This is a genomic window from Herpetosiphon sp. (genome assembly GCF_003512625.1).
GTDB classification, from domain to species: Bacteria; Chloroflexota; Chloroflexia; order Chloroflexales; family Herpetosiphonaceae; genus Herpetosiphon; species Herpetosiphon aurantiacus.
In genome coordinates, this window is the sequence record NZ_DOPT01000027.1 from 1 (window position 1) to 57671 (window position 57671).

Annotated in this window: 53 protein-coding genes (1 of these 53 running past the window's edge); 21 read left to right on the forward strand and 32 right to left on the reverse strand. The window is 50.3% G+C overall.

Annotation, left to right across the window (positions count from 1 at the left end; all coding sequences use genetic code 11):
• The first annotated feature begins 85 nt into the window (after positions 1 to 85).
• On the forward strand, positions 86 to 310 hold the full coding sequence (locus tag DEF47_RS25155) for a helix-turn-helix domain-containing protein (protein WP_353845048.1): 225 nt from the start codon (positions 86 to 88) through the stop codon (positions 308 to 310).
• Positions 311 to 426: 116 nt separating this feature from the next.
• Here the strand turns inward: DEF47_RS25155 and DEF47_RS06185 are convergent, their stop codons facing one another.
• Positions 427 to 813, reverse strand: a complete 387-nt coding sequence (locus DEF47_RS06185) for a hypothetical protein (RefSeq protein ID WP_012190928.1) — start codon at positions 811 to 813, stop codon at positions 427 to 429.
• 73 nt (positions 814 to 886) lie between these two features.
• On the opposite strand from DEF47_RS06185, the gene DEF47_RS06190 reads away from it, so the two are divergent.
• Complete coding sequence (locus tag DEF47_RS06190) at positions 887 to 1342, forward strand: peroxiredoxin (RefSeq protein WP_012190927.1); 456 nt, start codon at positions 887 to 889, stop codon at positions 1340 to 1342.
• Between the two features lie 243 nt (positions 1343 to 1585).
• Here DEF47_RS06190 and DEF47_RS06195 read toward each other — a convergent pair whose 3' ends face one another.
• From DEF47_RS06195 to DEF47_RS06255, 13 genes are all read right to left on the reverse strand, one after another.
• Entirely contained in the window at positions 1586 to 1906 is a 321-nt protein-coding gene (locus tag DEF47_RS06195; protein ID WP_012190926.1) for a hypothetical protein, read from the reverse strand.
• 26 nt (positions 1907 to 1932) lie between these two features.
• Positions 1933 to 2265, reverse strand: coding sequence for a hypothetical protein (locus DEF47_RS06200; protein WP_041304649.1), 333 nt, complete (start codon positions 2263 to 2265; stop codon positions 1933 to 1935).
• 57 nt (positions 2266 to 2322) lie between these two features.
• Entirely contained in the window at positions 2323 to 3006 is a 684-nt protein-coding gene (locus DEF47_RS06205) for a response regulator transcription factor (protein WP_012190924.1), read from the reverse strand.
• Complete coding sequence (locus DEF47_RS06210; protein ID WP_012190923.1) at positions 2987 to 5035, reverse strand: sensor histidine kinase; 2049 nt, start codon at positions 5033 to 5035, stop codon at positions 2987 to 2989. The genes DEF47_RS06205 and DEF47_RS06210 overlap by 20 nt, the downstream gene beginning before the upstream one ends.
• A gap of 149 nt (positions 5036 to 5184) precedes the next feature.
• Positions 5185 to 6393, reverse strand: coding sequence for a glycerol-3-phosphate dehydrogenase subunit GlpB (gene glpB, locus DEF47_RS06215; protein ID WP_012190922.1), 1209 nt, complete (start codon positions 6391 to 6393; stop codon positions 5185 to 5187).
• Between the two features lies 1 nt (position 6394).
• The gene (locus DEF47_RS06220; RefSeq protein ID WP_012190921.1) at positions 6395 to 7174 is read right to left on the reverse strand and encodes a hypothetical protein; all 780 of its coding nucleotides are present in this window, start codon (positions 7172 to 7174) and stop codon (positions 6395 to 6397) included.
• Positions 7174 to 8145, reverse strand: a complete 972-nt coding sequence (locus tag DEF47_RS06225) for an ABC transporter ATP-binding protein (RefSeq protein WP_012190920.1) — start codon at positions 8143 to 8145, stop codon at positions 7174 to 7176. The genes DEF47_RS06220 and DEF47_RS06225 overlap by 1 nt, the downstream gene beginning before the upstream one ends.
• Before the next feature lie 10 nt (positions 8146 to 8155).
• Positions 8156 to 9001, reverse strand: a complete 846-nt coding sequence (locus tag DEF47_RS06230; protein WP_012190919.1) for a hypothetical protein — start codon at positions 8999 to 9001, stop codon at positions 8156 to 8158.
• A gap of 9 nt (positions 9002 to 9010) precedes the next feature.
• Positions 9011 to 9385 carry an NADH ubiquinone oxidoreductase, 20 kDa subunit gene (locus tag DEF47_RS06235; RefSeq protein WP_012190918.1) on the reverse strand — a complete coding sequence of 125 codons (375 nt, stop codon included), beginning with the start codon at positions 9383 to 9385 and terminating at the stop codon, positions 9011 to 9013.
• Between the two features lie 111 nt (positions 9386 to 9496).
• Positions 9497 to 10723, reverse strand: coding sequence for a cellulase family glycosylhydrolase (locus DEF47_RS06240; protein ID WP_012190917.1), 1227 nt, complete (start codon positions 10721 to 10723; stop codon positions 9497 to 9499).
• 89 nt (positions 10724 to 10812) lie between these two features.
• Positions 10813 to 12573, reverse strand: a complete 1761-nt coding sequence (locus DEF47_RS06245; RefSeq protein ID WP_012190916.1) for a cellulase family glycosylhydrolase — start codon at positions 12571 to 12573, stop codon at positions 10813 to 10815.
• Between the two features lie 114 nt (positions 12574 to 12687).
• Complete coding sequence (gene nadC, locus DEF47_RS06250) at positions 12688 to 13581, reverse strand: carboxylating nicotinate-nucleotide diphosphorylase (protein WP_012190915.1); 894 nt, start codon at positions 13579 to 13581, stop codon at positions 12688 to 12690.
• A 209-nt stretch (positions 13582 to 13790) separates the two neighbouring features.
• Entirely contained in the window at positions 13791 to 15326 is a 1536-nt protein-coding gene (locus tag DEF47_RS06255) for a nicotinate phosphoribosyltransferase (RefSeq protein ID WP_012190914.1), read from the reverse strand.
• Between the two features lie 376 nt (positions 15327 to 15702).
• Between DEF47_RS06255 and DEF47_RS06260 the strand changes: the two genes are divergently transcribed.
• From DEF47_RS06260 to DEF47_RS06280, 5 genes are all read left to right on the forward strand, one after another.
• Entirely contained in the window at positions 15703 to 17382 is a 1680-nt protein-coding gene (locus DEF47_RS06260) for an acyl-CoA mutase large subunit family protein (RefSeq protein WP_012190913.1), read from the forward strand.
• Between the two features lie 124 nt (positions 17383 to 17506).
• Positions 17507 to 18595, forward strand: coding sequence for an AAA family ATPase (locus DEF47_RS06265; RefSeq protein WP_012190912.1), 1089 nt, complete (start codon positions 17507 to 17509; stop codon positions 18593 to 18595).
• A gap of 243 nt (positions 18596 to 18838) precedes the next feature.
• On the forward strand, positions 18839 to 19825 hold the full coding sequence (gene glpX / locus DEF47_RS06270; RefSeq protein WP_012190911.1) for a class II fructose-bisphosphatase: 987 nt from the start codon (positions 18839 to 18841) through the stop codon (positions 19823 to 19825).
• A 351-nt stretch (positions 19826 to 20176) separates the two neighbouring features.
• Positions 20177 to 21427, forward strand: a complete 1251-nt coding sequence (gene rho / locus DEF47_RS06275) for a transcription termination factor Rho (RefSeq protein WP_012190910.1) — start codon at positions 20177 to 20179, stop codon at positions 21425 to 21427.
• A gap of 523 nt (positions 21428 to 21950) precedes the next feature.
• On the forward strand, positions 21951 to 22766 hold the full coding sequence (locus DEF47_RS06280; protein WP_012190909.1) for a mechanosensitive ion channel family protein: 816 nt from the start codon (positions 21951 to 21953) through the stop codon (positions 22764 to 22766).
• Here DEF47_RS06280 and DEF47_RS06285 read toward each other — a convergent pair.
• Together DEF47_RS06285 and DEF47_RS06290 are read right to left on the reverse strand one after the other, a co-directional pair.
• A complete protein-coding gene (locus tag DEF47_RS06285) occupies positions 22702 to 23058 on the reverse strand; it encodes a putative quinol monooxygenase (protein WP_012190908.1) in 357 nt (118 codons plus the stop codon). The two genes, DEF47_RS06280 and DEF47_RS06285, sit on opposite strands and share 65 nt — an antisense overlap.
• 69 nt (positions 23059 to 23127) lie before the next feature.
• Positions 23128 to 23895: an MBL fold metallo-hydrolase gene (locus DEF47_RS06290; RefSeq protein WP_012190907.1), complete on the reverse strand. Its 768-nt coding sequence runs from the start codon at positions 23893 to 23895 to the stop codon at positions 23128 to 23130.
• A gap of 116 nt (positions 23896 to 24011) precedes the next feature.
• Here DEF47_RS06290 and DEF47_RS06295 point away from each other — a divergent pair, with 116 nt between their 5' ends.
• The 3 genes from DEF47_RS06295 (at position 24012) to panB (ending at position 26957) form a co-directional block, all read left to right on the forward strand.
• Positions 24012 to 24710 carry a lysoplasmalogenase gene (locus DEF47_RS06295; protein WP_012190906.1) on the forward strand — a complete coding sequence of 233 codons (699 nt, stop codon included), beginning with the start codon at positions 24012 to 24014 and terminating at the stop codon, positions 24708 to 24710.
• Positions 24711 to 25091: 381 nt separating this feature from the next.
• Complete coding sequence (locus tag DEF47_RS06300) at positions 25092 to 25907, forward strand: Rossmann-like and DUF2520 domain-containing protein (RefSeq protein ID WP_012190905.1); 816 nt, start codon at positions 25092 to 25094, stop codon at positions 25905 to 25907.
• 183 nt (positions 25908 to 26090) lie between these two features.
• On the forward strand, positions 26091 to 26957 hold the full coding sequence (panB, locus tag DEF47_RS06305) for a 3-methyl-2-oxobutanoate hydroxymethyltransferase (RefSeq protein ID WP_012190904.1): 867 nt from the start codon (positions 26091 to 26093) through the stop codon (positions 26955 to 26957).
• A 51-nt stretch (positions 26958 to 27008) separates the two neighbouring features.
• Here panB and DEF47_RS06310 read toward each other — a convergent pair whose 3' ends face one another.
• The 5 genes from DEF47_RS06310 to DEF47_RS06330 form a co-directional block, all read right to left on the reverse strand.
• Entirely contained in the window at positions 27009 to 27782 is a 774-nt protein-coding gene (locus tag DEF47_RS06310) for an HAD-IIA family hydrolase (protein WP_012190903.1), read from the reverse strand.
• Between the two features lie 262 nt (positions 27783 to 28044).
• A complete protein-coding gene (locus DEF47_RS06315) occupies positions 28045 to 29094 on the reverse strand; it encodes a glycosyltransferase family 2 protein (protein WP_012190902.1) in 1050 nt (349 codons plus the stop codon).
• A gap of 79 nt (positions 29095 to 29173) precedes the next feature.
• Positions 29174 to 30010, reverse strand: a complete 837-nt coding sequence (locus DEF47_RS06320; RefSeq protein WP_041304645.1) for a lysophospholipid acyltransferase family protein — start codon at positions 30008 to 30010, stop codon at positions 29174 to 29176.
• 249 nt (positions 30011 to 30259) lie between these two features.
• Positions 30260 to 31333 (reverse strand): inositol-3-phosphate synthase, encoded by a 1074-nt coding sequence (locus tag DEF47_RS06325; RefSeq protein WP_041304643.1) that lies wholly within the window; start codon positions 31331 to 31333, stop codon positions 30260 to 30262.
• A 148-nt stretch (positions 31334 to 31481) separates the two neighbouring features.
• Complete coding sequence (locus DEF47_RS06330; RefSeq protein ID WP_012190899.1) at positions 31482 to 31784, reverse strand: hypothetical protein; 303 nt, start codon at positions 31782 to 31784, stop codon at positions 31482 to 31484.
• Positions 31785 to 32025: 241 nt separating this feature from the next.
• Between DEF47_RS06330 and DEF47_RS06335 the strand changes: the two genes are divergently transcribed.
• From DEF47_RS06335 to DEF47_RS06355, 5 genes are all read left to right on the forward strand, one after another.
• The gene (locus tag DEF47_RS06335) at positions 32026 to 34209 is read left to right on the forward strand and encodes a CHASE3 domain-containing protein (protein ID WP_041304641.1); all 2184 of its coding nucleotides are present in this window, start codon (positions 32026 to 32028) and stop codon (positions 34207 to 34209) included.
• A gap of 125 nt (positions 34210 to 34334) precedes the next feature.
• On the forward strand, positions 34335 to 34490 hold the full coding sequence (locus DEF47_RS06340) for a hypothetical protein (RefSeq protein ID WP_287045029.1): 156 nt from the start codon (positions 34335 to 34337) through the stop codon (positions 34488 to 34490).
• A gap of 83 nt (positions 34491 to 34573) precedes the next feature.
• Entirely contained in the window at positions 34574 to 36070 is a 1497-nt protein-coding gene (gene pdxR, locus DEF47_RS06345) for a MocR-like pyridoxine biosynthesis transcription factor PdxR (protein WP_012190897.1), read from the forward strand.
• Positions 36071 to 36159: 89 nt separating this feature from the next.
• A complete protein-coding gene (locus DEF47_RS06350; protein ID WP_012190896.1) occupies positions 36160 to 37074 on the forward strand; it encodes a DMT family transporter in 915 nt (304 codons plus the stop codon).
• Between the two features lie 29 nt (positions 37075 to 37103).
• On the forward strand, positions 37104 to 38039 hold the full coding sequence (locus DEF47_RS06355) for a branched-chain amino acid transaminase (RefSeq protein ID WP_012190895.1): 936 nt from the start codon (positions 37104 to 37106) through the stop codon (positions 38037 to 38039).
• A 112-nt stretch (positions 38040 to 38151) separates the two neighbouring features.
• Here DEF47_RS06355 and DEF47_RS06360 read toward each other — a convergent pair whose 3' ends face one another.
• Complete coding sequence (locus DEF47_RS06360; protein ID WP_012190894.1) at positions 38152 to 39570, reverse strand: hypothetical protein; 1419 nt, start codon at positions 39568 to 39570, stop codon at positions 38152 to 38154.
• 223 nt (positions 39571 to 39793) lie between these two features.
• Here DEF47_RS06360 and DEF47_RS06365 point away from each other — a divergent pair, with 223 nt between their 5' ends.
• The 3 genes from DEF47_RS06365 (at position 39794) to DEF47_RS06375 (ending at position 41875) form a co-directional block, all read left to right on the forward strand.
• Complete coding sequence (locus tag DEF47_RS06365) at positions 39794 to 40513, forward strand: class I SAM-dependent methyltransferase (protein ID WP_012190893.1); 720 nt, start codon at positions 39794 to 39796, stop codon at positions 40511 to 40513.
• A gap of 87 nt (positions 40514 to 40600) precedes the next feature.
• Positions 40601 to 41341, forward strand: a complete 741-nt coding sequence (locus tag DEF47_RS06370; protein ID WP_012190892.1) for a TylF/MycF/NovP-related O-methyltransferase — start codon at positions 40601 to 40603, stop codon at positions 41339 to 41341.
• Positions 41342 to 41368: 27 nt separating this feature from the next.
• On the forward strand, positions 41369 to 41875 hold the full coding sequence (locus DEF47_RS06375; protein WP_012190891.1) for a hypothetical protein: 507 nt from the start codon (positions 41369 to 41371) through the stop codon (positions 41873 to 41875).
• On the opposite strand, the gene DEF47_RS06380 is transcribed toward DEF47_RS06375, so the two are convergent.
• The 8 genes from DEF47_RS06380 to abc-f form a co-directional block, all read right to left on the reverse strand.
• A complete protein-coding gene (locus DEF47_RS06380) occupies positions 41850 to 43016 on the reverse strand; it encodes a glycosyltransferase family 4 protein (RefSeq protein ID WP_012190890.1) in 1167 nt (388 codons plus the stop codon). The genes DEF47_RS06375 and DEF47_RS06380 overlap by 26 nt on opposite strands.
• 8 nt (positions 43017 to 43024) lie before the next feature.
• Complete coding sequence (locus DEF47_RS06385) at positions 43025 to 44332, reverse strand: polysaccharide pyruvyl transferase family protein (RefSeq protein ID WP_012190889.1); 1308 nt, start codon at positions 44330 to 44332, stop codon at positions 43025 to 43027.
• Positions 44329 to 45600 (reverse strand): lipopolysaccharide biosynthesis protein, encoded by a 1272-nt coding sequence (locus DEF47_RS06390; RefSeq protein WP_012190888.1) that lies wholly within the window; start codon positions 45598 to 45600, stop codon positions 44329 to 44331. The genes DEF47_RS06385 and DEF47_RS06390 overlap by 4 nt, the downstream gene beginning before the upstream one ends.
• 11 nt (positions 45601 to 45611) lie before the next feature.
• The gene (locus DEF47_RS06395; RefSeq protein ID WP_012190887.1) at positions 45612 to 46841 is read right to left on the reverse strand and encodes a glycosyltransferase; all 1230 of its coding nucleotides are present in this window, start codon (positions 46839 to 46841) and stop codon (positions 45612 to 45614) included.
• Complete coding sequence (locus DEF47_RS06400) at positions 46841 to 47986, reverse strand: glycosyltransferase (protein WP_012190886.1); 1146 nt, start codon at positions 47984 to 47986, stop codon at positions 46841 to 46843. Before DEF47_RS06400 ends, DEF47_RS06395 begins: the two co-directional genes overlap by 1 nt.
• Positions 47983 to 50031 carry a glycosyltransferase family protein gene (locus DEF47_RS06405; protein WP_012190885.1) on the reverse strand — a complete coding sequence of 683 codons (2049 nt, stop codon included), beginning with the start codon at positions 50029 to 50031 and terminating at the stop codon, positions 47983 to 47985. The genes DEF47_RS06400 and DEF47_RS06405 overlap by 4 nt, the downstream gene beginning before the upstream one ends.
• A gap of 118 nt (positions 50032 to 50149) precedes the next feature.
• Entirely contained in the window at positions 50150 to 50968 is an 819-nt protein-coding gene (locus DEF47_RS06410) for a biotin--[acetyl-CoA-carboxylase] ligase (RefSeq protein ID WP_012190884.1), read from the reverse strand.
• On the reverse strand, positions 50962 to 52605 hold the full coding sequence (gene abc-f / locus DEF47_RS06415) for a ribosomal protection-like ABC-F family protein (RefSeq protein ID WP_012190883.1): 1644 nt from the start codon (positions 52603 to 52605) through the stop codon (positions 50962 to 50964). The genes DEF47_RS06410 and abc-f overlap by 7 nt, the downstream gene beginning before the upstream one ends.
• A gap of 540 nt (positions 52606 to 53145) precedes the next feature.
• Between abc-f and DEF47_RS06420 the strand changes: the two genes are divergently transcribed.
• Positions 53146 to 54471: an MFS transporter gene (locus tag DEF47_RS06420; RefSeq protein WP_012190882.1), complete on the forward strand. Its 1326-nt coding sequence runs from the start codon at positions 53146 to 53148 to the stop codon at positions 54469 to 54471.
• Between the two features lie 292 nt (positions 54472 to 54763).
• On the forward strand, positions 54764 to 56392 hold the full coding sequence (locus tag DEF47_RS06425; protein ID WP_012190881.1) for a long-chain fatty acid--CoA ligase: 1629 nt from the start codon (positions 54764 to 54766) through the stop codon (positions 56390 to 56392).
• 55 nt (positions 56393 to 56447) lie between these two features.
• Here DEF47_RS06425 and DEF47_RS06430 read toward each other — a convergent pair whose 3' ends face one another.
• The gene (locus tag DEF47_RS06430) at positions 56448 to 56672 is read right to left on the reverse strand and encodes a hypothetical protein (protein ID WP_012190880.1); all 225 of its coding nucleotides are present in this window, start codon (positions 56670 to 56672) and stop codon (positions 56448 to 56450) included.
• A 263-nt stretch (positions 56673 to 56935) separates the two neighbouring features.
• Between DEF47_RS06430 and DEF47_RS06435 the strand changes: the two genes are divergently transcribed.
• Positions 56936 to 57085 carry a family 1 glycosylhydrolase gene (locus DEF47_RS06435; RefSeq protein ID WP_287045030.1) on the forward strand — a complete coding sequence of 50 codons (150 nt, stop codon included), beginning with the start codon at positions 56936 to 56938 and terminating at the stop codon, positions 57083 to 57085.
• Between the two features lie 289 nt (positions 57086 to 57374).
• Here the strand turns inward: DEF47_RS06435 and DEF47_RS06440 are convergent, their stop codons facing one another.
• A protein-coding gene (locus tag DEF47_RS06440; RefSeq protein WP_012190879.1) for a deoxyhypusine synthase family protein crosses the window boundary here: on the reverse strand, positions 57375 to 57671 show its 3' end. The gene runs 681 nt beyond the window's last position; only the last 297 of its 978 coding nucleotides appear in the window; its start codon lies off the right edge, out of view; the stop codon is at positions 57375 to 57377.

Here is a 57671-nt window from a genome sequence, read left to right on the forward strand (position 1 = left end):
GTTGTTCAATAATCAATATATTTGAATTAAAAACACTATTATCGTAGTAGTTGCATAATATATTTAACTATATTAAGCTATTGCCATGAAAGTCAAAAGCTACCTCCGTGTCCTTGTGGCACAAAAAGAAGTCAAAGAAAATCGCACGTTGGGGATACGAGTGATCACCGCAGAATCTGGTGCAAGTCGGAGCGCTGTTGAACGCCTCCTCAATAACACGATTAAGAATGTGCCGCTTGATGACTTGGGGCGAATTTGTGCATGGCTCCCATGTACCGTCGGAGCGTTATTAGTCCTCGAGGATGACTAGTATGCCCTCGCACCGTTGCTCCAGTCGAGGGTGCGGCTCCACCGAATGAGGAAGGTAGGGCGTTCGCAAGGATTACACCATCTCCCGTAATCGTCGAAATCGTATGCGCTTGTTAACTACTCTTCGTCAGAACTGGCACGCATGCATCCCGCGCGGGGAACCCACCACGTGGGTCTTGGGGCGGGGTGTTCTGCGGCGTTACTATAAAAGAGATAGAGTATCCACAAAATCAGCCCCGCCGATAAGAGATTTTGGGCTGGCTCAACCAAGATCGGCGATTTTAGCCCCATAAGCATGGTTAAAGCTGCGCTCGAAATTAGCAATTGCTTGGTCGGAAAGGCTTTGTGAACGGTTACTTGGGCGATTTTAACGAGGCTTACCCACATAAAGATCGCCTGATCAACTAACAAATAGGCTGCGTGTAGCTCAATTTGCTCAGCCCGTAAGGTTTTGAGATTGCCATGGGCAATTTGTTCAATGATTGTTGATATTCGACTTGTCATAATTCCTCTCACCTAATCCCAATGCGGAGTATAATAGAAACTTCAGAGTGTGTCATTTTAAGGAGCGCTGCGCGTGGATAGTACCACCCTCAAAGTGGGCGATCAAGCCCCCGATTGGACGTTAACTGGAACTGAAGGCGATGTACACTTGGCCAGCTTCCAGGGCCAAAAAAACGTTGTGCTGTTGTTTTATCCATTAGATTTCAGCCCTGTTTGTTCGCTGCAATTGCCCAGCTATCAAGCTCGCAAGCCTGAGTTTGATCAACGCGATACCGAGATTTTTGGCATTAGCACCGATAGCAAGTGGTCGCATAAAGCCTTTTCCGAGCAACTTGGGCTGGAATATCAGTTGCTGAGCGATTATCAGCGCCATGTTTCCGAGGCCTATGGCGTGTTGCGACCTGAAGGTTTTACCAATCGAGCGGTCTTTGTCATTGATAAAGCTGGCATCATTCGCCATGTTTCGGTGACTAACCCCGGCCAACAACCCGACCAAAATGAGGTCATTCGGGTTTTAGAAACGTTGTAACAATCATAAAGCTGGGGCTGCGGGAATTCGCCGTCAATTGACATGCCCTCACCCCCTAGCCCCCTCTCCCGCATGCGAGGCGAGGGGGAAGCAGCCTAGCATGACGAGTGGAATGCCCCTCTCCCGCCGCAGTGGGAGAGGGGTTGGGGTGAGGGAATGGAGATTTATCCTTAAAAATCTACCCTTAATTCTCCCTGCGTTTCCCTCCAGCGGCGGGACGGAAGGGTGGAGAATACATAGCATCTAACTAACGATTGATAGACTAATAATCAACAAGCCTTGTACTAAAGCCAAGCCTGCCAAGGTTTTAAAAGCATAATCTGGCAGCCAATCGGGCCAAAGCCCACCAGTTTGCTTGATTGGCTGGCGATCTTGGCGATAGCGCGGGTGATAGCGGGCGTGGATATAGCTGGCAACCATCAGCATCACGCCTGGCAAACTATCGATCAGCATCCGTAGGCCAGTGCGTAGTTCCATATTTTGCCAAAATGGGCTATCAAATAATGCTAGACTTGTGCCAAGCAACCCAATAAGCCCAAAAAGTGTTTGCTTCCAATATTTCATCGTTCTCTCCAAGCGCTGTGATTATTTTAGAGCAACCACTTAGTCAATAACCACAACACACCAAATCCAACCGAACTAGCCTGGAATATAATCAAAACTCGTTGCTGGCTGGGGTTGAGCCAAGCCTCAAATAGCGCAAGGGTTGGCCGTGGTTCAGTGGCTGTGGCTCTATATTGGCGCATAAAAAGCCAGTAGTAGCCGATATGGCTCGTAACCCATAAACTCCAACCAAGCATGGCAAACCCATATAAGGTTGTTTCAAGTGAGCTACTATTGAAAAGATTGATTGAGCGCTCGGTGATCATAACTACACCACCAAGTGCAACAGCTGCGTACAGCAATGTCTGGCTACGTTTCATCGTTCTCTCCCAAATAGTCGCAGCTTGTACGTTGGTTGGCTAGGTTTTGATGCAGCTCTAGTTTGTGCCGTTGGGCTGCAACATATAGCCAACACTAGGGATCGTAACTAAATATTGGGGTTCGGTGGGATTTGGCTCGATTTTTTGGCGTAAACGATGCACCAATTGTTTCAACAAGGTGCGATCGCCAATTCCATGATGGCCCCAAACGTGGATTGTGACTTGCTCATTGCTGACGACCCGCCCTGCATTGGCCAATAAATATTGCAGCAAACGAAATTCACGATTAGTCAAGGCGACAAAGCCCAAGCCTTCGCGACTAACACTTTGGCGATCGGTATCCAACACTAAATCGCCTTGTTGCAACGGTGTTGGTCGTTCGCCGCCGACACGTCGCAACAGCGCACGCACTCGCGCCGTCAGAGTGCGCGGGCTAAATGGCTTGTTGAGATAATCATCAGCGCCACCATCCAAGCCGCGAATCAGATCATCTTCGCTGTTGCGCACAGTCAGGAGCATGACCGGTACTATCGACTGAGCACGGATGCGCCGACAAACTTCAAATCCATCCAAACCAGGCATATTTACATCGAGAATCACCAATTCAGGTTGTTCAGCAGCGAATTGAGTTAATGCTTGCGTACCATCAGCTGCTTGCACTACCGCATAGCCTGCTTGGCTCAAGGCAAAACCAATTAATCCGCGCAATTCAGCATCATCATCAACGACTAAAATCTTCATCAGTTCCTCTGGGTAATTCAATCACAATCCGCGTGCCAAGGCTGCGGGCTGGCACATGAATTCGGCCATTGTGACGCTCAATAATTGATTGAACAATCCACAAGCCCAAGCCTGCGCCGCTTTGCTCTGGCTCGTTGCGCCCGCGCACAAACAAGCGAAACGGCGATTCGCTGGGCGATGGCGGCATGCCTGGCCCTTCATCCTCGACCCATACTAGCAGATGTTCGCTGGTTACTTCGCCGCCAATCGCAATTGTGGTATCTGGTGGCGAGAATTTACTGGCATTGGCTAGCAAATTAACAAAGACTTGGGTTAGGCGGGTGGCATCGCCAGCAACATTCGGCAGCGGATAAGGCAAATCGACCTCGACCTGCTGGCGGCGCTGTTCGATCAAGGGCAACATCAATTCGACGGCAGCCTCAACCACACCATCAAGCGCAATTTCGCTGCGTCGAATCGTCAATTGGCCTGCTTCAATCCGCGCACTTTCCAGTAAATTATCGATCAAATAGGTTAATCGCAAGGCTCCACGCTGTAATGATACGATTAATTGGCGAATCTGAGCAGTCGAAAGTTGCGGTAATTGATCAAGCAGCAATTCCAACGAGGCTAATTGGGCTGATAACGGGGTGCGAAATTCGTGCGAGATCGTGGCGAGAATCGTATCACGCAAGCGCCGTGAGGTTTCAATATCAGTTTCATCGCGCATTACTTGCACATGGTTTTGCTCAACATCGCCAGCGCTGGTAATAATCACTGTGCGGCGGCGGCCATCAAGCAATTGCAAATGTTCGGTTGCTTGAGCTTGGCCGCGAAATCGTGCATGAATAATTGGACAAGCCTGCTCACAGGGACGCACGCCATCGACCAATTGCGGTTGTAATACATCGCCACAAAAGCGGCCAATTGCCTGCTCTGGCGCGATACCAAGCATGCTGGCGGCTTGTTGATTCAAATAGCGAATCCGCCGATCACGATCAACGGTGAACACGCCTTCGACGATGCCAGCCAAAATCGCGTTGGCCTCGGCTTGCTGGCGTTGTAAATCGGCGGTCAGGCCACGCAAACGCTGGCGCATATCCTCCAATGTGCCCGCCAACATGCCCACTTCAACGCCTTTGGCTGGAGCAACTGGCGTGGTTAAGTCGCCCCGGCCAATTTGGGCGGCGGCCATGGTCAAACGCCGCAACGGCCAACCAACATAGCGCCCAACCAACAAATTTAAGCCAAACGCCAAAACTCCGCCAACTAAAGCAATGGTCAGCAGAACTTCGCTAAGCCGCTGCGCCGAATTACGAATTTGAGTATCAGGTAAGGTCACACTGACCACACCAATTGGCTGACCGGTGCTGGCCAATAATGGGGCGCTAGCGATATAGTGATGTTGATCGCGCAAGTAGCTATCGGTAATGGTGTTGGTCGTCAAGGCAGCGGCTTGGGTTTCAGTCAAGGGATCATTGGGGTTAGTCAGGCGTTGTTGGGGCACAATCGCTACGGGTAAACTCAAAATAGTCGATAATTCAGCCTGATACTGCTGATCAAGCTCAATCCAAACTGCAACGATCACACTGGGATCAGTGGCAAGTGGCACGCGGGCCGCTAAACCCAACAACGCTCCATCAAGCAATAATGCGCGATTATCGAGCGCAGGCATGGCTGGAATTTCAGTACCAACCGCAATCAATAATTGACCATCTTGATAAATTGCACAGCCAGCCAGTTCGCTGGTGGCCTGAAATTGGCCCAAAAAATCTTCAAGGGCAACCTGATCATTGGTTTGCAGCAAGCGAGCGAGGGTTGGGCGTTCGGCCAACAGTTGGGCGGTGGTTAATACCTCGTTGCCAGAGCGTTGCACATCGTTTTGGGCGATCGCTACCCCTTGGCGGACTCGCGCTAAGCCTTGATCATCGCCCAGTTCCAATAACAAACCAATCGCCACCGTAGCAATACCTACGATGGCAATGATTAAAACTGCCAAATTTACGCCGATTAGCAGCGTTGGTAAGCGAATTTTAGGTCGTAACTGCATCGAAGATTATCCACAAAGGCCGAAACCACGAAGATCGCGAAGTGATAGGCTATTGACCATTGGAATCGTTGCAATCCCACGCCATGTTCCGATAGCCCAAAGCCTTCAGCCAATAGCCTATCTTCGTAATCCAAACTGAGCCCTGACCCCTAGCCACTGAACCCTCGATTCTCAAAGGCATGGCTGGCACTAGCAAGGGCTAAACCCTCAACCCAGCGTTCACGAATTGGGTCGCAGCCAGCTAAGGCGGCCCCAACTACTTGTAGATTTTCGGCAATTGGCTGCTGTTGGGCATCAATTGGCTGAAGTTGTTGATTGACCGCAATCCCTGCTTTGAAGAGTTGATGTTGGGCATGCACATTGGCCTCGAACCATTGATCGCGCTCGGTTGGTTGCTGAACTGGCAAATTAAGCGCTGTTTCGCGTAAGCCATTGGGATAATCGGCACGTAATCCACCGCCGCCAATCCCGCCAGTTGCCAAAATAAAGTGCTCAGCAGTGTGGCGCTGTTCGCGAGCCGCCGCCGCACTGTACACCGCTACCAAGCGCCGATCGATAAATTCGCCGCGAATAACCTCGGCATTCAGTTGTATTCGCCCGTTCAATTGCTCTAATTCTGTCATCAACATGCGTTGTAAGCGTAAGCCAGCTACATTAGTCGGTAGGGTTGGCACTTCAGCTACCAAACATCCTAAGGCGGTTTGCAACTCATTGATGATGCTAGTAGTGTGGCTGATGCCAAGCATGGCGGGAAACAGTAGCAATTGGGCATCACCACGGATCTGATCGATCTGCTTGATTAGGGCTTGGCGAAAACTGGTTTGTTCGCATAAACGCGCCAAATTCACGCTATTGAAATCGCGGGAGCGCTGGCTTGTTGGCATGGTTAAGTAACTGCCACGGGCAGCAATGCCATGTTGTTGTAGGCGTGCAGCCAACAAGGGCGGAAAGAAATCGCGTAATTCGCGGAAGCCCAGCACCAACACCCGATAATTGCTGATGATCGAGCGCTCGGCGTTGAGCATGGTTAATGGTACGGCGTTGGTTGGCCGCCATGTACCAATTGCGGTTGGCAGCCAATAATGCTGCTTTAAATTGGCAACAAAGCGATAATCCTGTGCTTGAGTGAATTTAAGCCAAGTTTGGGTAGTTGGTTCAAGCACGGTTTGGAGCGTGAAGTAGGGATGTTCTCGGTTGGTTGGTAGTTGGTGAGGCTGGAGATCAAGGCAACCACTGCTCCAAGGCAATGTGCCATGACCTTTGGCCAACAGGCTAACCTTGCGGCCTGCCTGCGCATGGATGATTGCGCTCCACAAGCCAGCGAGGCCTGCGCCAATGACCAACACATCAGCTTGCACCTTAGGCTCCTAGAATAATATCACGTCGTTCAAAGGCAAAAAAACCAAACGCACTGACCGCGATTAATAGTGCAGCCTGACCACCCAAAATTGCCAAAGCTTGATTCAAGTTGCTCTCATAGGCTTGGCGCGTCACCGCTAGCTCAAAGCCTGCAAACAATGGGGTTAGCGGAATGCCAACAATTGTGCGAATTGCTGCCAAAATTTTGCCCAAGCTGCCATTCGGATCAAAGGTATTGGTGAAAATATCGCTGGTGCTCAACGAAGCCAAGGCAATGACCGCCAAAATGCTCAAGCGCCAGCCTTGTGAAAGCACCAAACTTGAAAGGAGAAGCACCAAGGCCGTTACCAAAGCAATATCTAAAATCAGCGGCAAGGCTCCCGCGCCCCAAATCACTGCATCCCACAAGACTGGCTTGTTGATGATGGTGACGATGATAGTACAGAGGATTAAATTGACCAAGCTAATTAAAAAGGCGACTAAAAAGAGGCCAACTAAATAGCCTTTGCGGCCTAATGAGCGAGCCAAAACCACATAACCTTGCGGTCGATTACCAAGGCCTGCCATCATCGTGGTGGTAAAAATTGTTTGACAGAGCACAAAAATTGCGGTCATGCCAAAGAACTGGGTAGCAGTTAGATGAGCATCAACATTGGGTTTGCGCAGAAAGACATAGGCAAAAATGATTAATGCCCCTAGCTCAACTAAAAAACGCCCTGTTCGTTGGTATTCACTCCAAATGAAGCGTGTCCAAGCCCAAATTTGTCGAAGTTTTGCCATTATTGCTGCTCCTCGCCAGCTAACAAACTATCCAGAATGGCCAGCGGCGCTTGGGGCTGCATTTCAGCTGGTGGTTCTTTACCCGATACAACGTGCAAATAGAGATCGCGCAAATTGCCAAGGCTTGGTTGTAGCGAAGCCACGGTATAGCCTTCGTCAAGCAATAATTGTAATAAACGCCCTTGCAAACTTGGGCTGTTTTCGGGCACTGTGATAAAGCGATCATCCCGTACAATGCTTGGGTCGATTGAACGCAAGGCAAAATCGAGCGCATCGGTTGGGGTTTCTTTAAGCGTAATCACCACGCCATTTGTGCCAGTAAGTTGGGCTAAATCGGTTTCAGCGGCGATTGCGCCATGCACCAAAATGCCCACCCGATTACAAACCGCCTCAATCTCATCAAGCTGGTGTGAGCAGATCAAAATGGTATGGCCTTGGCTGCGTAAATCGAGCAAAAGATCGCGCATTTCAAGTTGGCCTTGGGGGTCGAGGCCTGATGATGGCTCGTCGATCAGCAATAGTTGCGGATCGCTAAGCAAGGCTTGGGCGATTCCGACGCGCTGAGTCATACCCTTGGAATAATTGCGCATGCGTTTATCGGCAGATTCAGTTAGGCCAACCAATTCGAGCAAATCGTTGATTCGGCTGGTCAGGCTGGCTCCGCGCATGCCAGCAAAATTGCCCATATAGGTCAGGTATTCGCGGGCGCTACAATGGGTGTGGTAGCGTAGGCGTTCGGGCAAATAGCCAATTTGACCATGCATAGCGCTAGGTGTTTTGCCAAAAACCTCAATTCGACCACTATCGGGGTATAAAAAACCCATAATTAAGTGAATTAAGGTTGATTTGCCCGCGCCATTGGCTCCCAGCAACCCATAAACCTGACCTTCTTGCACCAGCAAATTGAGTTGACGCAAAATGGTTGTTGTATCAAAACGTTTGACGATTTTCTCAAGCAATAAGGCAGTCATCGCTTCTCTCCTACAGCCAGCGCTGCATCGCAACCAAGACAATTCCGCTCAGCAAGGCTAAAGGCAAGGCGCGGGTGTAACACCAACGCAAACTCTCGTTCAAGGGTTGGCGCACCGTTGAACCATTAATATAACGGCCAACTCCCGCCAAAGCCAAGGTCGTAGCGATGGTCAAGGCTACATGCAGCGACCAATGCAAGCCTGCCGTGATTGGAAAACCCAAGAGTGGAATCAAGGTTAACAAGACAGTCGCTCGAATTGCGCGACCCCATTGGGCTAGCTCAGCACTAGCACGGTTAAGTTCGGCTTCGGGACCGCCTGGGGTGAGGCTCCAATCGTGGGCAAATGGCCCCCAACCAAGCGCCACCGGCAAAGCCATTGCTGCTGCGATTAATGCCAAAACCCGGGCTGGCACAATGTTCCACTGCCAATTATCGCCTGTCCAAAGGGCCACCCCCAGCGCTAACCACAACACAATTCGCCCTGCGCTGCTGAGTTGGGCCTCGCGCATGGCGGCTCGCACGCTCGAAGCGGCCAAACTTTGCAAGCCAGGCATGAGCGCTAGCATAAACGAGGTTTCAAGCAAGGCCCAAGCCAACCATAATTGGCCCAAGCGGGGTGTTGCCAGTGGCGAGCCAGCCCATGGCAAAAATGCTGGGGCAATCAGCGCCAAAAGTGCTGCTAGCGCTAGATTGAGCGAAGTTTTGCCCTGCAAGGCTGCTAAAAAACCACGGCTTAAGCCACCCCCAGGCGCATGCAACTTGGTAATGCCAATCACGGCGAGGGTTAACAACATTGTGGTGAGCATGCCCGGGTAGAGCAACGCAGCAATCAATTGTTGAAGCAATGTATTCATAAACGACCTTTAGTGTTTGGCGGTACGGGCATTGAGGGCTTGGACAATTCCGGCCTGAATTGCCGCAACCGTCGGTGGATCGCCATCGATTTTGGCGGCTACTTGGATTTCTGGTAGCTCGGCCAATCCACCGCGTCCAAACGGATGTCCATCGATGCTGGCACGGCCTAAGGCAATTAATGGCGCACGATCAGCAATAAAATCGCGCCAAACATTGCTCAACGCTGGGCGTAACAACAGCGGAATTGGCCCAGTCAGCACAAAAATATCAGCATGAGCCGGAGTTGCGGCCCATGTCAGGTTGCGGGCGCTACGAATAGCCTCAGCCAAAATCCGAACTTCGATGCCAGTTGAGCCAGCATTTAGGTGATAAACCGCAATCACGCTGACCTCCATTGCGTATGAAACCGCGTGCTAGTATACCAGAGTCTTGGCGGCTGTGGCATGAGGAGTACAACTCGGCATACAGCTGCTGCTCTATGCCGAATTATTGATTTAGCGACCTTCCTCGGTTTTGACGGCGTTAACAAAGCCTTGAATTTTTTCAAAGACTGGCCGTGGACTCCAATCGGGGTTGAGAATACCGAATGAGGCGGTTTGATCAAGCGGATCAGGCGAAGTTACCGCAAAATTGAGGTTCCACACAAACATGGTGGCAACCCATGGGTAATCGCGGCGGGTCATTTGCAGCGCATCGAGCACATATTGACCTTGTTGCTCGAAGCTAATTTCGTTGCCATACTCATAGCCTGGGCTGGTGTTTTGGGTCGCCCAGCCAAATTCAGTCACCCACACTTGATAATCTTGCATGCCATATTTATCCATCAAGATTTTGAGATTTTCGATATGGCGGAAGTAGTGGGTTGGGCTTTCGAGCCAACCTGGGCCTGGGCCGGGCTGGTCGGGCCATAAGGTTGCTGGCGGATTGTACGATGGCGAAGGATGGAAGCCCACACCATCGATGTGATCTTTGAAAATGCCATCTTTGTAGCTAAACATTTGCTCAAAGTAGGTCATATCATCGATCGCCGCTGGTGAATCGCCAGTTGAAGTCAATGCTCCTGAAATCACAAAGGCTTCAGGATCGATCGGTTTGATCCGATTGTAGGCTTCGACCAAGAGATCAACATATTTGGTAGCGTCGATCGAATCACGTGAGCCGCCATTTTCATGATCAAGATTTTGTTCGTTCCAAATTTCGTAGGCTTGGACTTTGCCTTTGTAGCGTACCACCAAGGCCTCAACAAAATCGCCAAAATCTTTGATGTTATCGGGCATGCCGTTGGTTCCATCGGCCCGTGCCCACGATGGTGAGCGTACAATGCTCAACAGCACTTTGATATTTTTGGCGTTGGCATCAGCAACAATTGCATCGAGTTCGCCCCAGCCAAAGTTACCTTTTGGGCCTTCAATATCTTTCCATTGAATCTGTTGGCGCACCCAATCGAACCCAGCGTTGTTCATCAAGGTCAAGGCGCGATTACGATCAGTATAGTACAGTTGCGCGGCTGCACCATATTGCAAATAGGGCAATTGCAACGGGTTGCCCGTCGTTACTGGTAGATTGCTATCAGTGGTTGGAGCAGCAGTTTCGGGCGTAGCCGTGGCTGCTTCAGGATTGGTTGGTTGGGTAGTGGGCGCACTATCGCCACCACAGGCCGCCAAAAGATTAACTGCTAGCAAGCAGACCATGGCGGCACTTAACCAGCGTGATTTAGGCATATTCAAACTCCTCGTCAGACAACAACACGAAGATCACAACACTGGCTTCAGAGCGTGATCTTCGTGTTGTTGCAACCGACCTCGGTTAATTATTTATGGGTTGCTGCAAACTGTTGCAAGCGGGTATAGGCTGGGCGTGGACTCCAATCAGGGTTCAATACCCCGAATGAAGCAGTTTCGTGCAGCGGATCGGGTGAGGTCACCGCGAAGTTTAAGTTCCACACGAACATTGCGCCAACCCATGGAGCGTAATCGTAGCGAGCCATATACATTGCTCGTTCGAGGTAAGCTCCTTGTTCTTCGATTGTATTCGAGTTGCCATATTCAAAGCCTGGGCTGGTGTTGGCGGTGGCCCAGCCAATTTCGGTTACCCAAATTTGGCGGTCGCCGTTGCCACTATTGACCAGCACTTGGCGCACATCTTCAATCCGTCGCCAGTAGAATTCGGAGTTGTCGCGCCAACCTGGGCCTGGGCCTGGGTTATCGGGCCACTTGGTATCTGGTGGATTGTAGGTGCCGCCGAAGTGCGCACCAATTACATCAACGTTATTCCAGAATTTAGGAATCGCAAACATTTGAGCAAAGTAAATCAACTCATCAACCGCGATATCGGTGCGATTGGTGGCAGTTGGGGTTGGTGAGCCAGAAACCACAATTGCTTCGGGGTCAGCAGCTTTCACGCCTTTGTAGGCATATTCCAGCATATCCACATAATAGGCTGCTGGAGCTACCACGCCACCGTTTTCAATCGCATAATTTTGCTCGTTCCAAATTTCGTAAGCTTGGACTTTGCCTTTGTAGCGTTGCGCCATGCGCTGCATAAAATCGCCAAATTTGGGGAAGTTGCGGCGTGATGGCAAGCCGTGCGTGCCATTTTCGCTGGCCCATTCTGGCGAACGAACCACACTTAACAAGACTTTAATGCCCTTGGCATGAGCGTCGTTGATAACTTTATCCAGCTCACCCCAGTAGATTGTACCGTCAGCAGCTTGGAGATCTTCCCAAGGTGCTTGTTGGCGAATCCAGCCAAAGGCGGCGTTGTTGACCAATTGGTATAAGCGATCACGTTCTTGGTAGAAGGCTTGAACATTGTAGCCATAGATGAAATCGACTGGGATGGCTTCGGCGCGGGTGTGATAGCGGAAGAACCATTCCTTGACGGCCAATTTTGGCTCAGTTTTGTGTTCGTTATAGTATTGTTTACCCAATAAACCAAGCAACACTTGGAATTCAGGTTTTTCTTCGGGATGATATTCGAAGCGATTGCGCTCGAAATATTGCACCCAATAGACTTTACCAGTATCGGGGTTCAGCTCTTGGAATGGCTCTGACAAAGGATAGCCAAACACCGAGAGGCCACCATAATTGCGCCAGAAGGTCAAAAATGGGCCAGGCGTGTTGGTCAGAGTATGTTGGGTTTCAGGGAACCAAACCGTACCATTGTTGGGGTTAGCCACTGGCTTGAAGGCTGGTTCATTTTCGCGACCCTTGGCCAATTCTTTGCCCAGCAACCGCCCAAGCACAAAGTATTTGTTGCCATTGGTTGGGTGATTGAAGTTTTCAGGGTGTTCTTCTAAGATGGCGCGTTCGAAATATTGCACCAAATAGAATTTACCAGGCTCGGTAAAGCTTTCTTGGACAAATGGCAAAGAAATGGGATAGCCTAACACGCGCATGGCATTCGGCGTATTCTTCCAAAATTGCCAGAAATAGTTGACCGCTGATTGCCCGGTTTCGGGGAAATACTGGGCTAAGGGCGGCGGCGGTGTAGCCTCGGCCTTGGTTCCAGGTAGCACTACGCCCATGGCAATAAGCATGAGCAGGCCAAGACGAACCCATCGTCGTCGCATGGCATTCTCCTTTTGTCGATGCACTAAATCGTTCGTAAGCAATTGCTCAGTACTGACTGCGTAATAGTAGCATGGCCAACCTGATAAATTGCTTATAACCTACTGATGAGCACGTTACGAATTGATTGCAATGTCCAAGCTGATGTCGAGCGCCGTCGCCGAGTGGGTAATCGCACCACAGGAGATCACATTGACTCCCGTTTCCGCGACCGCCCGAATTCGCTCAAGGGTGATGCCGCCCGAAGCCTCGACTAAGGCCCGTCCAGCGATTAACTGTACAGCCTCGTGCATGGCCTCAATTGACATATTATCGAGCATAATGATATCGGCTCCCGCCTCAAGTGCTGCTTGTACCCCCGCCAAATCTTCAACTTCAACCTCGATTTTGGTGGTATGCGGCGCAACAGCCCGTGCCCGCTGAATTGCGCCCACAATATCATGCCCACCAAGCGCCAGATGATTGTCTTTGATCAGCACGCCATCGCCCAAATTAAACCGATGATTTGCGCCACCCCCTGCCCGTACTGCGGCTTTTTCCAAAGCCCGCCAGCCTGGGGTGGTTTTGCGCGTATCAACCAATTTAGCTTGGGTATCGGCGATTTTGGCGACATAGAGCGCCGTTTTGCTGGCAATGCCCGAAAGCCGCTGTAAAAAGTTAAGTACGGTGCGTTCAGCCATCAGCACTGAGCGAGCTGGCCCGCTGAGGTAGGCCACAATCGTGCCATACTCCACAGCTGAACCATCGCCTAACACTGGTTGCCATTCTAAGGCCGGGTCAACCAAACGGCAAACCGCCGCTGCAACGTCCATGCCTGCGAGTACACCCTGATCTTTAACTAAAACATGGGCTTTGGCTGCTAAATCAGCCGGAATTGTGGCAAGTGATGTTAAGTCGCCACCATCGAGGTCTTCTGCTAACGCCAATTCGATGAGGCGTTGAGTTGCTTGAGGAAGGTACATTGCACAAACACCATTGTCCTTGTACATTGGGTTACGATTGTCAATCATAGCATAAAAATCCTTGTTGCGGTGATCAATTTGCCTCAACTGACCACGAATCCTGCAAGCAATCCATGGTTAATGGTGTCGCCTGCAGGATTCTCTGGCAGCATCGCTTGGGCTGATCGAATAATAAATTTATTAAAAATCTTTATAAATAAGCCTTAAATTTGCCAGTTGATTATTAACGTGGCCAATCTCAAGGCGTTTGATCGCGCTTAGCCCTTGCGCATCTCTTTAATCAGGTTCTGTTTCAATTCCCATAAGCGTTGGCTGAGCGAAACGTGGTAGATGTGGGGATTGACCAAGCGCAAAACCCCAGGATCAAGCCGCGCCAAATCGCGCACCCGCCGTTCGCGCAACTCGGCCAAATCGGGCACATCAACGACCCGTCGGCCAGAATCGAGCACCGTCGCATACAAGGCCTCAATGGTGTGGTCGGCAGGAGTCAGGGTGCGTTGTTTGCTCGAATCAGTTGGGTGATACAGGCTCAAGGCTTCGCTTTGCTGTGGATGTTCGTCATCCAAGGTCAAAACATCGGCGCTAGCTCGCCCACGGCTATCATAGACCCGCCATGCTGCTTTGCGCCCAGGAGTTGGAGTTTTCTGCGGGTTCTCTGAGAGCTTGATCGCTGGTTTCCATGTATCGCGATCAAACAATGAAACCAATTTATACACGCCGCCTAAGGCTGGTTCGCCCCACGATGTGACCAAATGCGTGCCGACCCCAAACACCAAGCGCTTGATTACGGCATCGGCTTCAAGGCCATAGCGCGGCGCTTCGGCGCGAATTTGGGTCAAAATTTGCCAAATCACTAATTCATCGAGATTGTTGGAAAGCACAATCGAAACATCGGGGAATCCGGCAGTATTGAGCATTTTGGCGGCCTGAATGCTCAAATAGGCCAAGTCGCCTGAATCGAGCCGAATGCCAACGGGTTTATGGCCTTGGCGACGCAACTTTTCAAATACCTTGATCGCATTGGGCACGCCGCTTTCCAAGGTGTTGATCGTATCGACCAGCAGCAGCGTGTCGTCGGGGTAGGCTTCAGCGTAGGCCTCGAATGCGCCTAATTCGCCCATGCCCAACGCCATGGCGGTTTGGACCAAACTATGGGCATGGGTGCCACTTGGCTGCACACCCATATCCAGCGCTGCGCCAACGTTCGATGAGCTATCAGCCCCGCCGATGAGGGCTGCCCGAGTGGCCAAATTGGCTCCCCAGCCTTGAGCGCGGCGCATGCCAAATTCCAAAAATAAGCCATCGCCAGCGCTCTCGCGCACCCGTGCCGCTTTGGTAGCGATAAGTGTGCTGAAGTTGAGCATATTCAACAAGGGCGTTTCGAGAATTTGCGCCAACACCAATGGGCCTTCGACAATCGTCATTGGCACGGTGTGATGCACCACACGCCCCTCGGGAATCGCCCGAATCGTAACATTGCGCAGATCGCCATATTTGCGCAGCCAGCCCAAAAAATCGCTGCTAAACAACGCTTGGCCAGTGCGGCCTTTCATCGCCGAGAGCGCAGCGATTTCGCCTTCGCCAAAGCGGGCGGTATCCATCCATTCGAGCAAGGGTTGCATGCCAGCGGCCACCGCATAGCCCGCCGCATGCGCTCCATAATTGGGATACGAACGGAAGTAGTGGTCGAACAAGGCTGGGCGTTCATGCAGCCCCAAGCGATAATACACCTGCGACATGGTTAATTGATATTGATCGGTGAAGAGAATGCCATGTTGAAAGCGGGTTGTCATATATTGCTATCCTTTGTAAATCGAAAAACTGACTTAGTGTCTATAATACACTAATTGTCAAGCACTAATGATCCACGAAGGACACGAAGGACACGAAGGATTGAAACCACGAAGGGCACGAAGCACGCGAAGGTTTTTAGCCACAGATTGGCACAGATTTTTTTGATTATCTTCCTTTACTCCCCACATTTCATCCTTCATCCCTCATCCTTTCGGTCGCTCTCCGTCTCTGCGTTAAAAACTGATCGCTGACCTCTGGCCCCTGGCTCCTGACCTCCATTTTGACTTTTGACTTCTGCCTTCTGATTTTCTTTGCTACAATGGAAGCATACCGCGTGAAGGTTGAGAATTTTCATAACCCAAGGGGGAAACGACGATGTTTAGTCCCGAGCAGTTAGCTCAGATGCGGGCGGCGCAGGAGCGCTGGAATGATGAAACGCTGGCTCCGACACTGCAGAAAACTCCCGAACGTCCGGCGTTATTTAGCACAATTTCCAGCGAGCCGATTCAGCGCTTGTATACCCCGCTCGACATTGCCGACACTGATTATCAGAAGGATATTAGCTTTCCTGGTGAGTTTCCCTATACCCGTGGGATTCACCCAACTGGCTATCGTGGCAAGCTCTGGACGATGCGCATGTTTGCGGGGTTTGGCACTGCCGAAGAAACCAATGCTCGGTTTAAATATCTGCTGAGCCAAGGCCAAACTGGGCTTTCGACGGCCTTCGATATGCCGACGCTCTATGGCCGTGACACCGATCATCCATTGGTCGAGGGTGAGTTTGGCAAATGTGGCGTGGCCGTCACTTCGTTGGCCGATATGGATATTTTGTTCGATGGCATTCCACTCGATCAAGTAACCACTTCGATGACGATTAACTCGCCAGCTGCAATTATTTGGGCGATGTATATTGCGGCGGCGGAAAAGCGCGGCATTTCACGCGCCAAGTTAGGTGGCACGCTCCAAAACGATATCCTTAAAGAATATGCCGCCCAGAACGAATATATCTTCCCGATTGCACCATCAATGCGCTTGGTGGTTGATACGATTGAATTTGCTGCCCAACATATGCCCAAGTGGAATCCAGTCTCGGTCAGTGGCTATCATATTCGCGAAGCTGGATCTACGGCAGCCCAAGAGCTGGCATTTACGCTCGGCGACGGCATAGCGTATGTCAAGGCTTGTCTCAAACGTGGCCTGAATATTGATGATTTTGCACCGCGCATTTCCTATTTCTTCAATGCTCACAACGATTTCTTTGAAGAAATTGCCAAGTATCGCGCGGCGCGTCGGGTTTGGGCACGCCAGATGCGTGATGTGTATGGAGCGAAAAATCCTCGTTCGTGGTGGATGCGATTTCACACCCAGACGGCGGGCGTTTCGCTGACTGCCCAACAACCTGAGAACAACATCGTGCGGGTGGCGATTCAAGCGTTGGCAGCGGTGATCGGCGGTACACAATCATTGCATACCGATGCGATGGATGAAGCCCTAGCCTTGCCATCGGAAAAAGCTGTGACCATTGCCTTGCGTACCCAACAAATTATTGCTGAAGAAAGCGGCGTGACCAACACGATTGATCCGTTGGCTGGCTCGTATTTTGTCGAGGCTTTGACCAACCGCATGGAAGCCGAGTGTCTCGATTACTTCCGCCGCATCGAGGAGCAAGGCGGCATGGAAGCGGCTTTGGAAAAAGGCTGGATTCAACAGCAAATCGCCGATTCATCCTATCGCTTCCAACAAGAAGTTGATAGCGGCCAGCGCGGCTTTGTGGGAGTTAACAAATACACCGTCGATGATCCAATTGAAATTCCAATTTTGCAAATGGACCCCGATGGTGAGAACAAACACATGGCTCGCCTCAACAAAGTGCGCAACGAACGCGATCAAGTTCGTTGGGCCGAAGCCATGGATAACCTACGCCAAGCAGCGCAAGGTGAGCACAATCTGATGGAGCCAATTCTGGCGGCGGTCAATGCCTATGCCACGTTGGGCGAAATGTGCGATGTATTGCGCGAGGTATTTGGGGTTTATCAAGAAGTGATGATCGTCTAATAAGAACAACGAGCATAGAGCAAAGAACATCGCGCTTTGGAACTTGCTAAGTTTCGAGTATCATAGACATATGATGAACCTATGCTTAATTATGTTCTATGCTCTTTGTTCTATGCTCTAATTTATGACACAACCTTACTTTTCAACCACACCCATCCACGATCCGCGCGACTTTGTTGGGCGTGAACGTGAGATTGTTCAAATTAACGAAGCGCTGGCGGCTGGTCGCTCGTGTGCAGTGATCGGCCCCCAAGGCAGTGGCAAAACTTCGTTGCTGCACCATATTGGCCAAGCTGTGGCCATGGTGCTCGACGAGCCGCCTCAAGTAGTTTTCCTGAGCCTTGCCCGAGTTAACGAAGCGCGTGATTTGTATTCGCCGATGTTGCGGGCGCTGCGAGCCAATGGCGACGATGAACTCAGCCTAACCCAAGCCTTTCACGAAGCGACAACCCCACCGATGTTGCTATTGCTCGACGATTTGGAGTCGGCGGGTATGGGTTGGATTGGGGTAGTTCGTAGTGCGCTGCGTGGCTGGGTTAACGAGGGCTTTTTGCAAATTGTTGCTGCTAGCAGCCAACCGCTTGATCAGATTGCTGCTGATTGGCAAAGCACGCTCAGCCAAATAACCCTAGCGCCCATGCCTGAACGCGAAGTCCGTAGTTTGATCACGACCCTGACCCAAAGTACCAACTTGAATCCCGATCCCACCACGATCAGCCAAGTGATTAAATTGGCGGGCGGGTATCCAGCAGCAATCAAATTAGCATTAGAGCTTTGGGCGCATTCGCAAGCCACCACCCAATTTGATTGGCAACAGATGTTTCGTGAGCAACAGCAAGCCGCCTATGCTGGCAGTTCGGCTGCTGGTTATAGCACCGCGATTGAAAGCGAAGCCTTGCCAACCAAGGTGAAACAACATCCAGTTCAGCCGAGCAAGCCCGCTGCTAAGCCCGCAGAACCCCAACGCCCGCGCAGCTACAAAGCCGACGATCCCAGCGAATTTTTGATTATGCTGATTTTATTGTCGTTGGCGGTGCTGATTGGCTATTTAGTTGGCTCATGGCTGGGCTGGTTTGTGGCTGGCTTGATTATGCTGATTTGGATTGGTTTGGCTCATGCGATGGTACGCTGGCGTGGCAACGGAGCACTCAGCCATATCTATGTACGAGCCACACGCTGGTTGCCCGTGGTGGGCCGCTTTGCCCCCAAATAATTCCCACGCATGCTGATTGGCACTAGGACTAAGAACCTACTACGTTCTGGTGAAAAACTATGGTATTATCAGCCGCAGTTAGGCGAACCAAAGGCTCACACGCTTAATTCAACATCCTAGAAATTGAACTGTGCTGGTTAGCAATCATCATTTGCTGCCGACTTTGCGAAATATGGTACAATCGCATTTTTAGAATACTCGTAAAGCTCGCAAGCGATGATATTGCACAACAAGGAGGTTGGCATGAAGCTGGAGCGTAATTTGGGGTTTGATCTCCAACGGGCAACCGAAGCGGCTGCGTTACGTTCAGCCCGCTGGATGGGTCGGGGCGATAAGAACGAAGCTGATGGTGCGGCGGTCGATGCGATGCGGTTTGCCCTCAATGCCACCGATATGGATGGAATTGTGGTGATCGGTGAAGGCGAAAAAGACGAAGCACCCATGCTCTACATTGGCGAGCAGATCGGCAACGGCAGCGAACCACGGGTTGATATTGCGGTTGATCCAGTTGAAGGCACGACCTTGCTAGCCCAGGGCATGCCGGGGGCAATTGCGGTCGTCGCAGCAGCCGAACGTGGCAGTCTATTCAACCCACCAGGGATCGTCTACATGGATAAAATTGCCGTTGGCGAATCAGCCAAGGGCAGTATCGATATCAACGCTTCGGTTGAAGACAACATCCGCAGCGTTGCCAAAGCACTTAAAAAACGGGTCGAAGATGTAACGGTCATTGTGCTTGATCGGCCTCGCCATCACGATGTTATTGCGCGGATTCGTGAAATGGGAGCGCGGATTAAACTGATTTTGCATGGTGACGTTGCAGCCAGCCTCATGCCGAGCATGCTTGAGGCTCCCGCAGATATTCTCATGGGCATTGGCGGAGCACCCGAGTCGGTGATTTCGGCCTGCGCCATGAAGTGTACTGGTGGCGAGATTCAGTGTAAGCTCTGGCCGCGTAATGACCGTGAGCGTGACCTAGCCCGTCAGAACGGCTTGAATCTCGACAAAGTGTACACGACCAACGATTTGGTACAAGGAGACAATATTTTTTGGGCGGCGACGGGAATTACGACCGGAGATTTTCTCAAGGGCGTACAATTTTTTGGGTGGGGTGCTACCACTCACTCGTTAGTCATGCGTTCGGCCTCTGGCACAGTACGCTACATCGAGTCTCGTCACCGTTGGGATAAATTGATGCGGATTTCAGATTTGCCGTTTGCCGAGCACTAAATATACCGTCACTGTTTGCGTTAGAAATTGCTTAAAATCGAGCAACGTCATGCTAAAAAATGGCGTTGCTTGCTTTTGTCAGTCGTGGTATACTGCGTGCGACGCATTTGGGAATCCCCTTCCAGCGTCACATTCACACATCTCCAAATAGCAGCCAACTTTTTAAAACGCAACTGATTAGTTACATCCCCTCACAAGATCGCTTCCCATTGTGGGCACGTCCGTGAACGCATGGTTGTGCGGCATATTGGCTGAACTATGCTATTAGTTCGCCACGCAACGCCATTGATTTTTTGAAGAGGTCGGATGATGCACGCCCGCTGTAAGAATTCATCGTAGGAGGATAGCACGGTGGTCAACCTTGCTGATTTAGAAAACAAAACGTTGAGCGACCTCCAAGAAATGGCTCGGGAACTCGATATCTCTGGCTATAGTCGCCTCAAGAAACAAGACCTCATTTACAAATTAATTCAGGCTCAAACTGAACAAGCAGGCAATATTTTCAATACGGGGATTCTCGATATCGTTTCTGACGGTTTCGGGTTTCTGCGCAGCGACCGTATGTTGCCTGGCCCCGATGATGTGTATGTCTCGCAAACTCAAATTCGCCGCTTTGGCCTCCGTACTGGCGACCGCATCTCCGGCCAGATTCGTCCTCCCAAAGAAAGTGAACGCTATTATAGTTTGCTGCGGGTTGAATTAGTGAATGGTATGGACCCTGAGCAAGCTCGTAAGCGCCCCCATTTTGAAAAATTGACCCCGATTTTTCCCAATGAACGCTTTATTTTGGAGACTGAGCCGCAAATTCTTTCAACTCGTTTGGTTGATTTGATTGCGCCAATCGGTCGCGGTCAGCGTGGGCTGCTGGTTTCGCCCCCCAAAGCTGGTAAAACGATGCTGATGAAGGCGATTGCTAATGGCATCACCACCAATTATCAAGATGCCCATTTGATGGTCTTGTTGATTGGCGAGCGTCCCGAAGAAGTCACCGATATGCGCCGCTCAGTCCGCGGTGAGGTGATTGCTTCGACCTTCGATGAGCCAGTTGAAGATCATACCAAAGTTTCTGAAATGACCCTCGAACGAGCTAAGCGCTTGGTCGAAGGCGGCCAAGATGTGGTGATCTTGATGGACTCTATCACCCGTTTGGCACGGGCTTACAACTTGGATATGCCACCATCAGGCCGAACCTTGACTGGTGGGATCGACCCAGTGGCCTTGTACCCTCCAAAACGCTTCTTTGGTGCTGCCCGTAACATCGAAGGCGGCGGCTCGTTGACAATCATTGCTACCTGTTTGGTCGATACTGGTAGCCGTATGGACGACGTGATTTACGAAGAATTCAAGGGTACTGGCAACATGGAATTGCACTTGGATCGGCGCTTGGCTGAACGCCGCACCTATCCGGCAGTCGATATTGCCCGCTCTTCAACCCGTCGCGATGAGTTGTTGCTCTTGCCTGAGCAATTGCGCCAAGTTTGGACGTTGCGCCGTATGGTCAGTATGTTGGGCGAAAACGAAGGCACTGAATTGGTGCTGACGCGCATGTCCAAAACCCGTACCAACGACGAGTTCTTGCTCACTCTCAACAAGAGCCTCTAGAATTCGATTAATCGATCCCCTCACCCCAACCCCTCTCCCATGCGCGGGCGAGGGGCTTTTTGATCCACGAAGGACACGGAGCTACACGAAGAATATTTTAGCCACGAATTACACGAATTACACCAATGCTAATTATTTTAGCCACAGATTCGCACAGATTTTAATGATTATGCAGCTGTACCCAATGTGATTACTACATTTCCGCAACCCATTCTGAATCCTGATCTCTGAATCCTAGCCCTTGCTATTTTGCCTTTTGCCTTTCCTAGAATATTTTAGCCACGAATTGCACAAATTACACCAATGCTAATTATTTTAGCCACAGATGCACACAGATTTTGATAATTGGGCTGCTGTTCCCAGCCTGTTCGCTACATTCCTGCTGCCCCTGCTGAATCCTGATCTCTGAATCCTAGCCCTTGCTATTTTGCCTTTTGCCTTCTGCCTTTTGCCTTTCCTATGCTACTCTGTGGCATGCGAATTGCCGCAGCATTTGGCGAAAAACAACTAGCAGAGGAACTCTATGTTCGATTGGATTCAACCTTACTTACCACCTACAAATAGCGCTTCTTACTATATTCTGCGAGGTACACTGACGTTTTTGGTAGTGGCTGTCGCCGCCCGCGCGATTAGCATCATCATTCGACGAGCTTTTCTCTCGAATGCCCAATTGCTCCGCCATAACCTCAGCGAACGCCGCCGTAAGACCTTACGCTCCTTGGTTTCGTCACTGACCAATGGCTTGGCGATTTTGATCTCGCTGTTTTTGATTATGGGCATGTTTATTCAGCCCAGTGCCTTATTTACCTTTTTGGGCTTGTTTAGTGCGGGCTTGGGGTTTAGTGCGCGGCCTTATGTTAGCGATTTTCTGGGCGGAATTACGCTGCTGTTTGAAGATCAATTTGCCTTGGGCGATAAAGTTGAGATTGGCGATCGCCAAGTGGTGGGGTGTGTTGAGCGCATTAGCTTGCGCATGACCTATATTCGCGGTGAATCGGGTGAGCTTTGGCTGGTGCCTAATGGCGATATTCGCACCATTCGCAATTTTACCCGTGGCAAATGGTCGCCAGCCAGCATCAAATTGACCGTGCCAACCACCAAACTTGATGAAACCATGATCGTGCTACACCAAATTATCAGCGATCCAGGTGATGATGTGATTGAAACGCCCGAAATCATCAGCGAAGATGGCGAAATTGGTGCAGTCACGACCACGATTACATTAAAAGTTAAGGCGCGTTACAGTATGGCTCCGGCTGTGCGTGAGCGTTTGATCACTCAACTTCAAGCGGCGTTAACTGAGCACCATGTGTTGGCTGCGGATGAAAATCGGGAATAGCATCGCCAGTTAAGGCATCGTAGGAAACTGCATCGGCAGGCTCGCGCAACAGTGATTTGACCCGTGGCCAAAAGCCACGGAAAAACTCTGAGCGGCGATAGCGTTGCAAATCACGGCCTGATTCCCAAGTACTCCAGGTTGCAAAGGCGGTTGGGTCGCCCGTTTCACGTAAAAGCGATAAGGCCAAACAGCCTTCTTGATGGCGAATTGTTGGCTCGCATTCAGCATAAAATGCAAGAAATTCTGCTACATGTTCGGGTGCAAATTTTAACCGAACTAAGCGCACAACCATTGGCGTAGCTCCTTATTGGGAATTGACACAAAAAGAGGTGGCCGTAACCACAACGCTATCTTAGCATGCTTAGCCCGCATCCAATGCAAAAACTGCACCATCGTAGGCGATCAAAACTTCGCCCTTGAAAATTGTGGCAACTCGTGCCAGCACCTCAGCTTCGGGTGCGGTATTGATCGGGCTGTAGTGGGTCAGAATCAGACGTTGGACTCCAGCATTTTGGGCGGTGGTAGCGGCTTGCTCAGGTGTTGAGTGGGTATCGAAGGGCGTTGAAACAGTGCATTCATGAATCAAGGTATGCGCATGATCGCTTAATTCAACCAGTGCAGCGCATGGCCCACTATCAGCACCATACACCAAACTGCCTTGGCCTGTTTGATCGATCCGCAAGGCGAGGGTTGGGCGGCTATGGTAGGTTGGGGCTGTAGTGAGTGTCGCGCCTAAATCGAAGGGTAATTCGACCTTGCCACCAGCATCATCGAGGGTTTGAAATTGGGGCTTAATTGCGTGAATGCCTAAATCGGCGGCTTGCACGACCGCCTCTGCCGTAGCAATCGTGCGCGAATTACCAAACACGAGCAATTCGCCGTTGTGTTGAGCCAGCCACAAATGCAGCAACAAACTGGGTAAGCCCATCAAGTGGTCGGGGTGATTGTGCGAGATGAAGATTGCGCGGAGTTGACGTGGATCAAGCCCATATTTGAGCATTCGGCGATACGGGCTACCACCACAATCGAGCAAGACTAGGCCAGCCGCGCTTTGCCAAACATAGCCACTATTTTCACGCTCAGCATCGGGAAGTGCCGTGCCAGAGCCAAGCACAATCAAATTACTCATGCGGACCTCCTTTGGTCGTGCAATATACGCAGATAGCGCAGCAATTAGTATAATAGGCCATAAAAGACCCGACAAGGGTGCAAAACTCACATTTTGCAGCCACTATAGGAGCCAGTATGGACGCACTCTCTGCAATGATGCAGCTTTGGTTGGGCGGGTTATTGGTCGCGTGGGCACTGGTGTTGCTTGGTGGATTTGTGCTCGGCAAGCCGAATGCTGAGGGCACGCGCCGCATGACGCTGTGGGGGCGTTTGGGGTCATCGGCAATTTTGGTGGTAGCAGCTTGGAGTTGGTGGTGGCAACTGCGTGCGCAGCATAATTTAACTGCCTTGTTACTCGCGCTTGGCATGAGCTTAGGCTTTGTGGGCGATTTATGCATGGCCCAAGTCTTTCCGCTTAAAAATTATGTCTTGGGTGGCATGAGTGCCTTTGGGTTGGGCCATGTGGCTTATATTTGGGCTGGTCTACGCATCGAAAGCTTCAATGTGCTGAGCTGGTTGATTTGGTTGATCGTGGGGGCGCTTGGCTGGTATGTAGTGGTTTGGCACGATAGCTCACGTAGTCGTTTGCATCAAGTTGCCTTGCCCTATGCGTTGTTGCTGGCAAGCACGACAGGCATTGCAACTGGTGTAGCCTTGGAGCAACTGTCAATGCTGACATTTGCCTTCGGCGCAGCGCTGTTTTTGCTCAGCGATTTAATTTTGGCAACCCAATTGTTTAATGATGCCCGTTGGCGCGGAATTGGCGATGTGGTTTGGTTTACCTATGGCCCAGCCCAAGCACTGATTGTCTATAGCATGGCTTGGTTGTTGTAACCAAAGACCTTGATAAGCCATAATTTATGCGCACTAAATAGAGTTTCAAGTAAGATCTTTATCCGATTGATGCCCATCAATTGTACTTTAGGGGGTGCAGGGGGATGAAAACCACCTGCGTTTCCCTCCGGCGGAGGGACGGAAGGGTGGCGAAGCTTGATTCGATCAACAATCCAAAAGCCATAATGTTACAGTTATGGCTAATTGACATTTGGCAGAACGTGCTACAATGATCATGCTCTCGACCAATTTGGCGGGAAGCACTGATTGGTTTTCTGGTTTCAAACACCACTTGGATCGCACCCGACCGAGATGGTAAGTACACAGTGATGTGCTTAGTTGTCCTCGGCTGACGCGATTCGGCGTTGCGGAGGTTTTTTTATGGCTTTTTCCGCTCGACCGACAGTCGGCATTTTGGGCGCAGGCAAGGTTGGCACGGCCTTGGCCTTGGCCTTACAACGAGCCGATTATTCGATTGTCGGCGTTAGCTCCCGTTCACCTACTTCGGCTCAGGCTTTAGCCCAAAGCCTTGTATGCCCCGTGCTCGTACCCAACCAATTATTTGCCCAAGCTCAATTGATCTTTCTGACGATTCCTGATGATCATTTAGCCACTACCGCCCAAGCCTTGGCTGATGTGCTCGACCATGGCACTGGCATTGTGGTGCATTGTTCAGGAGCCTTGACCAGTGCCGTTTTGCAACCATTGCAACTGCGTGGTTGGCAGGTTGCTGGTTGCCATCCATTGGCTCCCTTTGCTAGCCGCACAACGCCTTTGCCCCCAGCAATTACCTGGGCAATTGAAGCTGAAGCTGATGTGTATTTAGTGCTGGCGGAATTAGTTCAAGCAGTTGGTGGCACTCCACGCCCAATTCAAGCCGAGCATAAGGTGCTTTATCACAGTGCGGCAGTGCTTTCGGCCAACTATGCCATTATGCTAGCCGCCCGAGCAGTCGATTTATTGCAACTTTGTGGTTGGTCGAGCCAAGAATCATTGCAAGCACTCGTGCCTTTATTGCGCGATAACGTTGAAAATTTGGCTCGCGTTGGCCTGCCCCAAGCATTAACTGGCCCATTGGCTCGTGGCGATTATGGCACGGTCGAGCGCCATCTCCAAGCCTTAGATGCCAATGCCCCTGATATTGCCAGTTTGTATCGCGCCTGCATCGAGGCGACTCAACCATTATTAAGAACATAGATGGAATGATTCATTAGATTAACAACAACCAGCATGCCCTCACCCCCTGACCCCCTCTCCCGCACGCGAGGCGAGGGGGAACCATCCCTCCCCTCGCTCGCCGCAGTGGGAGAGGGGTTGGGGGTGAGGGAACCCAATCTATTTTCGATAGTTCAACATATGCAACCAAGCAAAGGAGCTACCATGCGTACACAATTGAGCGATATTCAACGGATGAAAGATCGGGGCGAACGCTTGGTGATGGTTACGGCCTACGATTACACCAGTGCCCAACTGGTCGATCGCACCGATATTCCCTTAATTTTGGTTGGCGATTCGCTGGGGATGGTGATTCAGGGCAATAGTTCAACTGTGCCAGTAACGATCGATGAAATGGTTTATCACACCAAAGCTGTGATGCGGGGCAGCAGCAAAGCCCTAGTTGTTGGCGATTTGCCATTTTTGAGCTACACCAGCCCTGAACAGGCCATCCAAAATGCTGGCAAATTGATGCAAATTGGTGGTTGTGGCGCGGTAAAGCTCGAAGGTGGCGTGAATCTGGCTCCCACCGTGCGCCGCTTGGTCGATTTGGGCATTCCGGTGATGGGCCATTTGGGTTTTACCCCACAATCAGTTAATCAAATTGGCATGCGGGTGCAGGGCAAAACCGTGGCCCATGCCCGTCAGTTGCTTGACGATGCCTTGGCGCTTGAAGCGGCTGGAGCCTTTGCGATTGTGTTGGAGTTAATTCCAGCAGCCTTGGCCAAGGCGATCACGGCTCGCTTGCATATTCCGACGATTGGCATTGGGGCGGGGGTCGGTTGTGATGGCGAAGTGCAAGTTTGGCACGATATTTTGGGCTTGTATAGCGATCATCTGCCGCGCCACACCAAACGCTATGCCGATTTGGGCAGCACAATTGAGCAAGCGCTGACGCAATATGCCCACGAAGTCCGCGAACGCAGTTTCCCAACTGCCGCTAATAGTAGCGTAATTGATGCCAATACCTTGGCCGAAGCGCTGGGCGAACAAACCGTCAGCGTTGGAGCAAGTGCCAAAGTCGCTGTCTAAATAAGCGTTAAATCAAATGTCCGCTGATTAATCCCAGCGGACATTTGTTGTTTAATTGAATAATTCAGCGACTGATTCAATAATTGCGGTTGGGCGATAAGGATAGCGCTCGGCATCAAGGCGGGTCATCATGCCTGAAAGTACCAAGGCTGTACGCATGCCTGACTCGGTTCCGCCGATAATGTCGGTATCCATACGGTCGCCGATCATCATAGCTTCGGCAGCGTGCGAGTCGATGGTGCGCAAAGCGGTTCGCATCATCACGGGGTTGGGCTTGCCCACAAAATAAGCTTCGGCGTTGGTGGCAGCGCGAATTAACGCCACAACTGCCCCACATGCGGGCAAAATTCCGCGCTCCGATGGCCCCGAAACATCAGGATTGGTGCCAATCAAACGTGAGCCAGCGGCGACAAAACGCACAGCTTGGGTGATGCGCTCAAAACTATACGAGGTGGTTTCGCCAATCACCACATAATCGGGATCGTGCTCAGTCATGGTGTAGCCAACATCGTAGAGCGCATTGGTCAATCCAGCTTCACCAATCACAAAGGCTGTACCATTCGGGCGTTGCGAATCGAGAAATTTGGCGGTAGCGAGGGCTGAGGTATAAATATCTTCAATTTCGAGCGGCAGGCCGATGCGAGCCAAACGAGCCTGTAAATCGCGAGGAGTATAAATTGAATTATTGGTCAAAACTAAAAATTTACGGCCTGAAGCCCGTAGCCGACCCAAAAACTCCGGTGCGCCAGGGATAATTTGTGCGCCGTGAACTAAAACCCCATCCATATCGCATAACACGGCGCGTACATCATCAAATTGATTCATCTTAAGCCTCCCAAAACAAAGTGCGGGACGATAGGCCTATTATAATCCGAAAGGATGAAGGATGAAGGATGAGGGATGAAGATTAAAAGCTAACGGAGAACAGAACAAGAGCTGAGGCTATTGGCTGATGGCTTTTGGCTATCGGACTAATAGTTGGGATTCCCAATGATCTCTCCAAGCCAAAAGCCCATAGCCTATTTCCTTCGTGCTCTTTGTGCTCTTCGTGGATCAGAAACAGCCCCTAGCTTCTGACCCCTAACCCTTAATCATGAATTTCATCGCTATCGTTGCTGGGCAAGCGGCGGGCGACCTCGACTTCAAGGTTACGCAAACGATACAGAATTTCTTCGTTGATTCGGCGATTGTTGCCGCTGAGGTCGGCCAAAATCCCAATGAAGAAGGTCAAAATGCCGACAATCATAAACACCCCGCCAATAAAAACTGATTGCAAATAGCGGGTATAGGTCTGATTAGGATCGATCAGGTAGTAGATCATAAAGCGTAGCAGCAGGCCGCCGCCAATGAGCAAAAATGGCAGGGCAAAGTAGGTGAAGGTTTTGAGTGGTTCATATTGGGCATAGGTACGGATAATCGTCGCGCCTTGGCGTTTGACGAAATTGAAATTGCCGCGATGTAAGCGTGAAGGGCGAGTTGGCTTGGTGGTAATCGCCACATGATCAACATTTAAGCGACGTTTGCCAGCCTGAATTAAATTTTCAATCGTGTAGGAAAATTCGCTAGTGACATATAAACGCAAGCCAGCTTCTTTGGAGTAGGCTCGAAAACCACTGGGCGCATCGGGCACATCGGTATCGGAAGCAACGCGCACAACCCAACTGCCAACCCGTTGCAAGAGCTTCTTTTGGGTTGAGAAATGCTCAACATTTTGGGTTTGGCGATCGCCAATCACAATATCGGCCTTGCCCTCTAAAATTGGCTTGATCAACTCAGGAATCGCCGAGCCTGGGTATTGATGATCGCCATCGGTGTTGACAATAATATCAGCGCCAAGTTTTAATGCGGCATCCATGCCCGATTGAAAGGCGGCTGGTAGGCCTTTGCGTCCACGATGGCGTACAATATAGTTAACCCCTAGTTCACGAGCGACCTCAACCGTGCGATCAGTTGAGCCATCGTCGATTACCAAGGTTTCAAAATGCACATTCGGTAAATCCAAGGGAATATCATTCAACACATCGGGCAGGGTTGCTTCTTCATTCAAACAGGGAATCTGAATAATCACCCGCCATGGATGGCTACGAGTTGGCTCGCTTGGTTGAATATAGGTTTCACTCATTGGCATCGTGGCCATGTGCTTGGCCTTCCTTTATTTGGTAGTTGTTCAGCAAATCGGCAAATTTGGATCAATTGGCCCAATAGTAGCACGAATTTTAATCGTCGGTGCGATTGGCCCACACTGATTGCAGTACAACCCAACTTGCAGGATGGGTGGCGATTCGGTATTCGAGGTAGCCCAACATGTCGCTGGCAACCCGTGCTGCTGCTTGATCGGGCGTTTCATGGGCTAAAACCTGAAAATGTTGGATTGGCTCGGCCCGAAAGAATGAGCGATGATCATCAAACCAGCCACAAGTACCCACGACCACTGGCCAGCCGCGTAAAGCCAAGCGAGCTGGGCCAATTGGCACATCGGCTGGCTCACCAAAAAACGGCAACTTAATTGATTGAGCCGCCAGATCGCGATCACCTGCTAGCACCACTAATTTTTTGGCACGTAACGCCTTGAGCACTTCACGCCCAGCGTTTGGCCCCAGCACAATCAATTCGCCGCCATGGGCTGCGCGTAATTCCTTGACAAGTTCCAAATGTTCTGGTGGCTCGATTGCCTCAACAACCAGTACAACTGGCAAGCCATGAGCCGCTAAAACCGAAAGGCCAGTGCTAAACGAGCCAGTATGCGCGACGATGACTAAGCCGCCAGTTTCAGTTAATTGGCGTAAGTGTTCTAAACCCGAATGCTCGAAGCGTTGGCGCAGTTGCTCGGAACTCCAAGCTGGAAGCCGCACCAGATCGGCATAATGGCGCAAGGAGTTTGCCAGCACGCGCGATTGCAAATACCAACGAGCCAAGCCTTGGGTTTTTGGAGCAATCCGCTTGAGGTTCGAACGGGTGTTATGGCGCAAGCGAGGGATAGCCAGCAAGCCGACCCCTAAAAGATCACAGGCTGCATCGACCAGCCAATTAGGGAGTCGCGGCAGCCAACGCATCGCCAATCGAAAGAATGGTAGTGTGTTCATAATTGTTTAGAGCATAGAACAAAGAGCATAGAGCATAGGGCTTAGGTGTAATGGTTCATTAGATTGATAATCCATGACATGCCCTTACCCCCAGCCCCTCTCCCACTGCGGCGCGAGAGGGGAGCACGCTTGGAGCGGTTCCCCCTCGCCTCGCGTGCGGGCGAGGGGGTCTCAGGCATGGTTGCCAACCAACCATTAGGTTCTTTGTTCTACGAACTCCTATTCGCCAGCGATAAAGCTTTCGGTGCGGCGATGGGCTTCGTCATCGGTGTATTGTTCAGGTGGGGTTTTCATAAAGTAAGATGAAGGTGCGTACAATGCGCCACCAACCCCACGATCAAGCGCCAACTTCGCACAGCGAATTGCATCGATCACCACGCCAGCCGAGTTAGGCGAATCCCAAACTTCGAGCTTAACTTCGGCGTTCAATGGCACATTGCCAAAGGTTGTGCCTTCCATGCGGATGTAACACCACTTGCGGTCGGTCAACCAAGGCACATAATCGCTTGGGCCAACGTGCACGCTATCGGCGGGCAAGGCATAGGGCAATTGGCTGGTAACAGCGTTGGTCTTGGAGATCTTTTTCGATTCCAAGCGTTCGCGTTCAAGCATGTTGTAGAAATCGGTGTTGCCGCCGAAATTCAATTGATAGGTGCGATCCAAGCGCACGCCCCGTTGCTCGAACAAATTGGTCAGCACGCGGTGGACGATGGTTGCGCCAACTTGCGATTTAATATCGTCGCCGATAATGGGCAAGTTCTTTTCTTCGAAGCGTTTGCGCCAGTATTCTTGGCTGGCAATAAAGACGGGTACGCAGTTGATGAAGGCGCAACCAGCTTCGAGAATTTGCTCAACATACCATTTGGTGGCCATTTCTGAGCCAACTGGCAAGTAGCTGATCACAACATCGGTTTTGGTGTCGCGCAGAATTTTCACAATATCAGCGGTCGAGCCAGGCGCTTTTTCGATCACTTGTGAAAGATATTTGCCCAAACCATCGTGGGTCATGCCGCGATAGACAGGCACGTTCAAATGTGGAACTTCGGAAAATTTATAGGTGTTGTTGGGTTCAGCAAAAATCGCCTCAGATAAATCCTTGCCGACCTTGGTAATATTAATATCGAAGCCAGCGGTAAATTCGATATCGCGAACGTGATAACCGCCAAGGTTGACGTGCATCAAACCTGGTACGTGATCGTCCTCGTTGGCATTTTTGTAAAACTCAATCCCTTGGACGAGCGACGAGGCACAGTTGCCCACGCCGATAATGGCTACGCGAATTTTCTTACTCAAAACGACACAACTCCTTAAAAGGCTGAACGAAAGCTCTATCCAAGGAAAAATTGTACTCCAGTTAAAATCCATTGGCAAGGAAACATAGCAAATTGCACACCTTGATCAAGCTGTGCGCATCGAAAGGCTGGTTTTGGCGGTTTGTCGCTTAACTTAGCGCCAAATTGGCCAAAATTTGGTAGTTGAACAAGCGTTGTAATCGATGCCAATCGCCATCAAGGCCATCGCGGCGTTGACAGACAACAAAGAACGACTGACTGTCCAAGGGATGAGCTTCGATTATCAACGAGCTACGGCGAATTGCTGGAAATTGCGGTGGTTGCAGCGCATCGCCATCAAGCGTGCCATAGTTGCGTGGGCTTACAAACCCATGCCATAGACGTTCGACATGTTGACAAAACAGCCAAACTGCTTGTTGCTCTAAAAGGGTTCGTTCGTGGGCATTGAACATTCAATGCTCCTTCCTGTGATTGCCATAGCCAAAGCTACGCAGATCAGTAATGAGTGGATGTTGATAATGAGTGGCAATGATGTGGCATGAATATGCTACAATTCGCGTACACCGAACACTCAATTTGATTGCCATTGGTTGTCGTAATGTTACGGCAGCCATCAAAGCTTGCTAGGCAATGATTCGGTAGAACTGCTGGCATATTGAACTTTGGGGTTAGATTGTGTTGCGATGGGCTACGATGAAATCATTAATTGCGCATAAATTAAATCGTTGGTTCATGCTAGCAGCACTTGTGATTATCGTCAATGGCCTCCTTTCGTGGCAATATCTCCAAACGATTCAAGCCAATAATGCTAGTGTGATCGAATCGGAAACCATGACCAATCGTTTGGATCGGCTGTTATCGTTGTTGAAAGACGCTGAAACCGGCCAACGTGGGTTTATTATCACTGGCAGCGAACAATATTTAGCTCCCTACCAAACCGCCCAAACCGAACTCCCTAGCCTGCTTGCTGAGATTGAAGCCTACAGCAGTCAACGCCCATTGTTTATCGAACGCTTACCTGAGCTGAAAACCTTGATCGCTGAGCAGCAACAGGAGCTGAGCACGACGATTGATTTGCGGCGCAGCCAAGGCTTTGAAGCCGCCCAGGCGATTGTGCTGGAAAATCAGGGCAAGCAGCACATGGATAGCATTCGTCAAATTATCGATCAATTGCTTGATCGCGAAAATATTCGGGCGCTTGATAGAGCGGCTCAGACCAAACTCAATGTGCAACGAGCAGGCCTTGCGCTGGCCTTTGCTACTTTGGTTGCCACAGGCTTTGTGATTGGCACAATGGCCTTAACCGAGCGCGATGTGCGTCGCCGTGAGTTGGCTGCCAACGAGTTGCGCAACCAGCGCGAATGGTTTGCAGTTACCCTCGCTAGTATCGGCGATGCGGTGCTGACCACCGATATCGATGGCAAAATTAGCTTTATGAACCATATTGCCACGACGATTACCGGCTGGCCTGAGCAACAAGCGCTTGGTCAATCAATTCATACAGTGGCAGCAATTTTTGATCCAATAACCAAGCAGGAGCTGGCCCATCCGGTCAATACCGCTCTCGCACAGCGTCAAATCGTCACCTTGAGCAATTCGGTGGTGATGCGCCAAGGCAATGGCTATGTGGCAATCGAAGATAGCGCCGCGCCAATTTACGACCGCGAACAGCAGGTGATTGGCGCGGTGATGGTTTTTCGTGATGTAAGCGAACGCTATCGCGATGAGTTTGGCCAACGCTTGTTACGAACATTACATAATCGATTGGCGGCGACGATTGATTTAGCGCAAGTGCTAGAAACCAGCACTGCTGTGCCAACTCCCAGTTTTAGCGCTGCCTGCGGTTTATATTTGCTGCTAGATGCCGATGAAGAGCCTCTGAGCAGCTATAGCAGTGCCCATGAGCCATTGCTCAATTGGCAGCAACACCCAGCTTTTGCCGCCGCGCTAGCTAACAGCCAAGCCCAAATTATCGATCAAGCCTTGCCTGAGCCATATCACTCGGCAATTATCATCCCTTTTCGCGATCAACATCAGCTCAGCGGGGCAATCGTCTTTTTGCACGATCAACATCGATTTGACCAAATTGATGTTGAATTGGCCGAGGAGCTAAGTCAGCGGATGGTCTTGGCGATTGAGCAGGCCTATCTCTATCGTCAAGCCCAAAATGCTGTGCGTTTGCGTGATGTCTTTTTATCGATTGCCTCGCACGAGTTGAAAAACCCATTAACCACCTTGCTTGGTCAATCGCAATTGAGTTTGCGCCGCCTAGAACGACTGAATTTGGTCGATGAGCGACTTCAGCGTTCGCTGCAAGCGATTGAAGCTCAGGCCAGCCGCATGAATAAAATGGTGACCGCCTTGCTCGATGTTTCACGCATCGAAACAGGCCAGCTCGATATTCAGCATGATCAAATCGATTTGGCTCAGCTTTTACAACAATTGGTCAACGATTTAGCCATCACGATCGATCATCACCAGCTTAGTTACCACTGCACGAGCAGCCAGCCTATCCAAGTGGTGGGCGACCCAATTCGCTTAGAGCAAGTATTTGTCAATTTGATCAACAATGCCATGAAATATAGCCCCGAACAAACCGAAGTGCTGGTACGTGCTGATCGGAATGCCCAACAAGCGATCGTCCAGATTCGCGATCATGGCATTGGCATTCCAGCAGAATCGATCCCCAACCTCTTTACCCGTTTTTATCGGGCCAGCAATGCTGCGCGTAGCCATGTAGCAGGGCTAGGCATTGGCCTATTTGTGGTCAAAGAAATTGTCGATCTGCATGGTGGCAGCATTGAAGTGAGCAGCCAAGTTGGCCAAGGTAGCCTGTTCACGGTGTATTTACCGCTGCAAACTGGAAATCCTCAATAAACTTCGATTATTAACGAATATAAACAATATGTCATAGGGGACAATCGCTAATTGTCCCTCTACAATGTCTGCATGGCATGGTACATTTAGTTCCACAAACCGGATACATCATTGAGGAACTAAACATGAATAAGCAACAATATGCCAATATATTTAGCCCAGCTAACCAACAATCATGGATGCCAATCGACGATCAAGCGCATTGGACGATCAAAAACCCCTTGAACTTGCTGATTGTCCTACCAATTGTCATGCTTTTGCTCTCGATTGTCATGGCCTAGATGACAATAACGGCGTAGGACTGGTACAATAGTCTCCTACGCCGTTGTGTTTAATCGACAATTCTGCTAGAGAAAGGCCAACCATGGAATTTCAGCTTGATCGTCAGCACGCCAAACCACTCTATATTCAATTATCCGAACAACTGCAAGAGCGGATTCGGAGTGGCTCGTTGCCAGCTGGCACGAAACTGCCGCCAGTGCGCGATTTAGCTGAATCACTTGGTCTCACCCGTTTGACGGTTCACAATGCCTATAGCGAACTGCAAGCAAGTGGTTGGGTTGAGGCCTACGTTGGTCGCGGCACCTTCGTCGCCGAGCGGATCAAGCCGATTATTCCAGCATATGAGATTCGCCAACGGGTAGTGGATGAGCTACAAACGCCATGGTTTAGCCAAGGCATGTTGGCCGATATGCTACGCTTGGCCCAACAGCCAAATTTAATCTCCTTTGCCCAAGCCGCGCCAGCCGAAGAAACCTTTCCAGTGCGTGAAATTGGCCGCGCAATTCAGCAAGCCCTGCGCGACCCCAGCGCCCTAGGCTATGGCCCAACCCAAGGCGAATTATGTTTGCGCGAAGCGATTGCCACATGGCTGCTCGACCGCAATGTTGTAACCTCGCCCGACCATGTGCTGGTGACAACTGGTGCTCAGCAGGGCGTAGCCTTGGCATTAAAGGCCTTTGTTCGCCAAGGCGATGTGGTTTTGGTCGAGGAGCCAACCTATTTGGGCTTTATCGAGCAGGCTACGGCCTTGGGTGTGCGCTTAATCGGCATTCCATTGGATGATCAAGGCTTGCGGTTGGATATTTTGCAACGGGTATTGTGTGAATACAAACCACGGTTGCTCTATACCGTGCCAACCTTCCACAACCCAACCGGCGTTTGCCTTTCGACCGAGCGCCAAGAAGCCCTATTGCAATTGGCCCAAGAACATAACTTAATTATTTTAGAAGATGATGTCTATGGGCCGCTGAGCTACGATGCTCAAGCACCACACCCAATCAAAGCCCGCGATACTAATGGGCAGGTGGTCTATCTTGGCAGCTTCTCCAAAATTCTAACTCCGGGCTTACGCCTAGGTTATTTGGTTGCCCGTGACGAATTTTTGCACCCGTTGCTGACTGCCAAGCGTGGCAACGATCTCCACTGCTCGCCATTATTGCAACGAGCTTTGGCCGATTATCTTGGCCGTGGTCAGTTGGCGGCGCATTTGCGCTATGTGCGTGAACTCTATCGTGAGCGTCGCGATGCCATGGAACGAGCGTTGAACCGCTATTGTCCCCGTGATATTCAATGGACGCATCCACGTGGCGGGTTATGCTACTGGCTAACCTTGCCCTCTGGATTAAATGGCACCGATATTTATACCGAGGCGATTGAAGCAGGCGTTGGCGTGACCCTTGGCAATGTCTTTTTTCCACAACCGCCACGCAACGCCCACTTACGGCTCTGTTTTGCCACCCAATCACCAGAATTAATTGATCGTGGAATTCGCATCCTTGGCGATGTGCTAACCCGCCATGTCTTGCGTTGTGGTCAACTTGCTGCCCGTGCTTGGCGCGAAACCACCCCACTGATGTAAGTTGGTGAATGCCGAAACAAGGCCGTAACAGTGCTACTCAGCCTCGGTTGATCGATAGATTGCTGGCTTTCAAGGAAGGGAATTTAGGTATGACACTGCGGCAAACGGGCGTTCTCTTAATTTTGGCCTTAGTCTGGGGAGCATCATTTTTATTCATTCGACTGGGCGTAGAAACCATTCCACCAATTACCTTTGTGTTTTTGCGTTTGGCGATTGCTGCGGTGTTAATTTATGCTGTGTTGCGCTGGCAAAAAGTTCAGCTACCGCGTGAGCGCAAACTATGGTATTCACTGGGTTTTGTTGGTTTCGTGAATGCAGCTCTGCCGTACTGTTTGTTTGCATGGGGCGAACACAAAATGGGTACTAACGCCAGCGGCTTGGCTTCGATCTATAATGCGACAACACCCTTGTGGACAGTGATTTTAGCTTTTGCCTTTGTGCGTTCCGAGCGTTTGACGGGCGTGCGTACCTTTGGCATTGTCTTGGGTTTTGCGGGCGTGGTCTATCTCTTTTCACGTTCGATTGGCAATATCAATAGCTTGGATACGTGGGGCCAAATTGCCTGTATCATTGCCTCATCGATGTATGGAATTGGTACGCTGTATGTGCGCCGCAACTTTGGCAGCCTGCCAGCGCTGATTCCCGCCTTTGGTCAAATGGCAAGTGGCGCGATTATGCTTTTGCCAGTTGCGCTCGTGGTTGATCATAATAGTTGGCAAATGCCAAGTTTGGTTTCGCTTGGCTCACTGTTTGGTTTAGCCATTTTAGGCACAGGCATTGCCCAAATTCTCTACTTTTGGTTGGTAAAGCAGGTTGGCGCGGCGCGAACCGCCCAAGTTACCTATATTTTGCCAATCTTCGCGATTTTTTGGGGCTGGCTGTTTTTGAATGAAGCCATTCGCAGCGATATGCTGATTGGCCTCTGTTTGATTTTGCTGGGCGTGATTATTGTCAATGGCAAATGGCCATTTCGTCGTCAGACCGTTGCCGCACCCAGTAACTAATTCGTTGTTGCCTAGTTTAAGGAGTATCTATGTCCACCAATCGTTTTGCCTTTTTCAAAGGGGAAATTGTGCCGATTGCTGATGCCAAAGTCAGCGTGATGAACCATGCCTTGAATTATGGCACAGGCTGCTTTGAAGGCATTCGGGCTTATTGGAACGAAGCCGACGAGCAATTGTATGTGTTTCATTTGCAAGCCCACTACGAACGTTTGTTGCGTTCATGCAAAGTGCTGCAAATTCGCCTACCTTACAGCGCCGAGCAATTGGTTGAGACCACGCTTGAATTATTGCGCCGTGAAGAATTTCGCAGCGATGTCTATATTCGCCCGCTGGCCTACAAATCATTTGAAGGTATTGGCGTGCGCTTACACGATATTAGCGACGATTTTACGATTTGGGCAATTCCCTTTGGCAAATACATCGAAAAAGAAGCTGGCTTGAAAGTTGGCATCAGTTCATGGCGACGGATTGACGATAATGCGATTCCGGCGCGTTTGAAAGCAACTGGCTCATATGTGAATTCGGCTTTGGTCAAGAGCGAAGCCATGCAAAATGGCTTTGATGAAGGGATTGTCTTGACCCAAGATGGCCATGTTTGCGAAGGTAGCGCCGAAAATATCTATGTGGTGCGCAATGGCGTGCTATACACCCCTGGCATTACCGATAACATTCTTGAAGGCATCACCCGCCATGTGATCAAACAACTGGCAACAGAAGAGTTGGGCTTGCAAGTTGTTGAGCGTTCAATTGATCGCACCGAACTGTATGCTGCTGATGAAATCTTCTTTTGTGGCACAGGGGTTGAAGTTACTCCGGTAGTTGAGGTTGATCATCGGGCAGTTGGCAATGGCCAAATTGGCCCGATCTTCAGCCAAATTTGCAGCTTGTATTATGCTGTGACCCATGGCCAAGATCCCAAGCGGCGTGAATGGTGCAGCCCAGTCTATAATTCAGTCTTAGCCTAAATCTTCTCAGCAACGCAAACGCCAGTTCAAACGAACTGGCGTTTTTTATTGGGTCAAAAAAGCCTGCCCCATTGCTGGAGCAGGCCCAAGGGAATACTAAGAGTGTTTAAGCCTAGTTGAAAGGAATACCGTTGTAGTCTTCGCCGGTGGTACCAGTACCAACAGGTGAAGTTACGCGGGCAACCACAATCAATTGAGCGCCAGCGCCTTCAACCACGGCTGAACCACCACCAACACCCATATTGGTTACGCCAGCGTTGGTTGGGTTTGAGCTAGCTTTAGCGCCAGCAGCGATGCTTGGGATGGTGTGAGTACCGAGCAATGCACCAGCACCGCTATAGTACTTGACGGTTACGCTGCTTGCTGCGCTCGTGCCAACGTTTTGGATAGCGATGTAGGTTTGTTGGCCACCTTGAGCTGGGGTCAACCAGCGAACGTATGGCAATGCAGTCTTGGCGCTACCAGCGGTTGCACCTTCGAATGCGGTGTACAAGCCACCACCATTAACTTTACCAACAGCCAAGATTGGTTGGGTTGAGTTGATGGTTGCTGAGCCAGTGAAGTTGGTTGGAGTGGTACCACAAGGATTGAAGCTAGCTTTAGCGCCAGCAGCAATGTTGACTGCGGTGCTTGTAACGTTGACTGGTGAACCAGCAGCGGTACCAACGTAGGTTACAGTCACGCTTGCTGATGAAGTACCAGCGTTTTGGACTGCATAGAACGAGGTGGTTTGACCACTTGGAATCACATAGCTACAGAGGGCAGTTGCCATCGAAACTTTGGTTGCAGCAGCAGTTGATGGGAATGCTTGTGAAGCATAAGCACCAACACCATTGGTTTGCAATTCAAGGGCGGTACCAACGGCGCTACCAGGGTTGCTGGTGCCATTCTTGACAGCCGTTACTTTGACTGAGCCGCTGAAGCTTGCACCCAAGGCTGAAATCGTGCCAGCATCGTAGTAGACTGAGGTGTTTGGCAAGACGTTAGTTGGGTTAGCAGTGTGAACAACTGCCCCAGTTGCTGGATTGATGAATTGAACGGTGAAGTCATTTGCCACTGAGTCGGTGTTTTGAATCACAAACTTGGTGGTGTAGTTTGATGATGCCTTCAAAACCGTTGGAATCAACACGGTGTCTGAGCCGCTTGAGAAACCATTTGACAATGGGCGGTTCTTGACTTGTGAAGCTGCGGCTGGGATTTGCACCAAGGTTGCAGCAATTGGTTGATCTGCTGAGATCACTGCTGAACCATTGAAGGTGGTGCCCAAGCCACTGACTGAGCCAACAAAGTAGGCACCAGCGCCATTAGCAGCCAAGGTTGAGGCTGGGATGGCTGATGGAGTTCCACTTGAGCTGTACACGGTCAAGTTGATGTTAGCAGTACCAGTACCAATGTTTTGGTAGGTGATCGAGGTGGTGAATGCGGTTGCATAGGCATTGGTTTGAGCTGATACGCCCCGACCGCCTACTGCAAAGATTGAAAGCAACAAGGCAACCATCATTGCCCGTACACGCAGCTTCGCAAACGTCATTGATAAACTCCTTTATAAGACCGTTAATCTACCTAAACGCTTTTAGGTATTCCCTTGTTATGCTGGCTATAGTATCACAAGATCCTAGGTTCCTCGCAATACTCCATCTTGGCTAATCGGGGGATTATTGATCGGTTTAAGTGGATTTGGGTTGGTTTGCTGATGGCTTAACAGCATGGTATGCTTGGCAGCGGTTCGTTAACTATTGTTTTAGGAAGTTATTATGGCAATTTTGCCAAAAATTCTGCGCCGTTATGCCAAAAATTCATCGCGAGTGTATCTTGAGCAGTTTGTGCAACAGGCTGCCCAAAGCCTGCAACCGGGCCAACGAATGCTCGATGCTGGGGCGGGCGATGGCGCATATCAGCGCTTTTTTAGCCATGTAACCTATGAGTCAGCCGATTTTTGCCAGGTCGATAAAGCCTATGCAGCGATGACCTATGTCTGTGATTTAGCGGCAGTGCCGGTTGAGTCCGAACGCTATGATTTGATTTTGCTGACTCAGGTTTTGGAGCATTTGCCCAATCCCCAACTGGTATTAAAAGAGATGCTGCGGCTGCTCAAGCCGAATGGCACGCTTTGGCTCTCAGCTCCTTTATTTTATGAAGAGCATGAAGTGCCTTACGATTTCTATCGCTATACTCAGTTTGGCTTCAAGCATCAGCTGACGCAGGCGGGGTTTCAGGTTGAGCAAACGCAGTGGCTTGAAGGCTATTACGGCACATTAGCCTATCAGGCCGACTTAGCCGTGCGCAGTTTGCCGCTCAATCCGCGCTTGTATGGTGGTGGTTTTGCTGGTTTTGGCGGAAGTTTGGCCGCACTGCTGCTTCGGCCAATGCTGGTGGTTACCTCATTGTTATTTAGCCGCCTTGACCTTCAATATAAATACACTGCCGCCGGAATGTGCAAAAATTATGCGCTAATCGCTCGTAAAACTGGCTAAATGCCACTAATCCTTTTGGGTTAATCGGGCAGTTTAGCCCTTGTTTAGAGGGGTTAATTAGCAGTAATCAACAGGAGTAGTCACATTTTGGGAATCAAAGCATCACTGAAGTATATCACGTCAACGCTGATCAATGCTTGGCAATTAAGCAAGCTCAATCGGTTGCAACCAAAGCTTGTCGCAGCAATCAGCCATGTTCAGCAACAGCACTTAACCTACCTTGAGCAACAGGCCTTGCTCGATCTTGGCGCAGCGGTTGCCCAAATCGAGCAGCAAGGCGTTATGGGCCAAATGCTTGAGCTTGGCTGTGCTGCTGGTGGCTCAGCAATCGTCATTACGAGTGTTAAAGCAAAACAGCGCCCATTCGCCATTTACGATGTTTTTGGCATGATCCCACCACCATCTGAACGTGATGGTCAGGATGTCCATCAACGCTACGAGGTTATTAGCACTGGTAAGTCGCTTGGCTTAGGCAATCGGCGTTACTATGGCTACGAGGAGGCGCTTGATCAAAAGGTGATTACGGCCTTCGCCGAAGCTGGTTACCCAATTGAAGAGCATCAGGTAAGCTTGGTCAAGGGCTTATATGAAGATAGTTTGCAGATCAACCAGCCAGTTGCTTTGGCCCATATCGATTGTGATTGGTATGATTCGGTGATGGTTTGTCTTGAGCGGATTGTGCCGCACCTCGCCCAAGGTGGCATTTTGGTGATCGACGACTATGCTAGTTGGTCGGGCTGCCGCCAAGCTGTTGATGATTTCTTCCGCGACCGCCAAGCTGAATTTCGCTTTGAGCATAAAAGTCGCTTGCATATTACCCGCCGCTAAATTAGTGCTATTCGAGGGAGTTTTTCGATGCGCAAAATACTTTTGATGGGGTTAATGATTGGGGCTTTAGTGGGTTGTAGCGATAGTAGTACTACCCCAACGGCTGGCCCATTGCCAACTGTTGGGGCGTTGCCAACTCCCACAATGCGTGGTGATATCGTTCAAGATATTGATCTGACCCAAATTAAAGATCCAGAAAGTGGTAAAGCTACGGTTTTTGGCAATGTTAGCAACCCTACCAACAATCAGCCTTATAGTCAGGTTCAGGTGCAATTGGCAGAAGCCTACGATAATGACAAAGGCGAAACCAATTTTGTGCTCAATACCGTTCAAAGCCCCATTACCTTTGCCGATGATCAGGGCGATTTTGTCTTTGAAAACATTCCACCCCATCGCTATGTAGTGGTGGTAGGCGATGTTTATAGCAATTATAAAATTTTGCTTGGCCCTGACCAAGTAACCATGGTAATTGATGCCAAGGTTGATCAAAAGCTTGATTTAGGCCCACTTAAGGTCGATATTTTTGCTCCCTAAGCAAACGCTCGTACAGTTCGCCATACTGGGCAGCAGTGCGTTCCATCGTAAACTGCTGCCCCCATTCGTAGCCGCGCTGTGCCATCAGCGCAGTTGCTTGAGGATGTTCAAGCATCCAGATCATGGCATCGGCGACTGCGCTAGGATTTTCGCTTGCGACCAAACGCCCATTTTCGCCATCAACGATTTGTTCGTTATTGCCGCCAATATCGGTAGCAATCACTGGCGTGCGTGCTGCCATTGCCTCTAAAATTACCGTTGCAAAGCCTTCCCAGCGTGAGGTTGAGACCAGCACATCGACTTGGCTCAACACTTCGGGAATATCACCGCGTGGCCCAAGGAATTTAACTGCATGCTCAATCGCTAAATTGGCCGTCAATTGGCGAAAATTGGCCTCTTGGGTGCCTTCGCCTGCCAACCAAAACTCGGCTTCAGGGTATTGTTGCAACACCAACGCCGCCGCTTGAATAAAAATATCTTGAGCTTTTTGGATTTCTAGCCGGCCAATCACTAAAAAACGGGGTGGGCTAAATCGCTGGTGCTGTTTGGGTAGATCGAATTTTTGCAGGCGTGCGAGCGGTAGGCTATTTTGAATTAAGCTGGCCGAGCGCCCAAAGACCTTGGCTGCCATGCGTTGATCAAGCATGGTTTTGGTGGCTTGGGAAATTGCGATTTCCTCGCCAAATAGTTGGGTGTAGACAATGTTCATCAAGCGTCGTACTAATGGCCGCGTAACCCACATGGCATTGACATGAATGGTGCGGACAAGTTTGGGATAGTGGCTGGGGTGGAGTAATTTTTGCAAACTAATGAAAAATTCAACTCGCTCAACATGGGTGTGAATGATATCAACGGCTTGTGCTTGAATCAGTTGATTGAGCAACGCACTGAAGCGCACCATATCGTAGCGCAATTTGCTGCGTTCTTGCACCATAATTCTGGTTTCAATGCCCTCATCGGCCAAGGTTTTGAGCCAACGCTGCTCCGAAGGTGCATTAAACCGATGAATTCCACACAAAATTGGCCGAAAACGGCTTTTATCTAAAGCTCGTGCTACTTCGATGCCAAATAAGGCTGAGCCGCCAGCACCTTCGGCACTCGCAAAGCCGGTAATCACTTGAGCGACAGTTATTTTACGCATACAATTTGCTACTTTGCTCCTCGTAACCAATCGCCAACCGCCGCCCGAATCTGCTTGGGCAAACGTTCAAGTTGGCTTTGCAAGGCGGGAATGCTGCTGCGCATCATGGTTTTAATCGAGCCACGGGCAGCGAGGGTTTGTTCAAAGGCACTAATAATGTTGCTGCTATCGATCGATTCAATCGGAATTTGGTAATCAGCCAAGCCAAGCATGTGCATCACGCCTGCCGATTTGTGCAAATAGCCAATCACAAAGCTGGGTGTGGCCGTACTCAAGGCGAAAATTGCCGAATGCAAACGCGTTGCAATCAGTAGATCAATCTGGCTGTAGAGTTGTTTGAGCATGGCTGGTTGCAGGCGATCATCAATAAAAGTGATTGGCGTAGTGGCTGGCAGTTGAGCGATTAAGCGCCGCGCCACCACGCGATCATCCTCAGCCTCGCTGGCCCCAACGCATTGGGCAAACAGCAAGATATGCACATCATCACACTGGCCGATATGTTGAATCAAATCGAGCAAGGCTTGCTCATAACGTTGGCCATGGCTAAACCCCGAGCCTGGGTGCTGAATGCCAAAATCCATCGCCGTGATGCCAACGACTAAAGCAGGGCGTTTGGCTGGTTGCCACCAACGGGCCAAATAGTGCTCGGCTTGGGCTGGCTCGACGGTTGGGCAGTTGAAGGCGACATCAGGCACAACCTGAACTGATTGATTAACCCCGATGCTATAGAGATAGTGCTGCGAACGTTCTTCGCGGGCATAGGCTTGGACTGAGCGATTGACCAACCATGCCAACAGCAGTTGGTTGATTTTGCCAGTGACCGGCCCAAACGATTGCGGCAACATTACTAGCGGCTTGCCCATGAGCACGGGCAAGGCCACGCCCAACCACACCCAAATGTAGTTCAGGTCGAAGGCTTTGGTCGCATACAAATAGCCGCCGCCAATCGCTGCCGTAACATCGGCCTCAAAATAATGCTCAAGTAATTCACGCCAATCGCTGGTTTTGGCTGGCTTGAGTTTGATGCCTGTCCAGCGATAGATCAGGCTGATGCCAACCAACCAGATTGCCAGCCCCAGCATCAGCCATTTACGCCGTGGCTTGGGTGCATCTTTGATCAAATTGGTTTTATGCTCATGGATCGACAAAATATAGGGAACATCAGCAGGCAGCCATTGCGGCGGATCAGGCTGATTGATCACATAGCTCAAATCGGCATGGGGAAACGCGGCTCGTAAATGGGCCAACGATTGCTCAAGTAAGGCCAAATCGCCAGCATTTTGCGGCGAATGGGCATTCAATAATAAAACCTTCATCGCATCACTTTCTTATAGGTCAGCCAAGCTCCATAACCATACGAGATAAACAGGGCAATTTCGGTGATCATGTTAATAATCGCTACGCCATGCAGACCATACAACGGAATCACCACAAAATTGCCGAGAATGCTAATTGTGGCCCCGATGGTTTGCAATTTAACTCGTAACGGCTGCTGATCGTTGGAAACCATAAAGGTCGCCCAGCAGAAATTCAGGCTTTTGAGCAATGGAATGATGGCCATGATTTGCAACAACGGGATGGCATCGGCATATTGTGGCCCATACATCAGATTGATAATCCAATCGGAATGCCAGGTGAGCAGCGCCAACCATGCCAAGCCGTAGAGAATGCTCAAGCCAATTGCCAAGCTAATCACGCGGCGATAGAGTGGTGAGCGCGGCGGATGCTTGACGATCATCGGTAGCAAGATTTGGGCGGTAATACTGGGCACTAAAAAGGTATTATTGATAATTGCTAGTGGTGGCGCATAAATCCCTGAATTGATCGTTGGTAGCAGCAAAGCCACCAAAAACAGATCAACCCGCAAGGTCAAATAGGCCATCACCTCGGAGATAAAGTAGAAACGCGCCTCGCTAATTGTATTGATCCATTGGCGTGGTTGCCAAACCCAGCGCAAAATGCCATGCAAGTAGTAGACACTCAGGCCAAAGCCCAAGGCTACCGCGATACAACGATAGATCACCACGGTGGAAAATGGCAAGTTGGGGGTAAACCAAATCGGCACAAACAAACTTAGCGCAACCACAATTTGCAAACTTGAGGCTTTGAGCACTTGAATTGAGGCTCGCAAGGCGGTATCAGCGGTGCCTACCAATAAATCGCCAATAATTCCGGCACAAGCCAAGGCAATGAGGTGCGGGGTAAATTCAGGGCTGCGCATACTGACAAATGGTGCAGCGGCCAATAACAGGCCTGCCAGCACAAACCCCCGTAAGGCAAACACCCGACTTACCGATTTGTTGAGCTTTGTACGATCCGTGCTTTGACGCAATAGCCAATTATCCAAGCCTAGGTTGGCTAAAATAATCAGTGGGTTGAGCAAGGCATACAGCGAGTTAAACAAGCCATATTGCTCAGCACCCAAGCGTCGTGCCAAAATAATTTGGGTGAAAATCCCCAACACCCGCGCCAGCATGACCCCGCCAACCCCAAAGCTGATCTGAAAAAGCCGAGCGCGTGGCAATTTGGCAGGGGCAGGGGCTTCGGCCACACTGGCTTGCGTTGGCGTAGATTCCTTAATCATTGCCAAACTCGCTATTTGGTTGAGGTTGAGTCAAGTGCCTGGTTCGCATAAGATTCCTCGTAGCCTGCTCGCCAACGTAGCGCCAACGCCGACCATGCATAGTCAGTCGCTCGTTCAAAGCAGGCTTGGCGATTAGTTGTACTCCAGGTTGCTAGCACAGCTTGCAGGGTTTGAGCTAACGCCAATGCATCACCAGCCGGAGCGATCAACCGATCAGCAGCAAAATTCAAGACAAGCCGCCGATCGCCAACATCGCCAGTAACTGGGGGAATTCCCAAGGCCAAGCTTTCAAACAGCTTCAAGGGCGAACGGGCTTGTGCCACCATATCATCATACACTGGATCAACCGTCACATTGGCAAGCGCCATCCACATGGGAATGCTGCGCCGATCTTGATGCCCAAGACAGAAGATGCGATCGTGGTAGCCATGGTCGCGAATCCAAGTTTGAACATAACCCAGATCTTCGCCGCCACCAACGAGCACCAGTCGAATCAGAGGATCATGCTTTAATTGTTGATCAAAGGCTTCGAGCAAAAGGTTGATTGGGTGGTTGTGCAGGGCGATTGTGCCAACATAGGCGATCACCTGCATTCCATCCAAACCTAAACTTGTGCGCAAGCCTGCCAAAACTGCTGGCTCTGGCGCTTGGAACAAGCTCAAATCAACGCCGTTGGGCACATAGACAATGTTGGCAACCCGCGCAGCAAGCATTCGCGCCGCTAAGGCTTGGGTATTGACGGTTACGCCTTGGGCTAAACGCGGCAAGAGCCATTGCCAAAAGCCAAACACCATACGCTGCGCTTGGTTGGTCAGGCGATTGCTACCAACTTCATCATCGTCGCAATCGACCCAAAAGCGTTGACCACGCCCCAACAACACCCCCAAAATCGCCGCCAAACCATTGACAGGTTGTGGTTTGCCAAGGTGGTAAATCTCAGCGGGCGAGCAGAGAATGGCCCACAGCATGCCTAATGTGGCACGAATCAAGACCGCTAGCAACTGCAAGGGTGAAAATGGCAGTACCTCGCCATGGCGTTTGCGCGAGTGCATCTGGCCAACATACCAAATTTCAACTCCATCCTGCACAAAGCGGCGTTGTTGACATTGTTCTAAATCGGGGTGCAAGGCCAAGATGCGTACCTGATCGCCTTGGCGCACCAATTCCTTGGCCAGATTAAAGTAGCGCTGACCCGAAGGTCGTTCAATACCCATCGTGATCAGAAAAACGACCCGCCGCATTATTTGGCCCCAATTCGTTCAAGGCAATTGATCAGATGTTCCCAGCCATGCAATTGTTGGCCGCGTTCAGCGTGGACGGCGGCAGTCATCGGGGCTTTTAATTCAGCCTGAAAATAGCGCAGAATCGCTTTGGCTAGGGCAACTTCATCCTGTGGCGGCACGACTAAGCCATTCACGCCATCGCGCACAACTTCGTGCAAACCGCCAACCCGCGTGGTGATGACCGGCTTGCCTAGCCCAAAGGCCAATTGCACGACCGCGCTTTGGGTCGCCGAAATGTACGGTAGCACGACCACATCGGCTAAATCGAAATAGGGGCCAAGCTCTTCGTTGGGCACATAGCGATTGACAAAGGTGACATTGGCTTCAACCCCATATTCGCGGGTATAGCGCTGATAAAACTCTGGCGAAGCCCAAAACTCGCCAACCACCAGCAAATGCACAGGCCGCTCTTGCACCACCAACGGCAAGGCTTGAATCAAATATTCTAAGCCTTTGTAAGGCCGTATAAAGCCAAAAAATAGCAAAATATCGTGATCGCTGGAGATGCCAAGTTGGCCACGCAAGCGCTCAATTGCCGCCGAATCGGTATGCTTGGCAACTTCTTCAAAGGTTGGCAGTTGCGATTTAAGCACAGCTGCTTGCGGCAACAATGCTTGGGCACGATGCAAATCTTGGTCGCTATGCACAATCAAGGCATCGCCCTGTTTGAGCACCGTTGAAGCCATGCGCCGATCCAAAAAGCCACCGCCATCGTGGGGCATGACATTGTGGCAAATATAGACAATTTTGGCTTTGGTGTGTTTTTTCAGCCAGCGCGAAATATAGCTGAGCGAAGGTGTCCAGTAGGGAACCCACCATTGCAATACCACCAAATCTGGATTATCGGCGCGAATTTTGCGGCACAAGCGCCACCAGGTAATTGGGTTGGTAGGGTCAAGCACATATTCGCATTCGACCCGCAACGGCGTAGCACTGGGGTCTTTATCGGTTTTACCAGGGAAAAGCCAGCGCGGATATTGGCGGGTATACGAATAAAATCGTACATGATGGCCAACTTCGCGCAAATGTTTGACCAACAGCGTGGTGTAATGAGCAATCCCCCCACGGTAGGGATAGGTTGGTCCAACCACACATAGTTTCATTGTTGCGCCTTTACTGCAAAAATCACCACTCCATCGCGCTCGTAGACAATTGGAAATTGTTCAGGACGATAGCGGAGTGCTTGGGTGTTGAGTTGAATTTTTTGAGCATTTTTGCCCATATGCGGCCCAGTATAAATATAATCAACCTGATGCTGTTGCAGCAAGGCAAGGCCTGCGGCAGTCTCTAGGTTGGTGGTGCGTAATGCATCGTATAAGGCGTAGACTTCGCGATCAAGTTGCGGATTAATCGCTTTTTCCGAGCCATAGGTCAGTGGTGGAATGGTAGTTTGGCGACCAGTCAGGAAGGGAATCCACATGCCACCATCATCGGCAATAATTAATGCATCGCCATAGCTAAAAAGTCCATTAATCAGAAAGCGAGCTTCTGACTCAGTTGTAGTGCGAATCCAGTGCATCGCTTGCTCATCAGCCCGTGTCAATAAACGATTTTGCTCGTTGACAATCGCAGTTTGCCATGGTGTAGACCACACAATCAGCCCATATAAGCCGATCAGAGCCAAGCCTTTGACATACCATTGCTGGTTAAAGCGCTCCAGCACAAGGCCCAAGGGATAGGCTGCTAATGGAATCAGCGTCAGATAGAGCATAATTGAAACGGCGAATCCGCTAATAATGCCGCTAATTGGTAAGTTAAAGACATAGGGCACTGCCAAAATCTGAAGCCCAAGGCTCCAAACCACCAGTAACAGCATACGCCAAGCCCGTTGGGCACAAGCCAACCAAATCCCGACAACGGCCAACAGCATAATTGGAGCTTTAATATAGGTTGGCACAATTTGGTCGAGGGTTGCTACCGTTGTGGCATAGCCAACGCTATAACCAGTCACATAGTTACGGGCAATCGCCGTAAGTTTACTTTGAATAATGGTATACAGCCATGGTGCTGCGATCAGAGCGCTTGCAAGGCTAATTGCTGTTGCACGTAAGCTGATTTGCTTCAAATTGGTTAAGCTTGGCTGGCGGGCTAATAAGGCTAAAATGCCGAAACCAACCATAACCACCGCAAATATCGTGACTAAATAATGAGTCAGCAGCAAACTTGTCGTTAGCACGCTGGCGAGACCAACCAATTTCCAACTAAACTGTGGATATTCCAACACTAGCAGCCAAATGACCACCAAGCCTACTAAAATAACTTGGCCAATCAATTGGGTAAAACGGCTCCAATTGACATAATATGCGGGCATGAGGTTGTAGAAGCTGGTCAAGCCAAAGGCGATTAAGCCCACACTTGGCCGATTGCTCAAGCGACGGCCCAGTAAATAGGCCATCACGCCGGTGGCAATGCCCAGCAGTTGACCTGTGTAGAGCACGCTAGTGGTGGCGGGCAGTTGGCTCCACCATGCCAAAAAGGCGCTATTGGCATGAAACCCATAGTGGTAGCTGAAGGTGTTTAAATCAGCATAGGGCTGCCATGTCTCAAAAATACCACCATGATCTAAAAAAAGTTGGGTGATGATCGTATGGTGATAGGCATCGTTCCACTGGGCTACGCTCAATTCGCGTACAGCCAACAAACGCTGAAGGATACTGACTAGCGTGATGCTCAGCAAGATCCAGGCATGGCTGCTGATGCGGATTTGTTTGAGTTGGGCAAGGCGGGTATTCCAAGCTGACCGTGGCTCAGGCCAGATTGTCAACAATAGCCCAAGCAACGCATAGCCAACCACAACCCAACGATTAATTGATAGGCCTACGATGTGAAAGAGATTGAATAAAATTGGTGGTAAGGCAATGCCCACGGCCCAGCTCAAAGCCCAACGCTCGCTGCGAGTGAGCACATGCTGCGGGGTAAGCCAGCGAATTGTAGCCCAGCCAGGTAGCCCAATCACCAAAAGCACAAAGCTACCAAAGCCAATAATTGGTTGAGCATTAGCTACGAGCCAGTCGAAGCTTGCAGCAAGGCCAAAGCTGAACAATGCAAGCAGGATGGCTACCCCTGCACTAAGGCTGGCGATAACCGTTTGATAGCGTTGCCAAGTTGATTGATTGGCTTGGGTTAAATGCTGGGAATCGATCTGCATGCATTGTGGCCTTTAATTCATGTGACAGGTGTCACAACGTGGCGAGTATAACAATAGCCTAAAACGCTGTCAAACCTTGGGGCTTGAGTTGCGCTAGGCTATTGCCTTGATTGCCAAATTATGCTTGTACTACTGGGCGAACTTTAACATCGCCCGCGTAAACCGTATGTAGTTGACCATCGCTGCTGCGCACTTGCAACCCGCCATGCTGATCGACCGATTCGGCCACGCCAGTGAAATTGTGGCTGCTCAACTCAACTTCGACGGTTTGGCCGAGCGTGGTTAAACGGCTGAGCCAGGCTTGGCGTAAGGCTTCGCGGCGGCCACTGCGTAAGCTCAGATACTGGCGATCGTAACTTTGTAAAATTGCCCGTAACAAGGCCGCCCGATCAACATCCTTGCCACATTCCAAGGCCAGCGATGTAGCCGCTTGGTTGATGCTTGGATCTTCGGTTGGCTGCCAATTGACGTTGATACCGCTCCCAATCACGGCCCAGCGTAGCCGTTCGGGGCCAGCCGTTTCTAGCTCAACCAAAATGCCCGCCAATTTCCGCCCATTAATTAACAGATCGTTGGGCCATTTTAGCTCGACCTTGCAATTGGTTTCGCGTTCGATTGCTTCGCTAATTGCCACCGCCGCCAGCATGGTCAATAAAAAGCTTTCGCTTGGCAAGAGCCAGGTTGGGCGTAACAGTAGCGAAAGCAACAAACTGCTGCCAGCTGGAGCGCTCCAAGTGCGTCCGCGTCGCCCACGGCCAGCGGTTTGTTCGTTGGCCACAATCACCAAGCCCTCGGAGACTCCTGCAAAAGCACGTTCACGAATGAGGCTGTTGGTTGAGGCAGTTTGTTCGAGTCCAAGCAATTCTTGGCCAATAATCAAAGTTTCTAGCTGATAACGGGCTGGTTCGATAATTGTTTGTTCAAATGATGTCAGCATAGGCGCGTTAACCGTCCCTGTTGTAAATGCCAAATCTCGCCAGCAAATTGCTGAATAAAGCGCCGATCATGCGAAACCGCAATGATTGGCCCAGCAAACTGATTGAGCGCAGCCTCGAATTGCTCTAAAACATCAAAACTTAAGTGGTTGGTTGGTTCATCAAGCAACAACAAATTAGCGCGTGCGGCAATCAGTCGGGCTAATTGTAACTTATGCAACTGACCTGTGCTAATGCTGCCAACCGCCCGATTGACTTCAGCATAGCGGAATAAGCCTGACCAAACTAGCTCGTTGATCAGATCTTTATTAAAGCCCAGCAAACCTTCGCGATAGGCTTCAAATAGGCTTTGCTCAGGCTTGGGGCGCTGATATTCTTGGCGTAAATAGCCAATTTGTAGGTTTGGGCCATAGCGAATTTGGCCTGTGCTTGGTTGCAAATCGCCGGCAATCAGGTCTAGCAAGGTGGTTTTGCCGCTGCCATTGGCTCCCGTAATCAGGATGCGTTGGCGGGGCCGTAATTCCAAATCGATCTGTTCGAGGATTGGCTGTTGCTCACGCTGATAGCTCACGCCTTCGATCGACAGCATTTGTTGGCTACCATCGGGGCTGGGATTAAAGGTTGGGTTGATCGCCAGTGGTTTGGGTGGCTCAGGAATTGGATCTGCCAAAATGCGCTCAAGCGCTTGTTGGGCTGAACGCAGATTACGTGAAACCGCCGCCGCCACATTTTCGCCCTTGGAATGATAAATAAAACCATCGTTATCACGCGGCGCTCGATTATGGGCAACTTGTTGATTTTGGGCTTTGGCTCGCATTTGTAATTGGCGAATTTCGACCTGCTGCCGTTGATAATCAGCTTCCCAGCGTTCGCGTTCAGCTTGCTTGGCGGCAAAATAGGCGCTGTAGTTACCAGGATACGTTTTGAGTTGATGGGTATGTTCATCAAGCTCAATAATTGTGGTTGCCACTTGATCAAGAAACGCTCGATCGTGTGAAACCACCAAGATTGCCCCGTTATGGGCTTGGAGCCACGTTTCAAGCCATGCACTAGCCTGATGATCAAGGTGATTGGTTGGTTCATCGAGCAATAACACATCGGGGTTGCTAATTAGCAGCGCGGCCAAACCAAGTCGGGTTTTCTCGCCGCCCGATAGCGCTTGGACTGAGCGTTCTCGGGGCACATGGCTTAAGCCCAAGCCCGCAAGCACCTGATCAATTCGGTAATCCAGTTCGTAGCCACCACGCAACTCAAAGCGCTCGGCCACATCGCCATAACGTTCTAAAAGATCGGCAAGTTGATCGGGGTCGGCATGGGCCATTTGGTTGCTTAATTGCTCAAGCTGTTGGCCGAGTTGGCTGAGTTGTTGTTGGCTAGCTGCCAGTAATTGCTCAACATTCAGCTCGCTAGGGGTGATTAATTGCTGAGTTAAATAGCCATATTCACAGCCCTCGCCCCAGCGAATTGTGCCAGCATCGGCTTGCTCTTGACCAATAATTAAGCGCAATAAGGTCGATTTACCAACGCCATTTGGGCCAACGAGGCCAATTCGTTCGCCACGATTGATAATTAACGCGATATCGCTGAGGATTTGCTGTGGGCCATAGGCTTTGTTGAGGTTGTTAATCTGCAATAACATATGTTCGATGATCTCCTAGCTTGATTTATAGTGCCTAAACGTTGGTTTTCGATCATCAAACAGTTGATTTCCATTGGTATAACTCCCTAAAATAATCAATAACTCAAGCTTAGCATGAGTGGCAACTACCCAACATCAGACAAAAGAAGGAGGAATATAAAATCAAAAGGCAGAAATCAAAAGGCAAAATAGTAGAAGCTAGGGATCAGGATTCAGGGGTCAGAACGGGCAGCTAAAATCCAGTATACATAGTGAGAATAGCAGAATAATCATCAAAATCTGTGCTCATCTGTGGCTAAAAACAAGCCTTCGCGTCCTTCGTGCTCTTCGTGGTTTCGTTTTTCGTGCTCTTGGTGCCTTTCGTGGATCAATATCGTGATTTTCGCATACTTGCATAGCACAGCACATCGCAGTAGAATGAGCACTAATTGAATCTGGTACGGCAGGCTCCGTACATTAAGCAAATGTTCGGGAACGTTGGGTTCTTGGACGTTTTTTGTAGGCAGCAGGAAACGGCCTGTTGCCAAGGACAAATGTGCTATGCAATGGAAATTAGCACTTCATCGGCCTATTGCTCCGCGTGCGAGCAATGAAGAAACTTTGCGCCGTAACATGCGCTTAGGAGTGGCCAATGGAGTTTTATTTATTTTAGCCGACGCATTTAGCGATGCGAATTTGGTTCTGACGGTATTTGTACGCGAGCTGGGCGCTGCGCCGTGGGTAGTTGGCTTGTTGCCATCGCTCAAATCGGGCGGCTGGCTGCTACCACAATTGTTGAGTGCTGGCCGTTTGCAAGGCATGACCTACAAATTGCCAGTCTATCGCCAAGTCGGAATTGTGCGCTTTTTTATTTGGCTGGCGATGGTTTTGGTAGTCTGGAATGCAACTAGTTTGCCAGTTTGGGTGCTGTTGCCGCTGTTTTTGCTAGGCTATGCGCTCTACAATTTTACGGGTGGATCTGGCTCGGTGGCTTTTCAGGAAGTTGTGGCCAAAACGATTCCTGCCCGTCAGCGCGGCAAATTTTTCGGAGCACGCAATTTAATCGGCGGTTTGCTCTCGTTTGCCTTGGTTAGCCCTTTGGTTGGTTGGTTGCTGAGCCGTTCCAGTCCTTTGCTATTTCCCCACAATTATGGGGTTTTGCTGTTTATTTCGTTTGTGTTGATTGGCTTTGGGATTATTTCGTTTAGCCTATTTGCCGAGCCGCCGACAACCAATCCGCCTGCGGCGATTTCGACCAAGCAGATGTTTGCGAAAATTCCGGTGTTGCTCAAGAGTGACCGCAATTTTCGCCAATATGTGCTTTCGCGCATGGTCACCCGTTTGGGTGGCTTGGCTGACCCTTTTTATATTTTGTATGCCCGTGAAGTATTGAATGTGCCACCACGCATGATTGGGGTCTATTTGGCGGTACGAGTGTTCTCGGCAGCACTATCGAACCTCTTTTGGTCGCGGGTTGGCGATCAACGGGGCAATCGTTTGTTGATTGTCTTAACTGGTGCGTTGATCATCACCGTGCCAACGTGGGCTTTGTTGGTGATGCCATTTGCCAGTATTTTGGGGCCAGAAGCCTTGGGTTGGTTTTTTGGCGTAATTTTCTTGTTGATCGGCCTAAGTGTCGATGGCTCGAACACTGCTAGTTTAACCTATGTGATGGAGTTAGCACCAGCCGAGCAACGTCCAGTCTATGTCGGTGTTTGTAATACCTTGATGGGCATCGCGACCTTTTTTCCGGTGCTGGGTGGGGTGTTATTGGCCCAATTCGGCTATTTACCCTTGTTTTGGATTAGTGCGGCCAGCGCCTTTATTGGTTTGTTGCTCTCGCGCCGCTTGCCTGAGCCACGTATCCACGAAGAACGTAGAGCATAGAGCAACGAAGCATGTGGCTATAGGCTATAGGCTATTTGTAATGGTTCATTGGGTTAACAGCCAGTTTTCGTTCCCTCACCCCCGACCCCTCGCCCACTGCGGCGGACGAGGGGCGTTTGGTTTGATGGTTCCCCCTCGCCTGCCGGACGGGAGAGGGGTGAGGGAACTAGTCTCGCATCTCTCTGCGCCGCTGCGTTAAATTTCATCCTTCATCCTTTCTGCTCTATGGTATGATGGCGCAAATCGATAGCTGAGAGCCAGCCCCCGTTTTGGAGTGCAAGGAGGCATTGCAATGCTACGTGGCCTGATGATGGACTATCCGCTGACCGTTGATCGGTTGCTCGACCACGCTTATAAACTCTACCCCCACAAACGCGTGACAACCAAGCAACCTGATGGCTCAATCCACCGCTATTCGTTCGCCGATCTCTACCACCGTGTGAAGCGCTTAGGCAATGTGCTGCACAAACTTGGCATCAACCAAGGCGATCGCGTCGGCACGTTTGCTTGGAACAATTACCAACATCTTGAACTCTACTATGCAATTCCTTGTGCTGGCGCGGTTTGTCATACCTTGAATATTCGGCTTTCAACCGAGCAACTGGCCTATATCATCAATCATGCCGAAGATAAGGTGATTTTTGTTGATGCAACCTTGTTGCCATTGTTCTCCAAGCTTGCCGATAATATTCCTGCGGTCGAAACCATCGTTTTGATCAATGCCCAACCTGGCATCGAAACACCCTTCCCGAATGTGTTGCATTACGAAGATTTGATGGCCCAAGTCGAGGCTGAATTCGACTGGCCTGTCACTGACGAGCGCCAAGCGATGGGCTTGTGCTACACCAGCGGCACAACCGGCAATCCCAAAGGCGTGTTATATAGCCATCGTTCGCTCTATTTGCACACGATGGGCGAAAATCAAGCCACAGCCTTAGCCTTTACTCCCGATGATATTGTGATGCCCGTCGTGCCTCAGTTTCATGCGATGGCGTGGGGATTGCCCTACTCGGCCATGTTTGCTGGCGCAGATTTGGTGATGCCTGGCTTGCACTTGAATCCAGTGGCCTTGGCCGATTTGATTGCCGACGAAAAAATCACCTTCCCCGCTGGTGTGCCGACCATTTGGACGGCGATGTATCAAGAATTACGCGCCAATCCCCGCGATTTTTCGCATGTGCGCTGTTTGGCAGTTGGTGGTGCAGCTATGCCACGCGGCTTGATCGAAGCCTACGAACGCGATTTCGGCGTGCCTGTGTTGCATGCTTGGGGCATGACCGAGCTTTCGCCCTTGGGCACAATTTCAAGCTTGCAACCGCAACATCGCCAACTAAGCGACCACGAACGCTGGGATTTACGTGCCAAACAGGGTTATCCAATCGGCGGAGTCGAATTGCGGATCGTCAATGATGCTGGCGAGGAATTGCCGTGGGATGGTACAACGGTTGGCGAGTTGCAGGCGCGTGGCCCGTGGGTTACCGCTGGCTATTACAAAGTTGAGCCAACCGCCGAGCATTTTACCGCCGATGGTTGGTTTCGCACTGGCGACGTGGCTACAATCAACCACGAAGGCTATTTGGGAATTACCGACCGCACCAAAGATTTGGTTAAGAGCGGCGGCGAATGGATCTCATCGGTTGAGCTGGAAAATACCTTGATGGGCCATGCCAAGGTCACTGAGGCGGCGGTGATCGCGATTCCCGATGAGCGTTGGAGCGAGCGCCCGTTGGCCTGTGTGGTGCTGACCAAAGATGCAGGCGAGGTTGAGCCGAGTGAACTCTTGGAGTATCTTGAGCCGTTGGTGGCCAAATTCTGGCTACCTGAACGAGTTGTGTTTGTAAGCGAAATTCCCAAAACCAGCGTGGGCAAATTCGATAAAAAAGTGCTACGTGCCCGCTATGCCAATGGTGAATTAGGCTAATTAAACAAAAACAGGGCGGATGTTTCATCCGCCCTGTTGATCTATTAATTGGGGTTTAACAGACTGTTTCCCCAAAACATGCTTCGAGGAGGCTACGAACTTGGGTTTGATGTTGCTGCCACCAGCCACGCCCACCCAGCACTTCGACAACCGTAATAACCTCGTTTAGTTGATAACAGGTAGCCTCAATCCCATCCGAGCGCACAATCGAGATGCTATGCTCATCGGTATTAGGCGAAATTTTGATTGTATATGTTTGAGTTTCAATGACCATGCTCATTTGTTTACTACTACCCTTTCGTGAGTGCTATTCACCTTTACTCCCCTGATGGTTGGAAACGTTTTCTCAACCAGAAGGACTATGGTTTTAGAGTACAATTTCAAGTTAACCAACTAATTTACCCAATCTGTTTCGTTGTAAGTAGAACGTTTTGGTAATGGCCAACGTTCCTAGAAAATATTCTTTAAGCTACTCTTTAACATTGCGCTAACAGTAGTTACTGGTTGGTCTAGGCTAACGTCAACCATGCCAAGGATAAATCTATGCCGCACTTTCCCAATTATTTTCTTTGGGGCAGATCAACCACTGCCTCGCACATTGCAGGCACTTGGCACAATGTTGGCAACGGTGAGAGCTTTTGGAATAACATTGCCAACACGCTAGCGACGATTCGCCCCAAGCATAATGGTTAGCTTGCCAACGATCGCTATCACCTCGATCGAAGCAAGCAAATATCGATCCATGGCTATGTATGTATGATTAAGAGTTTTAGGCTACTAACGAGGGGAATTTAGGCTTAGGGGCCAAATTTGATCCACGAAGGACACGAAGCAGCACGAAACTGGGATTAGGGGCTATATTTAACCACGAAGAGCACGAAGCAGCATGAAGTTCAAACTATTGGTAGATATCAAACTTAGCGATCTTCGAGTTCTTCGCGGTTAATAACGTATGTTCTATGCTCTATGTTCTATGTTCTGTTTACTGCCCCAAAATCAAGGCAAACATCAATGGTGCAACAATTGAAGCATCGGATTCGACAATAAATTTAGGCGTGGTTGGCTCTAATTTGCCCCAGGTGATTTTTTCGTTGGGCACTGCACCCGAATACGAGCCATAGCTGGTCGTTGAATCGCTGATTTGGCAGAAATAGCCCCACACTGGTACGTTGCCCATTTGCATATCTTGGTGCAACATTGGCACAACACAAATTGGGAAGTCGCCAGCAATGCCGCCGCCAATTTGATAGAAGCCAATTGAATGAGTTTTGCTGATTTC

Excerpts from the sequence above, each read along its gene's own strand:
- DEF47_RS25155 (WP_353845048.1), top strand. The coding sequence starts at position 86 with ATGAAAGTCAAAAGCTACCTCCGTGTCCTTGTGGCACAAAAAGAAGTC.
- DEF47_RS06185 (WP_012190928.1), bottom strand. The coding sequence starts at position 813 with ATGACAAGTCGAATATCAACAATCATTGAACAAATTGCCCATGGCAAT.
- DEF47_RS06195 (WP_012190926.1), bottom strand. The coding sequence starts at position 1,906 with ATGAAATATTGGAAGCAAACACTTTTTGGGCTTATTGGGTTGCTTGGC.
- DEF47_RS06200 (WP_041304649.1), bottom strand. The coding sequence starts at position 2,265 with ATGAAACGTAGCCAGACATTGCTGTACGCAGCTGTTGCACTTGGTGGT.
- DEF47_RS06205 (WP_012190924.1), bottom strand. The coding sequence starts at position 3,006 with ATGAAGATTTTAGTCGTTGATGATGATGCTGAATTGCGCGGATTAATT.
- DEF47_RS06210 (WP_012190923.1), bottom strand. The coding sequence starts at position 5,035 with ATGCAGTTACGACCTAAAATTCGCTTACCAACGCTGCTAATCGGCGTA.
- DEF47_RS06220 (WP_012190921.1), bottom strand. The coding sequence starts at position 7,174 with ATGGCAAAACTTCGACAAATTTGGGCTTGGACACGCTTCATTTGGAGT.
- DEF47_RS06225 (WP_012190920.1), bottom strand. The coding sequence starts at position 8,145 with ATGACTGCCTTATTGCTTGAGAAAATCGTCAAACGTTTTGATACAACA.
- DEF47_RS06230 (WP_012190919.1), bottom strand. The coding sequence starts at position 9,001 with ATGAATACATTGCTTCAACAATTGATTGCTGCGTTGCTCTACCCGGGC.
- DEF47_RS06240 (WP_012190917.1), bottom strand. The coding sequence starts at position 10,723 with ATGCCTAAATCACGCTGGTTAAGTGCCGCCATGGTCTGCTTGCTAGCA.
- DEF47_RS06245 (WP_012190916.1), bottom strand. The coding sequence starts at position 12,573 with ATGCGACGACGATGGGTTCGTCTTGGCCTGCTCATGCTTATTGCCATG.
- nadC (WP_012190915.1), bottom strand. The coding sequence starts at position 13,581 with ATGATTGACAATCGTAACCCAATGTACAAGGACAATGGTGTTTGTGCA.
- DEF47_RS06255 (WP_012190914.1), bottom strand. The coding sequence starts at position 15,326 with ATGACAACCCGCTTTCAACATGGCATTCTCTTCACCGATCAATATCAA.
- DEF47_RS06260 (WP_012190913.1), top strand. The coding sequence starts at position 15,703 with ATGTTTAGTCCCGAGCAGTTAGCTCAGATGCGGGCGGCGCAGGAGCGC.
- DEF47_RS06265 (WP_012190912.1), top strand. The coding sequence starts at position 17,507 with ATGACACAACCTTACTTTTCAACCACACCCATCCACGATCCGCGCGAC.
- glpX (WP_012190911.1), top strand. The coding sequence starts at position 18,839 with ATGAAGCTGGAGCGTAATTTGGGGTTTGATCTCCAACGGGCAACCGAA.
- DEF47_RS06280 (WP_012190909.1), top strand. The coding sequence starts at position 21,951 with ATGTTCGATTGGATTCAACCTTACTTACCACCTACAAATAGCGCTTCT.
- DEF47_RS06285 (WP_012190908.1), bottom strand. The coding sequence starts at position 23,058 with ATGGTTGTGCGCTTAGTTCGGTTAAAATTTGCACCCGAACATGTAGCA.
- DEF47_RS06290 (WP_012190907.1), bottom strand. The coding sequence starts at position 23,895 with ATGAGTAATTTGATTGTGCTTGGCTCTGGCACGGCACTTCCCGATGCT.
- DEF47_RS06295 (WP_012190906.1), top strand. The coding sequence starts at position 24,012 with ATGGACGCACTCTCTGCAATGATGCAGCTTTGGTTGGGCGGGTTATTG.
- DEF47_RS06300 (WP_012190905.1), top strand. The coding sequence starts at position 25,092 with ATGGCTTTTTCCGCTCGACCGACAGTCGGCATTTTGGGCGCAGGCAAG.
- panB (WP_012190904.1), top strand. The coding sequence starts at position 26,091 with ATGCGTACACAATTGAGCGATATTCAACGGATGAAAGATCGGGGCGAA.
- DEF47_RS06310 (WP_012190903.1), bottom strand. The coding sequence starts at position 27,782 with ATGAATCAATTTGATGATGTACGCGCCGTGTTATGCGATATGGATGGG.
- DEF47_RS06315 (WP_012190902.1), bottom strand. The coding sequence starts at position 29,094 with ATGGCCACGATGCCAATGAGTGAAACCTATATTCAACCAAGCGAGCCA.
- DEF47_RS06320 (WP_041304645.1), bottom strand. The coding sequence starts at position 30,010 with ATGCGTTGGCTGCCGCGACTCCCTAATTGGCTGGTCGATGCAGCCTGT.
- DEF47_RS06330 (WP_012190899.1), bottom strand. The coding sequence starts at position 31,784 with ATGTTCAATGCCCACGAACGAACCCTTTTAGAGCAACAAGCAGTTTGG.
- DEF47_RS06335 (WP_041304641.1), top strand. The coding sequence starts at position 32,026 with ATGAAATCATTAATTGCGCATAAATTAAATCGTTGGTTCATGCTAGCA.
- DEF47_RS06340 (WP_287045029.1), top strand. The coding sequence starts at position 34,335 with ATGAATAAGCAACAATATGCCAATATATTTAGCCCAGCTAACCAACAA.
- pdxR (WP_012190897.1), top strand. The coding sequence starts at position 34,574 with ATGGAATTTCAGCTTGATCGTCAGCACGCCAAACCACTCTATATTCAA.
- DEF47_RS06350 (WP_012190896.1), top strand. The coding sequence starts at position 36,160 with ATGACACTGCGGCAAACGGGCGTTCTCTTAATTTTGGCCTTAGTCTGG.
- DEF47_RS06355 (WP_012190895.1), top strand. The coding sequence starts at position 37,104 with ATGTCCACCAATCGTTTTGCCTTTTTCAAAGGGGAAATTGTGCCGATT.
- DEF47_RS06360 (WP_012190894.1), bottom strand. The coding sequence starts at position 39,570 with ATGACGTTTGCGAAGCTGCGTGTACGGGCAATGATGGTTGCCTTGTTG.
- DEF47_RS06365 (WP_012190893.1), top strand. The coding sequence starts at position 39,794 with ATGGCAATTTTGCCAAAAATTCTGCGCCGTTATGCCAAAAATTCATCG.
- DEF47_RS06375 (WP_012190891.1), top strand. The coding sequence starts at position 41,369 with ATGCGCAAAATACTTTTGATGGGGTTAATGATTGGGGCTTTAGTGGGT.
- DEF47_RS06380 (WP_012190890.1), bottom strand. The coding sequence starts at position 43,016 with ATGCGTAAAATAACTGTCGCTCAAGTGATTACCGGCTTTGCGAGTGCC.
- DEF47_RS06385 (WP_012190889.1), bottom strand. The coding sequence starts at position 44,332 with ATGAAGGTTTTATTATTGAATGCCCATTCGCCGCAAAATGCTGGCGAT.
- DEF47_RS06390 (WP_012190888.1), bottom strand. The coding sequence starts at position 45,600 with ATGATTAAGGAATCTACGCCAACGCAAGCCAGTGTGGCCGAAGCCCCT.
- DEF47_RS06395 (WP_012190887.1), bottom strand. The coding sequence starts at position 46,841 with ATGCGGCGGGTCGTTTTTCTGATCACGATGGGTATTGAACGACCTTCG.
- DEF47_RS06400 (WP_012190886.1), bottom strand. The coding sequence starts at position 47,986 with ATGAAACTATGTGTGGTTGGACCAACCTATCCCTACCGTGGGGGGATT.
- DEF47_RS06405 (WP_012190885.1), bottom strand. The coding sequence starts at position 50,031 with ATGCAGATCGATTCCCAGCATTTAACCCAAGCCAATCAATCAACTTGG.
- DEF47_RS06410 (WP_012190884.1), bottom strand. The coding sequence starts at position 50,968 with ATGCTGACATCATTTGAACAAACAATTATCGAACCAGCCCGTTATCAG.
- abc-f (WP_012190883.1), bottom strand. The coding sequence starts at position 52,605 with ATGTTATTGCAGATTAACAACCTCAACAAAGCCTATGGCCCACAGCAA.
- DEF47_RS06420 (WP_012190882.1), top strand. The coding sequence starts at position 53,146 with ATGCAATGGAAATTAGCACTTCATCGGCCTATTGCTCCGCGTGCGAGC.
- DEF47_RS06425 (WP_012190881.1), top strand. The coding sequence starts at position 54,764 with ATGCTACGTGGCCTGATGATGGACTATCCGCTGACCGTTGATCGGTTG.
- DEF47_RS06430 (WP_012190880.1), bottom strand. The coding sequence starts at position 56,672 with ATGAGCATGGTCATTGAAACTCAAACATATACAATCAAAATTTCGCCT.
- DEF47_RS06435 (WP_287045030.1), top strand. The coding sequence starts at position 56,936 with ATGCCGCACTTTCCCAATTATTTTCTTTGGGGCAGATCAACCACTGCC.